A 55067-nucleotide genomic window follows, 5' to 3' on the forward strand; every position below is an offset into this window, starting at 1 on the left:
CCGATGCCGATGATGACGCGCATCAACGACTCCAGTTCTGCGCGAGCCGATTCGCAGCCGTCCACCGCTTCCTTCGACTGTCGGTCGAGGATGGTGCTCGCCTCCATCAGGGCGGCATCGATCAGTGACTGGCGGTCGGGGAAATGGCGGTGCAGTGTGCCATCGTAGAGCTTGCATGTTCCGCTCGGGAGGGGTCACACCATGACGACTTCGACAACCGCGGCCGATCCCGGGCAGACCCCGGATATGCCGATGCGCGCCAAACTCGCGATCCTCTGGGACTACATGCGTCCGTACCGGGGCGTCCTTGCCGTGGGCGTCGTCCTCGGGTTGCTCGGCACCGCTGCCGAACTCGCGACCCCGCTGGTCACGAAATGGGTGCTCGACGGTCTCGCCGTGTCGGAATCCCTGGCGGCGCCGATCACCGTGCTGGCCGTGTTGCTCGTCGCCGGGTCGGTGATCGGTCTGATCCAGACGATCATGCTGGGGACCCTGGCCGAACGCATCATCCTCGCCACCCGTACCGGACTGATCGGTCACCTGCTCCGCGTCGAGGTCCCCGAGCTCGCTCGTAGGTCGAGCGGCGAGATGGTCGCGCGCGTCACCTCCGACACCCTGCTCATCCGCGAAGCGACGACGTCGAGCATCGTCAACGGTGTCAACGGTTTCGTCGGAATGATCGGCGCGCTGGTACTCATGGCGTTTCTGGACCTCCCGCTGTTCGCGACCACGATGGTCGTCATGGTCATGGTCGGGATCGCCACCGCCGTGCTGATGCCGGGACTGGCGAAGGCGCAGCAGGATGCGCAGGCCGAGATCGGTTTCCTGGGTGGCCGATTGGAGGGGATCCTTCGATCGATCCGCACCGTGAAGGCGAGTCGGGCCGAGGCGCGGGAATCCGACCGGATCGGAGAGTTCGCGCACCGGTCGGCGAGCAAGGGAATCCGGGCCGTGCGGATCGAAGCATGGGCCTGGACGATCACCGGGTCCGGAATCAATCTGGCGGTGATGGTCGTCCTGGCGTTCGGGGCCTGGCGCGTCGCCGACGGTTCGATGGCCGTCAGTACTCTGATCGCCTTCCTGCTCTACGGATTCCAACTGATGATGCCGGTCTCGTTGCTCACCCAGAGCGTCACGGCGTTACAGTCGGGATTGGCCGCGGCTGCGCGGATCTCCGAGATCTCCGACCTGCGAACCGAATCCGACGACGAAGTGGCGGCGAATAGCACGCCGGTTCATGTCGATCGGACCGTGTCGGCACTCGAACTGCACGACGTGGTGTACCGCTACGCACCAGACTCCCCCGCTGCGCTCAACGGCATAGACCTGACCATCCCGCGCCGTGGACACACTGCCATCGTCGGACCGTCGGGTGCCGGGAAGACGACCATCTTCTCCCTCTTCCTGAAGTTCCTACGACCGGATCGCGGCGAGATCGTGCTCGACGGCCGACCGCTCGACCAGTGGACACTCCACGACCTGCGAGCACGCATCGCCTACGTGGAGCAGGACACGCCCCTGGTCCCCGGAACGGTCCGCGACAACCTCGTCTACGCGGCGCCCGAGGCGACAGACGACGAGGTGTGGCGCGCCCTGTCGGCCGTACGGATGGATGAGCGTGTCCGTTCCATGCCCGACGGCCTACTCACCGACGTGACCACGTCAACGCTGTCGGGCGGGGAACGGCAACGCATCGCGCTCGCCCGCGCGCTGGTCGTCGACCCGGAACTCCTCCTGCTCGACGAGGTGACCGCGCAACTCGACGGATTGACCGAGGCGGCCGTGGCCGAGGGCATCCGTCGACAGGCCACTCGCGGAGCCGTCGTCACCATCGCGCATCGGCTCTCGACGATCATGGACGCCGACCAGATCGTCGTCCTCGAAGCCGGTCGGGTGCGGGCGGTCGGCAACCATCGGAGCCTCCTCGCCACCGATGAGCTCTATCGAGAACTGGTGGCCGCCATGCGTATCGACACCGACGTGGATGCTGCCGAGCTGAGTTGATCCGACACCCGCCACCCGGCACAGGCCGGGTGGGCGGGTGTCGGGCCGGCGGGTCGGGTCAGAACCGCCCGACGACCACGTTGGTGGTCTGGACCCGTGCCCGGCAGTCGCCGTCGGTGAAACGGACCCGGGTGAAGACCTCGTCGGCACCATCGCGATCCTCGTTGAGAACCGAGCTCGGAACGACGAACTCCCGGAGATACTCGAGCCCGCGGTCGGAAGCCCGGAGGAACCCTTCGGTCCCGACCGAGGTGCCCGGGAAGTTGCGGTCGTAGAGGTACTGCTCCCGACCGTCGTCGCCCAGCACGATGTAGTGCATTCCACCGCAACCCCGATCGTTGATGTGGGTGACGAATCCGACCGCGTCCGCGCGTGTCATCGGATACAGGCCCTGGATGATGATGCGGTTCTTGCCGGCGCCGGTGATGTTCTGGTCGACGATCGTCAGCGTCGCGCCCGGTGTGCGGGCGGGTGCTGCCGAAGCAGTCGTCGCGAGCGGCGTGGCGACGCCGATGGCCGCGGCGATCGACAGTGTCGCGCCGAGACGAGCGATGACCTTGCCTCGACTCCGGGTCGCGATCATGACCGCACCGCCTCGACGACGCGGTACTCCCAGTCGATGGAGATCCCGCCGGGGACCGGTTGCTGCCGAGACTCGGCGAGGGAGATCAGATCGGCCCGCAGTGCGTGCTTGCCGTCCTCGTCGAGCTTCGACGCCGCGGCGAACGTCGGACCGTAGTAGCCGAGGAACAGGTCCGCGAAAGCGGCCGCGTCTACGAACCGAACGGTCAGCACGGCGGTGTGCGACTCGACCGCGTGCACACGGTCGCCGAACAGCGATGCGACGTACTGCTGGTCGCCCCACCGGGTGGCGGGACGCGCGCCCGGCGGCGGCGTCACGTGGCGGCCGACCGCGGCGAGCATTCCACCGACGAAACCGTCTGCGGTCCAACTCGTGACCACGATCTTTCCGCCTGGGCGGACGACTCGGGTCAATTCGCGCGCGGCCTGCTCGTGATCGGCGGCGAACATGATGCCGATCGACGAGATACCGGTGTCGAACGCGGCGTTGCCGAACGGCAGGACCTCGGCCGGGGCTTCCACGAAGTCGACGTCGAGATGTTCTGCGGCTGCCCGACCCCGGGCGATGTCGAGTAGTGCCGGCACGTAGTCGATCGCGGTGACGTCGCCACCCTGGCGGGCAGCGGCGAGCGCGGAGTGGCCGGTGCCGGTCGCGACGTCGAGGACACGATCGCCGGGGATGACCGATGCCGCGACCACGGTCGCTTCGTTGACCGGCACGGTCAGCGCGGCGATACGGTTGTAATCGCCGCTGCTCCAGACCTTCTGCTGCTTCTCCCGCAGCGATACCAGGTCTGGTGAGAGAGATGTCGTCATCGGATTGTCCATTTCTGTGTGGTGGGACGACTGGCCGTCGGTGACCGTTGTCGGTACCGGCGCACCACAACAGTCGGTCACCGGGCATACGGACGGCATCGGTGAGGACCTCCCATCTTTCGTCGAACGTCCTTCCCATGAATGGGTGGACCCACCTATTCGAGCGTCGGGCGGCCTACACTCGGACGGTGCGATTGTTGGAGAGAACCGAGCAGTTGTCGCAGATCAGCGCGGCATTTGACCGGTTGCCGGTGGGTTCGGCATTCTCCATCGCCGGAGAGAGCGGCGCCGGCAAGACGACGCTGATCGCGCAGGTGTGTGCGACCGCCCGGGACGTGCGTGTGCTGCGGGTGGCCTGCGATCCCCTCGACACACCACGTCCACTGGGTCCGGTCAAAGACCTGGGCATCGGTGTGGAACCGATGATGCTCGCCGACGTCTGCGAAGCCGCCTTCGCTCATCTGGGGGCTGCACCGACGCTTCTCGTGGTCGAGGATCTGCACTGGGTCGACGCCGCGTCGACCGATGTACTGAGGTTCCTGTGTCGACGCATCGAGTCGATGCCGATCGTTCTGCTCCTGACGCATCGAGAGCTCGAGCCCCAGGCGGCAGCGCGTGCCCTACTCGCCGAGGGCGTGTGCCGGATCGAGCTGCCGCCGCTCAGTGTCGCGGCGATCGCGGAACTGGTCGAGGGTACGGGTCTCGATCCCGTGCGGGTCCATGCCGCGACCGGAGGTAACCCCTACTTCGCGACCGAGGTCTCCCGCGAACCCGACCTGCCGATCCCGTCGTCGGTGCGCGATGCGGTCCTGGCGCGGACGACCAAGGTCAGCGCGGCCGATTTCGAAGCCCTCCAACTGATTGCGGCGTCGCCGGAACGGGTGTCGGACACCGCGCTGCCGGTCCTGCGGATCGGTTACCCCACTCTGCAGCGTCTCGCCGACACGGGACTTCTGGAATGGGGGCCCGACGGCATCGTCTTCCGGCACGAATTGGCCCGTCGGGCAATCGAATCCACGATCCCGCCGGGTGGGGTGGCCCATCTGCACGCGCAGCTCTTGGACGCACTCGAGCAGTTGGGCACCGTGCACCCGTCGGTGTTGACCCACCACGCCGTCGCCGCCCGGGACTTCGACCGCGCCGTCCGTCATGCCTGCGCCGCAGCCGAGGACGCCATCCGCGGCGGAGCGCACACCGAGGCCGTCGCGTACTACGAGATCGCCAAGCAGCACCAAGTCAATGCTCCGGTTCGCGAGCGTGCCGAACTGTTGTTGGCGCTGGCCAACGAGCAGTACATGGTCAGCCGACTGCGCGATGCGATAGCCAGTGTGAACGAGACCTTTCCGTTGTGGACCGAACTGGGTGACGACACCGGGTTGGCGACGGCACATGTGGCCGTCGGGGTCTACGAGTACTACAGCGCGCACCGGCAGAGCGCGGAATCGCACCTGGGTCGTGCAGCGGAGATCGCCTACGGGACAGGGGCGTCGACGGTGTACAGCGAGGCCCAGATCCACCGCGCGTTTCTCGCGTTCATGCGGGGCGACGTGTCGGGAACGGCGTCCCTGCTGGCCGACACCGCGTCGGCATCCGACGAGGAACTGCGGCTGTGGAACCAGGTCGTATCCGACTCGGCTGCGCTGTCCGCCGGCGAAGTCGACTCTCGCAGCAGACTTCTCGATCACATGGAGACCGCTCGCACCCTCGGCTTCGACGAACTCGCCTCAACGGTGTACTCGCAGGTGGCCAGTCTCGATGTCGAACAGGGCAGGTATCGGGCCGCCGACCGGATCCTCGACGCGGGTCTCCCGTTCACGGTGGAGCGCGACATCCAGATCTGTCGCCACTGGCAGACCGCGGTGCGGAGTCGCCTGCATCTGACCCGCGGACACTGGAACGGAGCCCTCGAGGACGCCGGGGCGGTCATCGACGCCGACGGGATGCCGATCGCCACGCTGTGGCCGCTCCTGGTCACCGTGCTGGTGCCGCTCCGATGCGGCGCGTCGTTCGACACCGACGAGATCGAGAACGCCTGGACTCTCGCCAACCAGATCGACGAACCCCTCCGACGGCTCGCGGTCCTGACCGCCCTGGCGGAGATCAGTTGGATGACCGGGACCGAGGACGCCAGGGTCATCGCGGCACGAACTCTCGACGACGACGGAACAGAGTGGGGCTCGGGAAGTCTCGCAGTCTGGCGCGCCCGGCTGGGCATGGCGACGCAGACCGGTCCGATCGCGGCGCCGTACCGATTGTCGCTCGACGGTCGGCACGCCGACGCCGCGCGCTGGTGGTCGGACGCGGGTGATCCGTTCGCATCGGCGATGTGCTGGTTGGATTCCGACGAACCGGCCCGTGGTGTGACGATGCTCGACGGACTCGGCGCCGCGGGCACCGCCGATCGTGCGCGTGCGTTGATGCGCGAACGGGGTTGCGCCACCGTCCCGCAGCGCCCTCGGCCCACGACACGCGTGAACCCCGGTGGCCTGACGAACAGGCAACTCGAAGTCGCCCGCCTGGTGGCGGAGGGACTGTCGAATTCGGAGATCGCCAAGCGGCTGTACATCTCGTCGAAAACCGCGGACCATCACGTGTCCGCGGTCCTGGCGAAGCTGGGTATGACCTCGCGGCGTGAGGTGCTCGCGCAGGGCGTCGAGTTGGGACTGCGGTAGCGCGAACCCGTTGGATGTCTAACCCGGGATCCGGGCACGGCGTCAAACGGATGAGGTCCGCGAGATCGGGTCGGTGCGCGTCAGACCGGCGTCGGCGCGCTCAACAGGTCCTCGACGATCTGGCACGCGCGCACGACGCCGTTCTCAGCGGTTATGTCCCGCGAGATCGTGTTCGCGCGATTCCGGAAACCCGACCGGTCGGCTTCGACCTCTGCGACTTTCCGCAGCGCAGCAGTCAGGTTCTCCACCGTGACGCTGGTACGGGGAATGGGATCGGGCGCGACACCGATTCGTCGGAGACGGCTCGCCCAGAACGGCTGGTCCATGATGCCGGGTAGAGCCACGGTCGGGATGCCGGCTCGCAGTGTGGCGGCTGTGGTTCCGGCGCCGCAGTGGTGGACTGCGGCCGCGGTCTGCGGGAGCAGCCACGAGTGGGGAATGTCGTCGACGGTGTGCACGGTGTCGTCGGAACCACCGTCCAGGTGCGCCCATCCTCGGTGGACGATGCCGCGAAGTCCGCTGGACCGCAATGCGTCGCGAACAATCTCACTGATCCGCTCGCCGTCGCTGATCGCCGTGCTACCCAGCCCGACGTACACCGGAGGCGGCCCGTCCGCGAGGAAGTCGACCAGACCCGCGGGAGGTTCGTCGGACCGATCGTCTGTCGGCCACCAGTATCCGGTGACGTGCACGTTGTCAGGCCAATCCCGGGGTCGCGGGACGACGCTCTCGCTGAATCCGCACAGCTGAGTCCACGACTGTTGCCTCCTGCGCCGCGGGCCCGGCCGCGACTCGTGAGCGAGGCCCAGTGTCTTTCGGAGGTCGTTGATGAGCGGTGCGAAGAGCTCTTCGCCGGCCGCAGCCACGCGCCACGCCGTTCGATTCCCGAGCCGCCCGTAGGATCGGACTCCGAGCGCAGGAGGTGCGAAATCGCCGGTCGGACTCGAGGGTTGAAGGACGAGGGCGGCGCTCCGGCACCCCACTGCCTCGGCGACATGCCACCCGAGCAGAGTGCCGACGGGACCCCCGCAGAGGAGCAGATCCGCGTCTTCTGCCGCCACGGCCATGGCCTCGCCGACACCCGCCAGGTCGTCGCGCATCCCCTTGATCGCGTCTCTCGACGGTTTGAGACGGTGCCCATCGATCATTGCCTGGCCGTAGGTCGAGGATCGGGTGTCTGCCTCGGTGTCTCGCGGCAGCAGCCGAAAGGTGTGGCCGGCCCGGGTGACCATCTGTTCGTATGGATGTTGCGCAGCGATCGTCACGGTGGCGCCGAGGCGGTCACGCAGGCCGGTTGCCACACCGGTCAACGGAGCGACGTCGCCTCGGGTTCCGAACGCCAGGATGGTGATTCGTGGATTCATGGTGGTGCTCCGATCGCGGATAGGACGAGCTTCGACAGGGCGGAGGTGTGGGCGGTCACGTCATAGGTGGCGTCTCGCGCGAGCTCGGCGACGGCGCCGTCGAGCGCCGATCGGATGAGGTTCTTCAGGACGATCGGGTCCACGTCGGTGACGAAGTCGCCGTCTTGGATGCCTGACCTCAGGATCGACAACGGATCGAGCAGAGCGAACTGCTCGGGAACGCCGATGTCGTCGACAGATGCCTGGATGGCCTCATCGAATCGACGACCTTTCCTGTCCCGATAGCTCGTCGAGATCTCGTAGAGCGCGATGGCCGGCCGTCGATGAGCGTCGAGGAACTCGCCGTTCGACTCGATGTAGGCCCGGAGACGGTCGCGTGCACCCGAGGCCGAGAGAATTCGCGGGACCATGATGTTCGCAGATGTGGTGAACACTGTCTCAACCACCGCGGAAACCAACTCGTCCTTGTCTCGAAAGTGATACAGCACAACGCTCTTCGCTATATCGGCGCGCTCGGCGATCTTCGCCAACGACGCACGCGGGTAACCGACGTCGGCAATCAGGTCCATCGCACAGGCGACTATCTGCTTCCGACGTGCCTCATCGGCGAAGGTCCGGGCGCCGGATCCGCTCTTAGACCGCATGGTCTGATATTAGACCGATCGGTCGAGACCGTCCAGCATCGAGCCGTCTCGAGGGCGGTCGCAGGCCGCATGAGCCAGAAAAGGAGTGGTGGGCATATCCAAACGGTGTTAGCGTGAGCCGCGCTGTCCGGTGGGGGCAGCACGAGACCTGGAGGTGAGTCGATGGTTGCCGTCGAGATCGCTGGCATCGTCAGCATCCGAACCATCCCTGTACCTCCAGCCCGTTGCTGATCCTCGAAAACCGTTCTCGCACAAACGACTGAGTTGCGAGTCGGATGACTCCTGGGGTGGCGGGCATTCCTCGAAAGTCCCCAACAGTGAATTCTGCAAGTAATTCGTCCTTCCCCGTCGAGCTCGCCGCTCTCGGCTGGGACGAGCATTTCTCGACCCTGTACACCGACCGCGCGTCCGACGACGAGCTACCAGCTCGCGTCGTGCGGGTGGATCGCGGCGGGTGCGACACCATCACCGCATCTGGTCCGGTCCGCGCCATCCGCGGTGTCGGGCGCACCGCGGAGCGCGAACAGACCGTGTGCACCGGCGATTGGGTGGTGCTGCGCCGAGACGACGGGCAGGCCCGGATCATGCACCTGTTGCCGCGTCGGACGGCAATCGCGCGCGCGAGTTCGGATCGGACGTCGGAACGGCAGGTGCTCGCCGCCAACGTCGACACGGTGATCATCGCGGTGTCGGTCGCGAACAGGGTGAATGTCGGTCGCGTCGAACGCCTGCTGACGTTGGCCTACGACGCCGGCACCCGACCGATAATCGCGTTGACCAAGTCGGATCTGGTTGACGATCCTCTTCCGGGCGAGGCTGTAGTCGCCGCGGTTGCTCCGGGCGCCGACATCGTGACGACGAGCACGATCACCGGCGCAGGCGTTGATCTCCTCGAGTCCACCATGACCGGCACAGCCGTCCTGTTGGGCTCGTCCGGGGCCGGCAAGTCGAGCCTGGCCAACGCACTGCTCGGTCGTGAACAGATGGCGGCTAACGAGATTCGGGCGGTCGACGGAAAGGGCCGACACACGACGGCGCACCGCGAGCTGCTGCCTCTGCCGGGAGGCAAGGTACTCATCGACACACCTGGCTTGCGTGGGATCGGGGTGCAGGATGTCGCAGAGGCGGCCGGACGAACGTTCGCCGACATCGAAGAGCTGGCTCGTGAGTGCGCGTTTCGCGATTGCGAACACCGCAGTGAGCCGAGATGTGCCGTGCAGGAGGCCATCCGGGCCGGCCGGCTCGACGCCGGCCGTCTGGAACGCTATCGCAAGCTGCTGAGGGAAAGTGAGTGGTCGGCCGCTCGGGGCGACGCCCGACAGGCGAGCAAACGGAGCAAGCGGGACAAAGCGATCACGAGAGACATTCGCGCGATGTACCGGTTCCGGGACCGGCAGGCCTGACGGGGCCCTTCGTGACGCGCCCTCCGCAAGCTCCGGGCGCTCCTCAGGGAGCAGGGGTTGGTTGAATCCGCCCGCGCCCTCCGCAAGCTCCGGGCGCTCCTCAGCTCAGGGAGCAGGGTGGGTCGCCCTCCGCAAGCTCCGGGCGCTCCTCAGCGAGCGAGGCCGCGCTGGTCGTCGACGGACCCGTCGAGGTTGGCCAGCGCGGCCCGCGCGGCTTCGAGTTCCTGACTGAGTTCGTCGATGCGGCGTTGCGCGGCCGTTCGGGCCGAGTCGATGACGGCGTCGACCGCGGCGATCGCGGTCTCGTCATCGAGTTCCCGCATTGCCCGGGCCACCCGGTCAGCGGTGACTTCGACGGGTTTCCCCAGCTTTCTGGTTCCGACCGCTACCGACAGCGTCCACGTGCTCTCCCCCGCCGCGGTGATCGTGACCGTGGTCGGCGCGCTCGGCGCCTTGGCCTTTCGCGCCGGCCTGGTCGTCACAGGCGCCGGCGCCGACTCCGCCGCCCTCGGCGGGGTCGACTCCGCCGCCCTCGGCGGGGCATCCGTCTCGGGACGCGTCTTACGGGGTGGGCGTGCGGAAGTCGATTCCCCGACATCTGTTTTCGATGACGACGTCGGTTGTGGTTTCGGGGGCGCTGGTTCCGGTGTGCGTCGACGAACCGCAGTCGTCGTAGTGGCGGCGGCGGCCGGTCGGCTTCGCCGCAGTTCGTCGGCTTCGAACGGCAACTGGTCGTCGACGCCCCTCGGGCTCACCGTCACTGTCGACCCGTCGATCGACACGACTCGCGCCGAGGCGCCGGCCTCCAGGTTCAGCGATGGCATCGCATCGCGCAGATAGACCGTGGCTCGCTTACCGGCCGCGAGTGCCGCGGACAGCGACTCCAGGTCGTCGGGACTCAAGCCGGCCCTCGTCTGTGAACTCACCGCGCCATTGTCGCACATGCGTGCGAATCACCGGTACTCATCACTGAGTCGAGCCGTCGGCGCTTCACCGTTCGCGCAGTTCAAACCTAGTACTTGCGACCGTTATCGTTTCGTGACCCAGTGCATCGGTGTGGCCTCGAACGTCGCCGCCGGGTCTCGGCGGAACGTTCGCGGCCCTAATGTTCTCGGGGACGGTAACGAGTCTTCGGAGGGACAACTTGTGACAGAGGCCAGCACCCCGACACGCACATCGTCGGGCAAGGCACGCGAGACCCCGATTGCCGATCACGCTTATGCCGGCGTCACGATCGCGGCGCTGCTGTGCGCTACCTCGGCAGCGACATTCCTGACGCTCTTCCCCTGAACCTGACGTCCCTCAGACTTCGAGTGGAGAGCACCACAAGTGCTCATTGCCGGTGTGTCACCTGCGTCGACTTCGGTCCGCAGGTGGCACACACCACACGGCGAACGCACCCTGGCGCGAGGAGGCCTGTCTTCAGCCCGCCGTCACCCGGGTCAGCTGTTCGGACACCTCCCACAGACGCGATGCCGCTTCGCGATCACGGAACGGTTGCCAGGGTTGCCGTGATCCGGGCGGTCCGCCGGCGTCACCGGGCCACCGTGGTCCGAAGAATGCATCATCGGGCGTCTCCGGCTGCGTCGCCGCCATCAGGGCTGGGAGGGCAGCGGTTTCGACGGTGCCCACACCGACACCGTGCCGCGACATCCACTCGATCACCCGCCGGCCGCTCGTCGGCGCGGTCCTGCCGACCTCAGGACGAGCGGCGAGAAGGCTGGTCGGGGCGACCCCCGGATGCGAGATCACGCTCGTCACATCCCAACCGGCAGCGCGACTTCGGCGTCCGAGTTCGAGTCCGAACAGCGCGCACGCGATCTTGGACTGGCGGTAGGCCTTCATTGCGTCGTAGTGGCGCTCCCAGTTCAGATCATCCCAATTGATCGAGCCTCGCTTTGCCGCGATGCTCGTCTGCGAGACCACCCGTGCCTTCCCGGACCGGAGCAGCGGCAGCACCGCGACGGTCAGGGCGAAGTGTCCGAGGTGGTTGGTGCCGAACTGGACCTCGAATCCATCGCCGGTGGTCAGGCGTTTCGGCGGAGTCATGATGCCGGCGTTGTTGATCAGGATGTCGATCGGTGTACCGTCCGCCCGGAGCCTGCCGGCGAGCGCCCTGACCGATGCCATCGATGAGAGGTCGACGTCCTCCATCGTCAGTGTGGCGGCGGGGTGACGATCGCGAATGCGCTCGACCGCCCTCGCCCCCTTGTCCGGATCACGCACCGGCACGACCACTTCCGCACCGGCGCCGGCGAGCGCGTTCGCGATCTCCCACCCGATGCCGTCACTCGCGCCGGTCACCACCGCTCGACGGCCCGTGAGATCGGGGATGGACAGGCTGTATCTGCTGTTTCGTGTCATGCGGAGCTCCTGACAGACTCGGAATGTTCTCGCTTCCAGTCTTGTGTCGGTCCGCACCGTTATCCACGGCCTGTCGATCCGTGGCTCCGCGGTTCCGAGCGCGCAAGAATGGCCGAATGATCGATCGACCCGGTCTCGCTGACTTCCTTCGGGTGCGGCGTGCCGCCCTTCAGCCCGAGGACGTCGGACTGCCTCGCGGGCAGCGCCGTCGCACCGGTGGACTCCGTCGCGAAGAGGTGGCTGCCCTGTGTCACATGTCCGCCGACTACTACTCGCGACTCGAACGTGAGCGCGGCCCGCAGCCGTCGCCACAGATGGTGGCCGCCATCGCACAGGGCCTCCACCTCTCCGTCGAGGAGCGAGACCACCTGTTCCACCTCGCCGGCCACCGGCCGCCCGTGCGCGGACCCGACCGCGAGCACATCGCCCCGGGCATGATGCGGATCTTCGACCGACTCGCCGACACCCCGGCCGAGATCCTCACCGAACTCGGTGAGACGTTGCGTCAGAACCGACTCGGGGTGGCTTTGGTCGGCGACCTCATGCGGTTCGACGGGCCGGCGCGGAGCGTCGGCTATCGGTGGTTCACCGATCCGCGGGCTCGCCAATTGCATCCGACCGACGACCACGACTTCTATTCACGGATGTACGTATCCGGACTACGGGGAGTCGCTGCGCTACGAGGCCCGCAGTCGTATGCGGCGTCGCTCGCGGAACGGCTCACAGGCGAGAGCGAGGAATTCCGCGACATCTGGGCACGGCATGAAGTGGGTATAGCTCCTCGCGAAATCAAGAGGTACGTGCACCCCGACGTGGGATTGATCGAGCTGAGTTGCCAGATCTTGGTCGACCCGCGGTGTTCGCATTCGCTGCTCGTCTACACCGCGACTCCGGGCAGTGCGAGTGCCGAGAAGCTCCGGTTGCTGTCCGTCGTCGCGGCACCCACGGCGACCTGACACCCCGCAAGCGAAGCCGAGTCATTCGGCGGGCGGCCGCTCAGAACCCCCCGAAGTCGCCACCGCCGAAGTCGCCTCCCCCGCCGAAGTCGCCGCCACCGAAATCTCCCCCGCCGAAGTCGCCGGAGTCACCACCGCCGAAGTCGCCGGAGTCACCGCTTTCCAGGGCGCCACCGTCGGAACCGTCGCCGGCGCCACTCTCGAAGGACTGCGCGTCGTAGGGAACGCCCGCCATGCCGGAGAACATCGCCGAGAACAGGAACATCGATCCGAGTCCCCAGGCGCCGGCGACCAGAGCCGGTTTCCACCACGGCTCGGAGTACCAGCCGGCGGGCACCGGCCTGCCGGCGACGCGGCCACCGGGATAGTAGTTGGGCGTCTGCTCCGACGGGTTGGGCGATGCGGCGACCTTTCGTCCCTCGAACTCCACGGTCCGGTCCTCGGTGACCGCACCGGCACTCTTCTGCCCGTCGAGCTCGGGGATCGCCGGACCGGGGTCGAGGTCCATGGCGGCCCGAGCCGCACGGATGTAGTAGAGCCCCTCGATCGCAGTCTGTTTGGCCAGCCGCGCCTGCACCGGCGAATTGGCCTGCTCGATCTGAGACCCGGCCGCGGTATATCGCTCCCCCGCGTCGGCCAGCGCCTGTTTCGATGCCGAGCCGTCGCCGACCAGCATGAACACCTGGCCGCCCAGACGTTCGATCACCTGTCGTGCGTCGGCTTTCGCGTCCTCGAGGGTGCGGGCCGCGTTGGCGCCGGAGCGCTGTTGGGCGAACACCACCACCCCGACGACGATCACGACGATGACGGCGATCAGGATCAGTGCTTCCATGCTTCCCTCCGGTTTCGCGAGTCCGCAGCCCGGTGGCGGTGACGTCAGGCCGACAAAACGGACACCATCGAGCGTACCGATGCCCGCCGACCCGATGCGTGTCGACAGATGGCGAGCACCTCCGGCCTCGTCCATTCTCCGCGAGGCCGGCGGTGGTCGCGGAGTTTCTGCGGTGTCGCACGCGCAGCCGCCGACCGTCATCGGTCACCCTGGGTGGGTGACCGGTCGACACGCGGTACGAATTCAACCTTCGCAGAACTCTCACCATGTGGCCGAGCTCCGCTGGGAGTGGGCGTACGAAGACGATCGCTCCGTCGGGCCGTGGCTCGGCGATACCGCCTTCGCCGCCGCGGTTGCGAGTTGGTTGGAGGATGAGCGACGAACGGTCTGGACTGCGGGCACGGACGACATGACTGTGGGAATGGTGTGCTTGACCGAACACGCCCGGATGCCGAATCCCCGGCAGGGCGCCGGCGACCGATGGGGTTATCTCGGTCATCTGTACGTCCGCCCGGCATTCCGCGGTTCCGGGATCGGACGTGAACTGGTCCGGCACACCGTCGCTACCGCGGACGGCCGTGGATACGCGAAGGTGCTGCTCAACCCGACCGAAGCATCGACAGATCTGTACGAACAATGCGGTTTCACAGCCGAGAACGACCTCATGGTCCGCCGCCCGTGATCGACTACCGCGGCGCATGACCGGCCGCCGCGAGCCGCGAACTCTACGATGGCGGCGTGTTCTTCTTGTTCGGATATGGCCGTAGGCAGAAGCATCTCGGTGCGGGTCAGACCCGCACCTGTCCCCGCTGCCACAACACCACCCAGTGGGCGCGGATGCGTGAATACAGCCAGTTCAGCGTGTTCTTCATCCCGATCGCCCGGTGGAATCGGCGCAACTTCGAGGCCTGCGGCATCTGCGGCGCGGCGCTGGCGGCCTGATCGCCGTCCGGGGCGAGTGAGGTGGACACTCCTCCTCGCCCCGTCTGCGCAGCCGGTTTACCGGTCCGGAAACTGGTTACCCTCGAGGGGTGTCCGTCTCTCCCGATACTCCCGCCCGCACGAGCGCCGCGATCACCGGCTTCGAGCGCACCTTCGTCGACGAGCTGACGCCCTTCACCGTGCCGTGGCAGGGTGCCGAGACGCCTGACCCCCGACTGCTCGTCGTCAACGAGTCACTCGCCGACGACCTGGGCCTCGACATCGCGGCACTGACATCCGACGACGGTGTCGCACTTCTGTCGGGTGCGGCCGCGCCCGCCGATGCCGTCCCTGTCGCCACCGCCTACTCGGGGCATCAATTCGGCGGTTACACACCGCTTCTCGGGGACGGCCGGGCGTTGCTGCTCGGGGAGCTGATCGACCGCGGCGGTCGACGAGTCGATCTACAGCTCAAGGGTTCTGGGCGTACTCCGTTCTCCCGAGGTGGCGACGGATTCGCGGTGGTCGGGCCGATGCTGCGCGAGTATCTGATCAGCGAGGCCATGCACGCCCTGGGGATCCCCACCACGCGTTCGCTGTCGGTCGTGGCCACCGGGCGAGACATCCAGCGCACCGGGGCCGAGCCCGGCGCGGTGTTGGCGCGGATCGCAGCCAGCCATCTCCGTGTCGGCACCTTCGAGTACGCAATTCGGAACACCGACCTGACGCAACAACTCGCCGACTACGCGATCAGCCGTCACTACCCGGAGCTCGCGAAAGCGTCGGAGGCCGGCGACGGCAACCGGTATCTCGCGTTCTTCGAAGCCGTACTCGAACGTCAGGCCGCACTGGTGGCCCAGTGGATGCTGGTGGGGTTCGTGCACGGCGTGATGAACACCGACAACACGACGATCTCGGGTGAGACCATCGACTACGGGCCCTGCGCCTTCCTCGACGCCTTCGACCCGTCGGCGGTGTTCAGCTCGATCGATCACGCGGGCCGATACGCATACGGGAATCAGCCCGCCGTCCTGAAGTGGAATCTGGCGCGGTTCGCCGAAACCCTGCTCAGGCTCATGGCCCCGACACCCGATGAGGCGATCGCTGGGGCGTCGGACGTGCTAGCCACCTACGAGGCGCGGTACGAACACCATTTCGCCACCGGCATGGCGTCGAAGATCGGTCTGACAGAGGCGTTTTCCGAACCCGAACTGGTCGCCGACCTGTTGACCCTGATGCGGAATCATCGCGCGGACTGGACAGGCACCTTCCGGGCGCTGGCCGACGAACTCCGCGGAGATCAGGTCCCGATCATCAGCCTCATGCCGCGCGAGCAGATCGGTCCGTGGCTGGAACGATGGCGCCGTGAACTCGCCCGTCTCGGTCGTGAGCCCGCTGCGGTCGCCGAGACGATGGATACCGTGAACCCGGTGTACATCCCGCGCAACCATCAGGTCGACGCCGCTTTGCGCGCCGCGACCGACGGCGATCCGGAACCGTTCACGCGGCTGATGGATCCCGTCACGCATCCGTTCGAACGCCGCACCGAATGGGCTCACTACGCGGCGCCGGCCCCGCAGGCGTTCAGCGACAGCTTCCAGACCTTCTGCGGCACCTGATCGAGACGACGTCGGTGGGCCCCACGGTGACCTCGAGCCACGATGACGAGTCGCGGGATGCGCTCCTCGCAGAACGGGAACGAACCGCCGCGCTGATCGAATCGTTGTCGTCCCGGCTGGCCGCGGTACTCGAGGCGACCAGCGACGCGGCGGCCGACGACGAGCACGATCCGGAGGGTTCGACTCTGGCGGTGGAACGCGGCCATCTGGTTGCCCAGCTGGAACGGTCGCGAGTCCGGCTCGACGAGATCGGTGCCGCCCTGGACCGGGTCGGCGCGGGTGCCTACGGCCGGTGCGAGGACTGTGGCGAACCCATCGGGTCCGAGCGCCTCGAAGTCCTGCCGGCCACCCGGCAGTGTGTGCGGTGCGCCGCTCGGAATCAGTCGCGACGATGGTGACCCGCAGTCGCAACGACTGGATCACGAGTGCTGGACGTACCGGCGTTCGATACCCGCGGTGACTCGTCCCCAGACGCTGCCGGCCATCCGCTGCCGGTGGTGATCGAGGGCGTCGTCGTCGCGAAACGTCTCGTCCAAATCGAAGACCAATGGATCTCCGGCCGTCGTCTCGGCTGATCGACTCTGCCACAGGATGTTTGACGCACCCGTCGACACGCCCGACGCGCCGCGACATCGAACTCCGTGGTCCGTCCCGGCTTCTGGTCGGCATTGTCCACCTGTGCCGGGGTTCCGCAGGAATTCGCGTCTGGTTTGCCGCCGACGTATGCGCGTATCGCCATACGCGGGTAGACCGGAGGGCGGGAGAGCACGCAAACGACTCGAACCGAGAGGTGTCCGGCATGAAAGCCATCCAGATCGTCAAGCCAGGAAGTCCGCCCGAACTCCGCGAGGTCGACAAGCCGACACCCGGCCCCGGCCAGGTGTTGTTGAAGGTGACTGCAGCCGGTGCGTGCCACTCCGACGATTTCGTGCTCAACATGCCCGCCGAGGGTTTTCCCTATCCGTTACCCATGACGCTCGGGCACGAGGGAGCCGGTGTGGTCGCCGAGATCGGAAGCGGTGTGACGTCGCTGACCGAGGGAACCGCGGTGGCGGTCTACGGCCCCTGGGGTTGCGGGGTCTGTCACTTCTGCTCACGTGGGTTCGAGAACTACTGCAGTCGTGCGGCCGAACTCGGAATCACTCCACCCGGGCTCGGCAACGAAGGCGCGATGGCCGACTACATGATCGTCGACGACGCCCGGCACCTCGTTCCGCTCGGTGATCTCGACCCGATCGCCGCGGTGCCGCTCACGGACGCCGGACTCACTCCGTATCACGCGATCAAAGCATCGCTGCCGAAGCTCGTCGGCGGCACAACGGCAGTTGTCATCGGCGCGGGCGGGTTGGGGCACATCGGGATTCAGCTGTTGCGCCATCTGACCCCGGCGCGCATCATCGCCCTCGACCTCAGCGAGGACAAGCTCGCGTTCGCACGCGAGGTGGGCGCTCACGAGACCGTTCTCAGCGATGCCGACGCCGTGGCGAATGTCCGGAAGATCACCGGAAACGACGGCGCCACCGCGGTATTCGACTTCGTCGGCTTGCAGCCGACCATCGACACCGCGATGGGAATCGTCGGCACATTGGGCGACGTCGTGATCGTCGGCATCGGTGACGGTGTCGCCGCGGCGAAGGTCGGCTTCTTCACCCAGCCCTACGAGGTGTCGGTCCGGGCGCCGTACTGGGGTGCGCGGCACGAACTGATCGAGGTCCTCGACCTCGCGCGCGACGGTGTCCTGGAGGTCGCCGTCGAGAAGTTCTCCCTCGACGACGGGCTCGAGGCCTACCGTCGGTTGGCCTCGAACGAACTGCGTGGCCGGGCGGTCGTCGTCCCCGACTGACCTCGGAGCTGTACCCGGGCTGTCATGCGTAGTCCCGTTGCAGCACCGCGGCCCCGCAACCTACGGTACCGTAACTTAGGTGAAGGTCGAGCTGTCCGAGGCACAGGCGGTATACGAGCATTACCTGACCCATCAGCAGGACCGGGCCCGGGCGCGAATGATGTACGCCGTGCTGGCCGCCCGCATCCGACCGGTTGTTCGCTTCCGGTCGCGGGACCGGCTCGCCGACCTCGTCCGCAGTGGTGTGCCGCTACTCATCGCGGCCAACCACGTCTCCGAACGGGATCCACTGGTACTGGCAGCGGCGGGCTTCCGGTCACCGCTCCGACGGCGGATCGGCAGTCTGCGTGTCCTCGCGAAAGACGAACTGTTCCAAGACGTGGAGCAGCGGAAGAAGATCGACACCCTGGGCGGGATCCCGGTGTTCCGCAGCAAGGACCACGGAGTGCGAGCTGCGGCCGACGCCGGGCGTCAGATGATCGGCGTTTGCGTCGAGCGGATGGCGCGCGGGGACAGCATCGCGGTGTTCCCGGAGGGAACCTGCAACGAGGGTGACCCGACGGAGGTTCAGCGGCTCGGCACCGGGATCGGCCACATCGCCCATCGAGCCCTGCGAGACGGTGTCGGAGTGTGGTTGGTCTCCGCCGGGATCGCTTACCCGGCCGGTGGTGGCCGCCCCGTCGTCGCTCTGGGCGAACCGGTGGACCTCGGCGCCCGTCGAGACGACACACCCGCCGCCGTGACCCGGTGGATCCAGCGAGAGCTGCAGGAGGCAGTCGACGACGCCTGCGGCCACGTGCGCTGACCCCACAGGTGACGGGTGCGCCGACGTCGGCCGGGTTTGGCTCGCGCGTTCGCCGGTTATGCGCAGGAGATGAAACGAGATGACGCCGCCGAACGAGCTGACAAGGACCCGGACTCAGCTGAACCGGACGTTCGCGACGACCCCGAATCGGCCGACCCCGATGACCCGCGCAAGCCGGACTCCCCCACGGACCTGACCAAGCCGTCCCTCCTCTTCGTGCTGAAGAAGACCGCGCGGGAGTTCTCACGCGATCAGTGCACCGATCTGGCAGCGGCGCTCACCTACTACTCCGTGCTCTCACTGTTCCCGGCGCTGCTCGCGCTGGTCTCGCTGCTCGGTGTGTTCGGTCAGGGCGAGAAGACGACTGACGCCGTCCTGCAGATGGTCGACGACCTCGGACCGTCGTCGGCCGTGGACACGTTGCGGGGCCCCGTCGAACAACTCGTGGCCGCCCCCAGCGCCGGTTTCGCCCTCGTACTCGGTCTGCTCGGCGCGCTCTGGTCCGCGTCGGGTTACGTGGGGGCGTTCGGACGCGCGATGAACCGGATGTACGAGATCGACGAAGGCCGTCCCATCTGGAAATTGCGGCCGATCATGCTGCTCGTCACGCTCGTGGCGCTTGTCCTCGCCGCCGCGGTGGCACTCATGCTGGCGGTCAGCGGACCGATCGCGAAATCGATCGGAGACGCCATCGGTTTCGGCGAGACCGCGCTCACCGTCTGGAACATCGTTCGATGGCCCATCCTCCTCCTGTTCGTGATCCTGATCGTCGCCATCCTGTACTGGGCGACCCCGAACGTGCAGCAGCCGAAGTTCCGATGGATCAGCGCCGGAGCGGTGCTGGCCATCGTCACCTGGATCGTCGCGTCGGCGGCATTTGCGCTGTATGTCTCCAACTTCGGCAGCTACAACAAGACCTACGGCGCACTCGCGGGCGTCATCGTCTTCCTGTTGTGGCTGTGGCTGACGAATCTCGCGCTGCTGTTCGGAGCCGAGTTCGACTCCGAACTCGAACGTGGCCGACAGCTACAGGCGGGGATGCCGGCCGAAGAGCACCTGCAACTTCCGCCTCGGGACACCACGGCGTCGGACAAAAACGACGAGAAGGACCAGAAGTACATCGAACAGGCTCGGGCCCTTCGTAACTCGCAGGGGAAGTAAGCGACCGGCCGGCATCCCCGTAACGTCAGTGGAACCGGCCGGGCACCAGCTCGGTCGACCGGTGGAAGGGAACGTGGCGCCATGAGCCGCAACCAAGTGACCGGCGCGGTCGACCGCGCCACCGACAGCCCGTGGTTCGAGCGCTTGGCGCGTGCCGGCCACGCCGTCAGCGGCCTGCTCCATCTGCTGATCGCCTACATCATCCTGCGCCTCGCCTTCGGTGGGGGCGGGAACGCCGACCAGTCGGGAGCGTTGGGGATCTTCGCCGACTCGTCCGGCGGCCGCGTCGTCCTGTGGGTGGCCGCGGTCGCGTTCGCAGCACTCGCGCTGTGGCGACTCGCCGAGGCGATCGTCGGACCCCACGCCACCGAACCGGGCGAGGACAGTGACGGCGCCGAGCAGTGGTTCGATCGCGGAAAAGCGTTGTCGCTCGCTGTGGTCTACGTCGGGTTCGCTTGGTCGGCACTACGTTTCGCGACCGGCCAGGGCAAATCGAGTGGTCAGGAGAACGCCGGACTGACAGCGCGGCTCCTGCAGTCCGGTGGCGGCAAGTTCGTCCTCGTGGCAGCCGGACTGGTGATCATCGGCGTCGGGGTCTACCACGTGTACAAGGGCGCCAGTCGATCGTTCCTCGACGACCTCAAGATCTCCGACGACAAGGCGGCGACAATCGCGGGCGTGATCGGCTATTGCGGCAAGGGTGTCGTCCTGGCCGGCACCGGCATCCTGGTCATCGTGGCGGTCGCGACTGCCGACCCGTCAAAGGCGACGGGGATCGACGGAGCGGTCAAGACACTGGCCGGCCTTCCCGCCGGCCAGGTGCTGATGATCCTGGCCGCGGTCGGTATCGCCGCGTACGGCGTCTACTGCTACTGGTTGATGCGGTTCGCGCGGATGTGAACAGGATGGAACGCCGATGAACTCGTCCAACCGCTCCCGTCGCCGGCGCAATCTCGCCGCCGGCATCCTCCTGGGGCTCGGTGCGGTCGCGTTTCTCGACGAGGTCGTATTCCATCAGCTCCTGCACTGGCACCACTTCTACGACAAGTCGACGTCTGACGTCGGCCTGGTCTCCGATGGTGTGTTCCATGCCTTCAGCTGGTTCGCCACTGTCGCAGCAGCGATGCTGCTGGTCGGTCTGGCGCGCGATGGTGGCTTCTCGCGGTTGACCTTCGCGGCCGGGTGGCTGACCGGCGCCGGTTTCTTCCAGCTGTACGACGGCCTGGTGCAACACAAGGTGATGGGGCTGCACCAGATTCGTTACGGGGTCGATCTCACGCCGTACGACCTCGTGTGGAACATCGTGGCCGGTGTACTGCTGGCGGCCGGGATCGCCTTGTGGGTCATCACCGCACGCCGGGTCCAGTCCTCCGGTGACCACACTCGTCCCACCGGCACCGCGCCGTCCGGATGACTCACCACCACGATCGCCCCGAAGACACCATGCTGGGCCTGGTGGAGTGGTCGACTCTGTTGTTCGTGGCCGGCGCCGCAATCGTGTACGTGTGTGCGGTGTTTCGGCTTCGAGCCCGCGGGATCTCCTGGCCGAAGGCGCGAACGTCATCTTGGCTGGCCGGCTGCCTGGCGATCGGCGCAGCACTGATCGGACCGCTGGCCGAACGCGCCCACCATGACTTCATCGCGCATATGGGCACACACGTTCTGCTCGGGATGCTCGGTCCGCTTCTCCTCGTACTGGGCGCCCCGGTGACCGTGGCGCTACGTGTTCTCCCGGTGGCGACGGCGCGAAGGATAGCGCGGGGCCTGGCTTCGCCGCCGTTCGCCGTGCTGACGAATCCCTTTGTCGCCGGACTGCTGAACGTCGGCGGTCTGTGGATTCTCTACCGCACCGGTCTCTTCGCGGCGATGCACGACGACCCGCTCGTGCACGGGCTGATTCACATCCATGTCCTCGCCGCCGGCTACCTCTTCACCTTCGCCGTCATCGGCGGACCCGACCCGGCCCCGCACCGGGCGTCACCACCCTGGCGAGTGACGGCGCTCGTACTGGCGATCGCGGCGCACAACATTCTCGCCAAGGTGATCTACGCCGAACCGCCCCCCGGCGTTTCCGTCGAGCAGGCACACGCGGGTGCGGAACTCATGTACTACGCGGGTGCACCGGTGGAGATCGCACTTCTCGTGCTGGTCTGCCGTCCCTGGCTCCTGCCCCGGCGGCCCGTTTCTCGACGGCGCAGTTCTCAGCCGGTCGTCTCGCGAGCCGACAGCCTCGACCGCACCCGCTCCCCCGCCCGCGCGAAGCGGAGGTTGTCGTCGGCGACGTCACCACGGAACAATTTGCGGTCGGCGTAGTAGCTCATCGACATCACCCAGGGCTCATCAGGTCCCTGCTTGGGCAGGGTGTCGAGGGCGCGCTGGACATAGCCGGCCCCGAAGTCGAGCAGTGGCCGAGTCGGCATATCGGGGTCCGCAACCGCCCACACACTGTCGTATCCGTGAGAATCCATGTGGGCCAGAAGTTTGCAGAAGTACTCGCACAGCAGCCCGATCTTGAGGGTCCACGACGCATTGGTGTAACCGATCGCCACCGCGAAGTTCGGGACACCGGACAGCATCATCCCGCGGTAGACGACGGTGTCGGGAAGGGACACCGGTTCACCGTCGACGCTCAGCTCGATGCCGCCGATGATCTTGATGTTGAGCCCGGTCGCGGTGACGACGATGTCGGCCTCGAGTTCCTCCCCGCCCACTGTCCGGATGCCGTTCTCGGTGAAGGTGTCGACCCGGTTGGTGACGATCGAGGCCTTCCCGGAGCGGATCACCCGGAACAGGTCGGCGTCGGGCACCACACACAGCCGCTGGTCCCACGGGTTGTACGGCGGATTGAAGTGGGTGTCCACCGGATAACCGTCGGGCAGCTGCGATTCGTTGATCTTGCGTATCACCCGACGCGCGACCGACGGGAATCGTTGGCACAACTCGAAGAGCACCCGCTGCTGCGCGACGTTCTTGTGTCGGGTCAATGCGTATCCGCGTTCGGTGCCGAACACTTTCTTCAAGGTGTTGGCGATGGCGTCCTCGCGGGGCAGCGGGATGATGTAGGTCGGTGTGCGCTGGAGCATCGTGACGTGCGCGGCCTGGTTCGCCATCGCGGGAAGCAGCGTGACCGCCGTGGCGCCGCTGCCGATGACCACCACTCGCTTGCCCGCGTAATCGAGGTCCTCGGGCCAGTGCTGCGGATGCACGATCTCGCCGCCGAACTCCTCGGTGCCGGCGAACTCCGGCGCGAACCCCGCGTCGTAGTCGTAGTAGCCCGAGCCACAGAAGATCCATCGCGCACTGATCTGGCTTCGCGTTCCGGTGTCGGTGCGTTCGACGTCGACCGTCCATCGCGCTGCGTCCGACGACCACGCGGCCGCCACCACCCGATGCCCGTACCGGACCAGCGGAGCGAGATCGTTCTCGTCGATCGTCTCGTGGAGGTAATCGAGGATTCGCGGGGCGTCGGCGATCGCCTGTCGATCGGTCCAGGGCTTGAAGTCGTAGCCGAAGGTGTGCAGGTCCGAGTCGGACCGAATCCCCGGGTAGCGGAACAGGTCCCACGTCCCGCCGGCGGTGTCCCGGGCCTCGAGGACGACGACCGACTTGCCGGGGTCTTCGGTCCGCACCCAGCGGGCCGCACCGATGCCGGAGATGCCGGCACCGACGATGAGGACATCGACTTCGTCTGGGATCGTTGTCACCCGGCACTCCTTCGGTCGGTCTCGTGACGATCGGCATCCAGGATGCCTCGCCGGTCGTTCCTGGCACCAGACCAGGTGGCGACGCTATCCGTCGGCGCGCCGCGCGGCGTTTGCCGTAGCCGGTCGTGCAGCCGCAGCGTCGTTCGCAACCGCTGCGCCGAGCAGCTGTCCGCCGCTGGTCAGCAACGCCCGGCGCCACGGCGCCACGCCCTCGATCTCGATCTGGATGGACATCGACAACACGGTTCGGATGAGGACGATGAGCCCGAGGATGAGCGCATCCTCGATCGACGGTTTGGACGTGATGGTGCGGATGAGGTCCGCGGCGACCAGGACCTCCAGCCCCAGGAGAATGGCTGCTCCGAGTGTGTTGCGCAGTACCGAGAAAGCAGTGCCGCCACCCTCTCCGCGGCGGAGCGAACGTCCGCCCAGCACACACGCGATGACCGCTCCCACGATCATCGCAAAGGCGCCGACTGCCTCGAATCCGACCGCGACCGCGGTGAACACTTTCTCGCCGTTCATGCGCGACAGGTTACGCCGAGCCGCGTTAGATCCAGAGCCGGTCGGGTACCCGGTCGAGCATGAGTACAACGCCAGAACTTCCACTGCCAGATTTCGATCAACTCTCCACCGGTGACATCACCCATCGGATTCGCGCCTTGGAACTCGACCAGGTGCGGCGCCTGCTGGATCACGAACGGGCGTCGGCGGGGCGTGTCCAGGTACAGGAGATCCTGGTCGCGCGGATCAGCCAACTCGAAGCCGGCGCCGAACCGTCCGGAGGAGATCCGGCCAACGCACCCCGACCTCAGGACACTCCGTCGGGATCTTCGGTCGGTGAAGAGACGGCCGCGGACGCCACGACTCCCTTGCGGCACGGCGTGGCCGACCAGACGCCGAAGCGCGGTAAGCCGTAGGACGCCGACTCGACCCCGGCGCCACAGCGTGCGCGGCGCCGGAGTCGGATCCTGTTGTTACTTCTCCAGTTCGCGCAGGAACTGATGGCACTTCTGCGCGCGCTCGGAATCCTGCTGCATCACCTGCTCGAAGAACTCCGCAATGTCGGAACGGTCGGCATTCCGCGCATCGCGCACATACTGGCCGTAATCGTGGCCTGCCTTGAGCGAGTGGTACTGGACGGAGATCAGGTCGAAGGTCACGTCGTCGAATCCGGTTTGTCCTGCAGGCATCATGGACTTCCTTTCACTGTTTGTGCTGTCCGACACGGATTCCCGGCGCACCGCGCGGTCAAACAGTCGTCCCGTGTGGTTCAGCCGTTGTCGGAGTGCCGTCCGGGTGGGAACTGGCGGATTCCCTGCTTGGCTGCATTCTTGGCGACGGCCCAGGCATCGTCGTCACCCTTGACAAGCGCCGCGCCGAGGGCGAGGACCTGCTCGCGGGTCGCGTGCGGCGGGACGGGAGGAACCGTCGGGTCGCAACGCACGTCGAGCAGTGCCGGACGATCGGCGGCCAGGGCGGTGTCCCATGCGGCACCGAGATCGTCCGGGTCGTCGACGTTGATCCCGACGAGTCCGATCCCCCGCGCGAAGGCCGCGTAGTCGACGTCGGGAAGGTCTTGTGAGGCTGCGAATTTTGGTGACCCCGACATCGCGCGCTGTTCCCACGTGACCTGATTCAGGTCGTTGTTGTGCAACACCACGACCACGAGCCGCGGATCGGTCCACTGCTGCCAGTAGTGCGCCACGGTGATCATCTCGGCCAGGCCGTTCATCTGCATCGCACCGTCGCCCTCGAAGGCGACCGCCGGCCGGTCCGGGTGGGCCCACTTGGCGCCGATCGCGTAGGGCACCGCCGGCCCCATCGTGGCCAGCGTCCCGGACAGCGACCCCCTCATCTCGTCGCGGAAGACGATGTGCCGGGCGTACCAGTTGGCGGCACTGCCCGAATCCGCGGTGATGATGCAATCCGACGGGGCGCGCGGCGAGAACTCGTGGAAGATGCGCATCGGATTGACCGGATCCGCGTCGGCCATCGCCTGGCCGGCCGCGTTCGTCCACCAGCGCTCGACGTCGGCCTCGACCTTGTCGCGCCACGAACGGTCGGTCTTGGGTTCGAGCAGCGGGATGAGAGCGTGCAGCGTGGCGCGTGCGTCGCCGACGACATTGAGCTCATTCGGGTAGCGCATGCCGATCATCTCGGGTGAATGGTCGATCTGCACTCCCCTGGCCTGTCCGAACGACGGAAGGAACTGGGAGTACGGGAAATTCGATCCGACGGTCAGCAGGGTGTCACAACCGGTCATCAGCCGATGGCTGGCCGTCGTGCCGAGCAGGCCGATGGATCCCGTGACCCACGGCAGGGTGTCCGGGAGGACATCCCGCCCGAGAAGGGCCTTCGCGCAACCGGCCCCGAGAGTGTCGGCAACCGTGATGAGCTCGGGCGCGCATCCTCGAGCGCCCTGGCCGACCAGCATCGCGACCCGCTCCCCGGAGTTGAGGATCTGGGCCGCCCGCACGACCGCATCGGGGTCCGGCGCGGGCGTCGCCGAGGTGAGCCCGAGGCTCGACGGGACCTGCTTGAAGGCCTGCTGTGGTGGCTCGTAGGTCAGGTCGAGAACATCCGAGGGGAAGATCAGAGCGGTCGGCGCGCGTTCGGCGAGCGCGATCCGGATCGCCCGGTCGATGAGATTCGGAAGCTGTTCGGGCACCATGCACATCTGCACGAAGTCGCTGCAGACGTCCTTGTACAGCGCCAACATGTCGATTTCCTGCTGATACGCACCACCCATCGCGGATCGCTCGGTCTGCCCGACCAGCGCGACGACCGGTACGTGGTCGAGTTTGGCGTCGTACAGCCCGTTGAGGAGATGGATGCCACCCGGGCCGCTGGTCGCGGCGCAGACGCCGACCTCACCGGAGAACTTCGCGTACCCGACGGCCTCGAAGGCGCTCATCTCCTCGTGGCGCGACTGGACGAACTGTGGATCGTTCTCCGCCCGTACCCACGCCGACAGCAAGCCGTTGATGCCGTCGCCGGGGTAGCCGAACACCTGCCGGACCCCCCACTCCCAGAGACGTTGCAGCACGATGTCGGCGACGGTCTCGGACACGGGTTCTCCTCGGGACGACGTCCCGGACGGCGACGGTGACCGCCGGGCTGTCGCTGGACTACCCGGGGAGAAGCCCGCTGACACCCGACGGGTCGCTCCGACCGAGCACTCGCCCGCGGGTCAGCTCGAGCCGTGCCACACGGCGTCGAACGGTGCGTTCGAGGCGAGCCGGCCGACGATGCCGTCGTGGGTGAACTGCTTGGCGGTCCGGATGGCGTCGAGGACTCCCGCACCCTTGGTGAGTTCGGCGGTGGTGGCGGCGGCGAACACGCAGCCGGCTCCGGAGACGCGCTCGTCGCCCACCTTCGGGGCGCGCAGGACGGTGACCTCGGAGCCGTCGAAGACGACGTCGATGGCCTCATCGCCGGGGAGTCCGACCCCGCCCTTCACGACGACGACCTTCGGCCCGAGATCGTGGATCCGCCGCGCTGCCTCGGCGAGGTCGTCGGTGGACGCCAGTTCGTCCATCCCGGCCAGGGTCGCGGCCTCGAACAGATTGGGTGTGACCACGGTGGCCAGCGGCAAGATCTCGGAGCGGAGGGCGTTGTCGGTGTCGAGTGCGGCGCCGGGCTCCTGGCCCTTGCAGATCAGCACCGGATCGACGACGACGTCGCGCCACTGTCGGGAGCCGAGCGCCTGCGCAACGGCGGAGATGGTGGCCGGGGTGCCCAGCATGCCGATCTTCACGACCTCGGGTTCGTGCGCGGCGGTGGCCACCTCGATCTGATCGGCGATCACCCCGGAGTCGATCGGCACGAAGCGATGGGACCATTCGCTTTTCGGGTCGAAGGACACGATGCAGGTGATGGTCCCGACACCGTAGGTACCCAGCTGCGCGAAGGTGCGCAGGTCGGCCTGGAGGCCCGCTCCCCCGCTGGCCTCCGAACCCGCGATCACATAAGACACCACTGACATCGACGATCCTCTCCTGCACTGTCGCGGACTGGATTCCATTTCTACACCCCTGGTTCGGGCCGGTGTGCATTCTGCGTCGTAATCGCGGTTAGGCCGGGAGGAGTGGGGTACCCGAACGCGCATGAGACAAGAAACAGACACTATGCGCGCAATGGTCTATCGCGGTCCCTACAAGGTTCGCGTCGAATCCAAACCCGTCCCTGCCATCGAACATCCCAACGACGCCATTGTCCGGGTGACACACGCCGCGATCTGTGGTTCGGACCTGCACCTCTACCACGGCATGATGCCCGACACCCGGCCCGGAATGACGTTCGGGCACGAGTTCATCGGGGTCGTCGAGGCGGTCGGGGGTTCGGTCCGGAACGTGAGCGTCGGCGATCGGGTCATGGTGCCCTTCAACGTGTACTGCGGAACGTGCTACTTCTGTGCGCGCGGCCTGTACTCGAACTGCCACAACGTGAATCCGAACGCCACCGCGGTCGGCGGGATCTACGGCTATTCGCATACGTGCGGCGGGTACGACGGCGGTCAAGCCGAGTTCGTCCGCGTTCCGTTCGCCGATGTCGGCCCCAGCATCATCCCTGACTGGATGGATTCCGAAGACGCATTACTGCTGACCGACGCCCTCCCGACCGGATACTTCGGAGCCCAACTGGCCGACATCCGTCAGGGTGAGACCGTCGTGGTGTTCGGCGCCGGACCGGTCGGTCTGTACGCCGCGCGCTCGGCTTGGTTCATGGGGGCCGGGCGGGTCATCGTCATCGACCATCTGCAGTACCGCTTGGACAAGGCGGCGCAGTTCGCTCATGCCGAGACCTACAACTTCGCCGAGTACGACGACATCATCGTTCATCTCAAGAACATCACCGACAACATCGGCGCGGATCGGGTGATCGATGCTGTCGGCGCCGAGGCTGACGGCAACTTCCTCCAGCACGTGACCGCGGCCAAGTTCAAGCTGCAGGGTGGATCGCCGATCGCCCTCAACTGGGCAATCGACTCGGTCCGCAAAGGCGGGACCGTTTCGGTCGTCGGCGCGTACGGACCGATGTTCAGCGCTGTGAAGTTCGGTGACGCCATGAACAAGGGACTCACCCTGAACATGAACCAGTGCCCGGTCAAACGGCAGTGGCCGCGACTGTTCGAACACGTCCGTGACGGATACTTCAAGCCGAACGACATTGTGACGCACCGTATACCGCTCGAACACATCGCCGAGGGATATCACATCTTTTCGGCGAAGCTCGATGACTGCATCAAGCCCATCGTCGTCGCCGACGCCGCCTGAGGAGGACGCCATGCCCGCCTATCCCGCTGACCGACCCAACGATCCCGACACCACCGCTCTCGTCGACCGCATACCTGGCTGGGGAGTCGATCTGGACACCGCAAACCGCCCGTCAGTTCCTCGTGAACTCCCCGTCGAACCGGCGCCCGGTGTCCACTGGACCGTCCCGGACGACCAGCCCGAGCGCTGGCCTCGCGAACGCTCGAATGAACACGCCTTTCTCCCACCGGTTTTCGGCACGTCGACGCCACCACGCGGGCTCTCCGGCGCGATCCGGAAGTTTGCCTATCGTTACAGCGAGGGACGTGCGGCACACTGGCTGATCCTTCTCTACGCCGACCGAGTGGCGTCGGTCGAGGCGCACCTTGCGTCCTTCGCCAGTGCGCGCCCCGACAACCCGATCACCGAAACCGGCATCGCCTCCGAGTTCAGCTACAACGGGTGGTCGTCCCGTCGTGGCAGCACTCGAGTCGACAACAACCACACGTGGATCGATCCGTTGATCGTGGGCGGTCCGTGGGTGATCACCGGAGCCCTTGCGGCCGTTGCAGCACGGCGTCTGTTGCGGTTGATTCGACGGTCTCGTCGATGACACCGGCTGTGGGACATCGTGACTGCCAGAGCTGACGCGTCGCATGCGGGGGCGGCGCAGTTCGTTCCCGACTCGCACGATCTCACCGTTCTCATGTCGGCGGCGCGGGCCTGTCGCGGCTGTGACCTGTACCGCGATGCCGACCAGACGGTCTTCGGGGCGGGCTCGCCCGGTTCGACGGTCATGTTCGTCGGCGAACAGCCCGGTGACCAGGAGGATCGTGCCGGCGAACCGTTCGTCGGTCCGGCCGGCCGCTTGTTCGACCGCGCACTCGACGCTGCCGACATCGACCGGGAGACCACCTACGTCACGAATGCGGTCAAGCATTTCAAGTTCACCCGGGCGGCAGGCCAGAAGCGGCGCATCCACGAGAAGCCCAACCGCGGAGAGGTCGTCGCATGCCGGCCCTGGTTACTGGCCGAGCTCGATGCGATCTCGCCTCGCATCGTCGTGTGTCTGGGCGCCACGGCCGCACAGGCCCTGCTGGGTACCGGCTTCCGGCTCACCCGGCACCGTGGCGAGCGCTTCGATCTCGGCGCCGACGGAGACCTCGGCCCCGACCATTCCGAGTCCGTGGTGGCGACCGTTCACCCGTCGTCGATTCTCCGCGGACCCACGGATCAGCGCGAGCGGGCCTTCGACGCCTTCGTCGCCGACCTCCGCGTCGTCCGCGACCTCGCAGCATCGACCTGACATGCGGCACCCGCGCCGGTCCGGTTTCGCTGACAAGCGTCTGGACTGGTGTCTATAGTCGGCGGCGACGGCCGGTCCCGGCGCTGCCACGACGGGCCGCCCGTACCGACACCGGTGGACGGGAGAACGATGGACCTGCAGGAGATCAGCGACCGGTTCGATATCGCGGACACGCTGTACAAGTACTCGCGCGCCGTCGACACCAAGGACTGGGAGCTGTGGCGCTCGGTGTTCACCCCGGAGGCGGTGGTCGACTACACGTCGACGCCCTACGGTCAGGCAGGCACCCGGGACGAGATCGCCGCGTGGCTGGAGGAGAGTTTCGCGTTCGTGTCGGTGAGTCAGCACTTCATCACCAACATCGAGTACACATTCGACGGAGACCGGGCCGACGTGCGCGCCATGTTCTACAACCCGATGCGTTTCGTCGGCATGCCCGAACTCAGCACCTGCGGCGGCAACTACCACCATTCGATGATCCGGACCGCGGAGGGCTGGAAGAGCGCGGGCCTCTTGGAGGAGTGCCTGTGGTTCGAGAATTCGCCGGCGGACGCGAACGTAGCTGACGGCAGGTCCTGAACTCGACCGCCAGGCGTCGATCGGGGTCTGGCGGTCGAGTTCAGGTCTAGAGGTTCGGGTTCGGTGTCAGGCCGGGCGTGCCGTTATCGAATCGTGGCCGCGGAGAACGATCCGGCACCGACCGCGCCGAGGCGACGGCGCCGAGCGGCTTCGCTCCATAGCCTGGGAGGCACACCCCAGAGCGGAGGAGTCAGGTGGACGAGTCGCGAACCTGTCTGGTCACCGGAGCGACCGGCTACGTCGGCGGCCGGCTGGCCCCACGATTGTCGGCACGAGGACACCGTGTGCGCGCACTGGCGCGGACACCGGAGAAGCTCGCCGACGCACCATGGTTGTCCGATCCGACAGCCGAAGTGGTCCGGGGTGATCTGTCGGATCGCGATTCGCTGGTCAAGGCCTTCGCGGGTGTGGACGTCGTCTACCACCTGGTCCACTCGATGAGCACCGACGCGGACTTCGCGGCCGATGAGCGGCGCGCCGCGGAGAATGTGGTGGCCGCGGCTCAGCAGAACGGCGTGTCGCGCATCGTCTACCTCGGCGGTCTCCATCCGTCGGGCACCGACCTGTCCGAGCATCTGGCCTCGCGCGCCGAAGTCGGCGACATCCTGATCGACTCACCCATCGAGACCATCGCGTTGCAGGCCGGGACGCTGATCGGCTCGGGGTCGGCGTCGTTCGAACTCATCCGGCACCTCACCGAGCGACTGCCCGCGATGACCACGCCGCGGTGGGTACACAACAAGATCCAACCGATCGCGGTCGACGACGCCCTGCACTACCTCGTGGAAGCCGCCACCGCCGACGTCCCATCGTCGAGGACCTGGGACATCGGCGGTCCCGACGTCCTCGAATACGGCGACATGATGCAGGTGTATGCCGGGGTCGCAGGTCTTCGACCACGAATCATGGTGGTACTGCCGTATCTCACGCCGGCGCTGGCGAGCCGCTGGGTCCGGTTCGTCACGCCGATCCGCGGCAAGATCGCACGACCGCTGATCGAGTCCCTCGAATGCGACGCCGTCTGTCGCGACCGAGCCGTCGACGCGATCATCGATCGTCCCGAAGGGGGGTTGACCTCCTACTCGGAGGCGGTTGCCCACACGCTCGAACGCTCGGCGCGCGGCGACGGCCGTGCCTCGTGGGCCAACGCGTCGGTCGACGTGTCGCCGGCCGAACCCCTTCCCACCGATCCACAGTGGGCCGGTGAAGAGATGTTCGAATCGAAGACCCGGGTCAGTGAGCGCGCGAGTAGTGCGACGGTCTGGGAGCGGCTCGAGCGGGATGCGCGGCACCGCGGTGAGATCGTGCTCGCGCAACGACCGGATCGACTTCGTATTCGTCTGCGCGACAACCGGTTCGGCAGATCGTATCGCGACTATCGCCTCCAGGCGGCGGACGACGCGGACGGGTCGGTGACGGTCACGACCACGCAACGATACTTCCCGCGCGGGCTGGCGGGGCTGGCCTATTGGCGTCTGGGAAGGCCCTTCCGCGCCCTCGGCATCCCGGGTTTCGATCCGTTCCGGTGAACCTCCGATCCGATGTCGTGTCCCGAATCGTCTCGTGCTCGGGTTAGAGTCGGCACCACCGTGGTAACTCCCGGTGAACGACTCGTTCAACGGAACGGGGAACAGGCACGGGCCGGCGAGGAGAAGGATGATCGGGTGGCGTTGACCGAGCGGGTCGACCGTTTTCAGCGGCGTCATCCGGCGACCGGCTTCCCGCTTGCCGTCATCTACAAGTTCGTCGACGATCAGGGCGCCTACCTGGCCGCGCTCTGTGCCTACTACGCGTTCATCTCGTTGTTTCCGCTGTTACTGCTGTTCGCGACCGTGCTGGGGATCGTCCTGGCCGACAACCCCGACCTCCAAGACCGCATCCTGGACTCGGCGATGAGCCAGATCCCGGTGATCGGTGGCCAACTGGGCGAACCCGAGAAGCTGAGCGGCGGGGTCACCGCCATCATCATCGGGGTTGTCGTGTCCCTGTACGGCGGCCTCGGAGTGGCCGTTGCCGCCCAGAACGCGATGAACACGATCTGGGCAGTTCCACGCAACGAGCGTCCCGACCCGATCTTCGCCCGTTTGCGTGGCCTCCTGTTGCTGTCCACGATCGGTGTCGCGGTCATCGGCCTGACCGTCGTCAATGGAGTCTCGGCCGCCTTCGAACTCGGCATCGTCGGACGCTGGCTGGCGATCCTCGGATCGGTGGCGTTGAGCACGCTGGTGTTCACCGTGGCTTTTCGGATCGGCACGGCCCGCGACGTGTCGATTCGGGACGTACTGCCGGGCGCCTTCGGGGCGGCGGTCTGCTGGCAGATCATCCAGACCTTCGGCGCGGTCTATGTGCAGCACGTCATCGGTAACGCCAGCTCCACCAACGGCGTGTTCGCGATCGTGCTGGGCCTGCTCGCCTTCCTCTACGTGTCGTCGATCGTGATCGTCATCTGTCTCGAGACCAACGCGGTTCGCGTCGACCGGCTCTATCCACGTTCGCTGCTCACCCCGTTCACCGACAACGTCACTCTGACGAAGGGCGACGAGGCGGCGTACTCGGCGCAAGTTCTCGCGCAGCGCAACAAGGGTTTTCAGGAGATCGACGTCTCCTTCGACAACCCGCGCGACGTCGAGTCCGGCGCTGAGGTGGACCCGCGCTACCCTGGTCCAGAACGCGGCTGACCGTCGGCGCGACGTCAGCGAAGCCGGGACTCAGTGCAGCGCGCCCAGTTCGACGAGCAGTACGCCGACGATGATCACCCCGATGCCGGCGATCATGCGTCGGTTGAGGCGTTCGCGGAACAGGAAGTGCGCGGCAACGGCCGTGGCTGCGACCCCGGCCGCCGCCCAGATGCCGTACGCCACACCGAGGGGCACGCCGTGCCGCAGCCCGAGGGTCAACGCGACGAACGCCGTCAGATACCCGAGGACGACGAGTCCGTAGAAGGCCGGTCGACCGGTCGCGGCGGCGCGCAGCGCGAGGGTCCCGGTGACCTCGGCGACGATGGCGGCGACGATGAAGACATATCCCACGGTCACACCCCCGAAGCGGCGGGGTCGGTGCCCTCGTCGACGGGTGGCCGGTGGCCGGTCTCGACGAGGAAAACCCCGATCATGATGCACACGATGCCGATTCCCATCAGAAATCCGAAGGGCTCGTCGAAGATCCAGGTCGCCAGTACCGCGGTGAGTGCGACGCCCGACGCCGACCAGATCCCGTAGGCCACGCCGATGCCCATGCCGCGCTTCAGGACTGCGGCGAGGAGTGCGAACGCGAACCCGTAACCGACGGCGACGACCGCGTACAGCATCGGTTCGGTCTGTGAACCCTTGAGTGACAACGTCGCCGCGACCTCCGAGGCGATCGCCGCGATCAGCATCAGCCAGGTCATATCCCTCATTCCACTCGACGCCCTACTGGGACACTAGGCGAGGACCGCGGACTGCGAACGCCTCGTCCGCAGCGTGTCGCGGGCGTGAACCCGTCATGTCGACGACGGTTTGCGCTCGTGCGCAACTCCTCTCGCGGCTCGGACACGCGTCGCGAGGACTGCGTCCAGGCTGAAGCCTCCGGGCCCGAGTAGCAGCAGTGTTGCCGAGGTGATCCCCATGATGAATGCGAAGCCCGAACCGCTGCCATCCTGGTTCAGCACCAGTGGCTCGCCCCAATGCACGAAGACCAAGGCTCCTAGCATGACGAACGTCAGACACGCAGCCCATACGCGCGTGAAGAGACCGACGACCAGCAACGCACCGCCGATCAATTGGACGAGTGCGGTGAACGGCGCCGAGAACGCGGCCAGTGGAATGCCTGCGTCACGATAGTTGGCGATGTTTCCGGTGATGCCGGCGTTGAAGACGTCGCCGTATCCGTGCGCGACGAACACGACACCGGCACCTGTGCGTAGCACCAGCATGCCTGCGTCGACGGCGGTCGGCTTGGTGGCGGAGAGAATTCCTGTGACAGTCATTTCGGACTCCGATCCTGAATCGGGTGGGCACATTTAGTGGACAGCAAAAACAGTAGCAGACTGCCACTATATGCGGGCGCTAAGATTGCGAGGTGCCACATCCTCCTCGGCCTCCGTCGCTCACCGCACTTCCGTCGTACCTGGCGTCTTACGTCGCCGGTCACGGGCGGCAGTATCTCGAGGACGAGCTTGCCCGCCGCGGTCTGAAACTCGCCCACAATGCGGTCCTGACCGCGCTGGTCGATTTCGGGCCGGCCGCCCAGCAGGACCTCGCCGAGAGTCTGCGAATCGACAAGAGTCACTTGGTCAAACACATCGACCTGCTCGAGGCGCGGGGGTGGTTGCGTCGGGAATCCGATCCCGACGACCGGCGCCGTCACCGCATCAATCTCACGACGACTGGACGCCGGCAGGCCCGCGACTTGCAACGAGTCGCGCAACAGTCTCAGCGCGATTTCTTGAGGAGCCTGGATTCCGCCGAGCAGGCGACGCTGATCGAACTGCTCACGCGAGTGCTCGCGGACAACGACTCGCGCGCTTGAGACACCTCACTCCGCACGCCATCATGTTGGTCGCCGGCCCGAACGGGGCGATCAGGGGAGTATCGGAAGACAGCGAACCGCCCTGACTCGCAACACGGTACGAGTCAGGGCGGTTGTCGGAGCGATGTCAGCGCGAGGTGCCGACCAGGTCGCCCGACCGGGAGTCGTCGGCGGCGAGCCAGCGCACCTTCGACCCCAGCACGGCGTCCACGCTGAAACGTCCGGCGCCGATCACGGCCAGCAGCAGTGCGCCGGCACCGAGGGCGAGCACGAACTCGTAACCACCGTCGGAGACCCAGATGCCGTTGTCGACGTGTGCAATGAACAGCGCGCCGATCATGTTCAGCGTCAACAGCGCAGCGACGATCGGGGTCAGCAGCCCGACGATCAGGGCGATGCCACCGATGATCTCGAGCCACGTGACCACGAACGCCGAGAAGGACGCGGCCGGAACGCCCATCATGTCGAACCCGGTCTGCGGTCCCGTCCAGCCGTTCTGCTGGAACTTCTGCAGGCCGTGGGCCAGGAAGATGACGCCGAGAGCGACGCGTCCGATGAGGATGCCCGCACTGCGGACGATGGGGTTGGTCATGACTGAGCCGCCTCACTAGATGGTTTTGACTTGAAGTATCAAGTGAAGGCTAAGTGCTGACACTTGATGCGTCAACCTGATCACGGATGTGTTCACTTCATATACACTGCGCAGATGTCCACTGCCCCGGAGCCGAACTGGCTCGACGACGAGGAAATGGACGCCTGGATCCAGGTGGCAACCGCGCTCGCCCACCTCCCCCACGCCCTCGATGCCCAGCTCCTCCGTGACGCCCAGATCACCCACTTCGAGTACGAGGTGATGGCAGCGCTGTCCGAGGCCACTGACCGCACCCTGCGGATGAGCCAGCTCGCTGAATTGTCCTACGGTTCGCTGTCCCGGCTCTCGCATGTGGTCGGCAGACTCGAGAAGCGGGGTTGGGTTCGGCGATACCAGTGCCCGGAGAACGGGCGGTTCACGAATGCCGCTCTCACCGAGGCGGGGTGGGAGAAAGTGGTGGCGACCGCTCCCGGGTATGTGACCAACGTGCGTGAGCTCGTCATCGACCGCCTCACGCGTGCGCAGCTTCGCCAGGTGTCCGCGATCGGGAGGCGGATCAACGCTCGTGGGACCGGGTCGACGTAATCCCCCGGCGCCCGACGGTCAACGCGGATCGAGTCCTAGTTCTTGTGTGCCGAGCACGTTGAGCAATTCGATCTTTCCCGCTGCGTCCGTTCGCGGCGCTGCCGTCAGCACGAGCAACACCTGGGTTTCGTCCTCGGTGAACAGCGCCTGACAGTCGACCTCGATCGCGCCGACCTCGGGATGGATCAGGATCTTGTGGTCCTCGAAGCGTCGGCTCACGATGTGGGTGTCCCAGAGCGCGGCGAATTCGCTGCTGCGGCGTCGAAGTTCCGTGACCATCGCTCCGGCACGGGAATCGGCGCCCATGACGCCGTAAGCGGCACGGAGCGAGGCGACCTGCGCACGGCTCTGCCGCTCGTGATCATCAGCCGGGTAGCGGCGGCGTTCCTCGTCGGGGTACACGAACCACCGGTAGATGGCACTTCGGTCCATTCCGACGAGGTGGCTGCTGTCGCCGAACAGCGCTCGCGCGCAATCGTTCTGAACCAAGGTCTCCCCCAGTGCCGACAGAATGAGGGCGGGGGTGCCGGTGAGCCGGTCCAGTACCCGCAGGAGTCCGGGTGCGATGTGGTCCGAGGCCGTCATCCGGTCCGGTGCGCTGTGTCCGGCGACCCGGAACAGGTAGTCCCGCTCATCGGCGGTGAGGCGGAGGGCGCGAGCGAGCGCCACCAGCATCTGGGTGCTCGGTTGTGGGCCGCGTCGTTGTTCGAGACGGGTGTAGTAGTCGGTCGACATCGTGGCGAGCTGCGCCACCTCTTCGCGTCGAAGACCCGTCGTGCGTCGCCGGGCGCCCCCCGGCAGACCGACATCCGATGGTTGCAGACTGTTGCGTCGGCTCACGAGGAACCCGGCCAGCGCATCACGATCCATCAGGCCAGTATCACGGCGTCGGTACCGCGTTGCCAGGGATCGGCGATCCCCCGATGGTTGCGCTCTGGATGACTCGCCCGCCGGATCCGAGACTCGATGACATGAACCTCACCGGAAACACCATCTTCATCCCCGGAGCGACCAGCGGAATCGGCTTGGCACTTGCGACCCGCCTGCACGACAAGGGCAACACCGTCATCGTAGGCGGGCGGCGCACCGACCTCCTCGACCGTATCCGTTCGGGACACCCCGGATTGCACACCGTCGCGATCGATGTCGCCGACCCGGCCGGTGTCGAGTCCGCCGCACGGAAGGTCATCGCCGAACACCCGAACCTCGACGTGCTCGTCGCGATGGCCGGCATCATGCGGGTGGAGGACTGGTCGTCCCCGGCGGGCTTCCTCGACGCCGCGGAGGCAATGGTCACCACCAATCTCCTCGGTCCGATCCGTCTGATCGGCGCGTTCATCGACCACCTGCGGACGCGACCGTCCGCCACGATCATGACCGTGTCCTCGGGCCTGGCATTCGCCCCGCTCCGGGTGACGCCGACCTACAACGCCACGAAAGCAGCGATCCACATGCTGAGCGAATCGTTGCGCCTACAGTTCGCCGATACCGGAGTCGACGTCGTCGAACTCGTGCCGCCGGCGGTTCGCACCGACCTGCTGCCGGGACAACGGGACAGCGACTTCGCCATGCCCCTCGACGAATTCGTCGACGAGGTGGTCCATCTCATCGGCACGCAGCCCGCCGCCACCGAACTGCTCGTCGAGCGGGTGAAGTTCCTGCGGTGGGGTGAAGCTCGCGGCGACTACGCCGACGTCGTGGCGACGCTGAATGAACAGGACCCGCACTGAGGTTGGACGAGCGCGACCTCCTCCGCTCCCCGAGGTGCGAGGAGCGCGATACCCTCGGCACCCTAATCGGAAAGAAGCCCATAACCCCTGGTCCCTGAGGTGCGAGGAGCGATAGCCTCCGCTCCCTAATCGGAAAGAAGCCCATAACCCCTGGTCCCTGAGGTGCGAGGAGCGATAGCCTCCGCTCCCTAATCGGAAAGAAGCCCATAACCCCTGCTCCCTGAGGTGCGAGGAGCGATAGCGACGAGCCTCGAAGGGTCCTGGTGAGATGCGTGGCAGACCCTTCGTGACGCGCCCTCCGCAAGCTCCGGGCGCTCCTCAGGGAGCGGGGGTGACGCGGGCCCTCCGCAAGCTCCGGGCGCTCCTCAGGGAGCGGGGGTGACGCGGGCCCTCCGCAAGCTCCGGGCGCTCTTCAGGGAGCGGGGGTGACGCGGGCCCTCCGCAAGCTCCGGGCGCTCCTCAGGGAGCGGGGGTGACGCGCCCTCCGCAGGCTCCGGGCGCTCCCCAGGGAGCAGAGGTGAAACTCGCTCCTCAGGGAGCGGAGGTCTCTCGTCGATCAGCCGAGCCGGGCGATGGTCTCGACGGCCGACTCCTCGACGGCGTCGCGGTAACCGCTCCCGGCCCAGAGGTTGATCCCGTCGGGGTCGTTGCTGGCGGCGCGTCGGATGCCGCCGGTCAACGTGTTGACGGCCGGGTACTCGGCCACCGCGGCGTCGGAGAACCTGTCGGTGAACAGGTTTCGTAGGGCGCGTGCCGGTCGGCCGCTGAACGCCCAGGTGACCACGGTGTCGGTTCGGTCCGGATCGGCGAGTGCCGCCGCGTGCGCGGGTTTGGTGCCGGCCTCGGCGGTCCGTAACAGGACGGTACCCACCTGCACCGCAACGGGTCCCGCCGATCGGACCTCGTCGGCCCGGGCAGACGTGGAGATCCCACCCGCCGCGACGATCGGCAGCGGCACCCGCTCGGCGACTGCGTGGATCAAGTCGTCCAGCGGCTCTGTAGGAGGAGTGCTCCGGCGGTCGAAGACCGATCGATGGCCACCGGCGTCGGGACCCTGCACGCACAGCCAGTCGGCCCCGGCTCGACCGGCGATCTCGGCGTCCGCGGCCGTGGTGACCGTGACCCCGACACTGCACCCGTGCCGGTGCAATTCGGCGACGACCTCGGGTGCGGGACACCCGAACGCGAAGGACACGAGCGGGATTCGCTCGTCGCACACCAGCCGGATCTTGTCGTCGAAGTGGTCATCGTCCTCGCCCAGGTCCTCGACCCCGGGAAGCGTCACGCCCAGACTTCGCGCATACGGGACGAGTTCGGCGCGGTAGCGGGCGAGGTCGTCGCGGTTCACCGGCTCCGCCTCGGGAACGAAGATGTTGACACCGAAGACCTCGGTGCCGGCGGCCCGCACGGCCGCGATGTCGGCGCGCACCTTGTCGGGGGTCAGGTACCCGGCGGCGAGTTGGCCGACACCGCCGGCCGATGCCGCGGCCACCACCAGTTCCGGGGTGCTCGGACCACCGGCCATGGGGGCGGCGACGACCCGGCTGGAGAGCTCACGCAGATCGAACATTCAGGCTTTGTCCTTCGCCGCACGGACCGCAGTGAACTGCGACAGTCGCGCCTCTGCCACCGAATCCATCTGCTCGAGCTCCATCCCCTTGGTCTCCTCGACCTTCCGGAGGACGTAGAAGAACGAGGCCGCGGCGCAGAAGGCGAAGAAGCCGTAGATGATTCCGAGTCCGACGGCTTCGGTCATCGGCGGGAACAGCATCGAGATGGTGAAGTTCGCGACCCAGTTCACAGCTGTGCAGACACCCAGGGCGACACCACGGATGCGGTTGGGGAACATCTCCCCCAGCATCACCCACATCACCGGGCCCCACGTCGCGGCGAACGCCACCACGAACAGGTTGGCACCGATCAGCGCGACCACACCCCACGGGTCGGGCAGGGTGATGTTCTCGCCCTCGCCGATCTGCTGGGTGAACGCGATACACGCCATGAGCAGGCCGATGAACATGCCCACCGAACCGCCGAGCAGCAGCTTCCGCCGCCCGATGCGGTCGACGAACAGGATCGCCACGAAGGTCATGACGACGTTGATGACGGCGGTGATCACCGATGTCTTGAACGAGTCGGCCTCGGAGAAGCCGACGGACTGCCACAGCGTCGTCGAGTAGTAGAAGATCGCGTTGATACCGACGAACTGCTGGAAGATGGCCAGCCAGATGCCCACCCAGACCAGCGGGTGCAGCCCGAACGACGGTCCCGCGATGTCCCTGATCGACGACTTCGCCTCGCGCTTGACCGTCAGCTTGATCTCTTTGACCCGCTCGAGGGGGTTCTCCTCGCCCGTCACCTCCTGCAGGATCCGGGCCGCCTCGGCATCGCGATTGCGGCCCACCAGGTATCGCGGCGACTCCGGGATCAGCAGCGCCAGCACACCGTAGACGACGGCGGGCACGACGCCGACGAGGAACATCCACCGCCACGCCTCGAGGCCCCACCAGAAGTCGTTCGACGCGCTGCCGGCGCTGTCGGCGAGCAGGGCGTCGGAGAGGAGTGCCGCAAAGATGCCGAGCGTGATCGCGAGCTGCTGCATCGAGGCAAGCGCCCCGCGGTAGCGGGCCGGCGCGATCTCGGAGATGTAGGCCGGTGCGATGACCGAGGCGATGCCGATGCCGATGCCGCCCAGCACGCGCCACAGCAGCAGGTCGGGAATCGTCTGGGTGAAGCCGGTTCCGATCGCGGAGATGATGAAAAGCGCCGAGCCGAGCAGCATCACGCGCTTGCGTCCCCAGACGTCGGCCAACCGGCCGGCGAACCACGCGCCGAGCGCACAGCCGAGCAGCGCGATCGCGACGGCGAAGCCGGTCATGAGCTTGCCCAGACCGAAATCCGCTTCGATCGAGTCGACCGCGCCGTTGACGACCGAACTGTCGAAGCCGAACAGGAACCCGCCGACCGCGGCGGCGACCGTGACCCCGATGACCTTGGCTGTGTGCTGTTCGGCGACTTCGCGCTGTGCGTCGGTCATGGCGTCGTCCTGACCGTCGTAAGAGCCCACCGCAGGATGTGTGTCATGTCCGTGACCTCGCTGTCCGGTTGCATGGACGCCGGGTAATCGACGTTGGCATCAATCTACTCGCGTGAATCCTCGAGTCTGACGCTATCGGACACAGCGGGGCGAGTGTCGCGGGTACACGCCCACGGCTTCTCCTCGGACCGTCGAGGTTGCCGACGGTCGGTGAGGGCCGATCAGGCGGTCTCCCACACACCGGGATTCGCACTGATGCGGAGGCCGGATCCGATCAACTCGGCCAACGGTGCGGGTCGCCCGAAGTGATAACCCTGGGCGAGGTCGCAGCCGACCTCGGCGACCGTGGCGGCCTGCGACTCGGTCTCCACTCCCTCGGCGACGACCCGCATGCCCGCGGCGTGCGCCATCGTGACGATGCCGGCCAGGATCGACTTCGCACTGGGGTGCTCGTCAAGGGCATCGACGAACGACTTCGCGGTCTTCAGCACGCTGACCGGCAGTCGGTAGAACTCGCTCAGCGACGACGCGCCGGTGCCGAAATCGTCCAGCGAGACCTGGGTCCCGAGATCGCGCACCTCGCCCAGCAGGGTCAGCAGGTCCCCGTCGAGTGGATCGAGCGCACTCTCGGTGATCTCGAGGCAGAACGCCGCGGGGTCCATGCCCGACCGGGCCATCGTGTCGCGGAGCCGCGTCGGGAACTGGCCGTTGGTGAGCTCCCGACGGGAGACATTGATACACAACATCACCCGACGCAGTTCCGGTACGGCGGCCACCTCGGCGGCCGCGGTCTCCAGCACGTAGTTCCCGACCCGGTCGATGAGATTGGATCCTTCTGCGAGCGGGATGAACTCGGTCGGCGAGATCGAACCCAGTTCCGGGTGACGCCAGCGCAGAAGGCTTTCCAGCCCCACCAGCGTGCCGTCGCCGGTCGACACGATCGGTTGGTAGTGGATCTCGAGCTGACCGGTGTCGGTGTCGAGGACCCGGCGCAGTTCTTCCTCAATACGTTGCCGGCGCTGGAGTTCTTCTCGATGCTGTGTCTCGAACCGGACGTAGCGTGCCCGAGAAGCCTTGCGCGCCTGGTACAGCGCGATGTCGGCGTCGCGCAGCAGATCGGTGGCGGTGTAGTCGTCACCGGCCTTGACCGTTGCCACGCCGATACTCGCCTCCACCTTGAGGGGCTCGCTGCGGATACTGACCGCTATGGGCTCGTACACCGCCCCGCGGATCTTGTCGATCTGCTGCTCGATCTCCTCGGCCGAACACGCGATCCCGAGGGTGGCCACCAGGACGAATTCGTCGCCCCCGATCCGGCCCACCGCGGCCTCCTCGGGGGTCGCCGTCGCCAATCCCTGTGCGACCGCGTGGAGTACCTCGTCACCCACCGCATGCCCGAGCGAGTCGTTGACGAGTTTGAAGTTGTCGAGGTCGATGTAGAAGATCGCGACGCAGCAGGCGTTCTCCTCTTCATCGAGTCGGGCCATGTGCGATTCGAGTTCGCGAATGATGCCCGACCGGTTGTACAACCCGGTCAACGGGTCGTGTACGGCCTCCCACGCCAGCTGGGACGTCTCGCGATGGCGGTCGGTGATGTCGACGAAGGACACCAGGGCGACGACCTCGGCGCCGTCGTCGTCGATGGGCCGGCAACTGCATGACAGCCAGCGCTCGCCGAGCGGCGTGGTGATCGTCGCGGTGGCGTCGGTGACCGCCACGCCGGTGCGCAGGCACTGTGCGATCGGTGACTCGCCCGCGATGAAGTCCAGTGGCAGTTCGTGGACGCTCGCGCCCGGGCTCGCCCCGGTACCCAGCATGGTTCCCGCCGCCGGATTCGCCAGTTCGATGTACCCGTCTTCGCGGACGACGATGACCGCCTGATGCAGGGCGGCGAGGATCGTGCCGAGGCGTTCGATGAGGGGTCGACGAGTCGGCTCGGCGACGATGAGAAAGCCGTCGTCCATGGTCGTGATCGATGTGTGTGCGAGGAACGACCGTCCGTTGTCGGAACGCCGGTGCAACTGGTCGACGGTTCCGCCCAGCGCCACCGCCGCGTGGGGATCGACGTGCGCCCCGATGACGTCGTCGAGGTGTCGTCCGATCGCCTCGGAGGCCTGCCTGCCGTACATCTGTTCTGCAGCCGGATTCCAGGACCTCACCGTCTTGTCGTCGTCGACGGCGATCACGGCGTTGCTCACGTGGTCGAGCAGCGCTGCTTGTCTGCGCAGCGCGGACTCGACCGCCTTCTGAGCGGTGATGTCCCGGAGGATCACCTGATAGGCCGGCTGATCGTGCCAGACGGTGCGCACCGAGGTCACCTCCATGGGCCGGGGAACCCCGTGTGCGTCCACCATGACCACTTCCTCGGGCGTGGTCGACGCCCCGGCCTCGTCGCCCATGCCGATGATCCGCTCGATCATCTGCGGCAGTTCGTCGGGATGGACGAAATCTGCGATCGAACGACCCAGCATCGCTTCGCGGTCGTCGACGCGAGCGAACGCCAGGGCGGCCGAGTTCACATAGACGATGAGGCCGTCTTGGTGCACCGCGATCGCGTCCGGACTCAGTTCGAGAAGTAGGCGGTAGCGCTCGGCGACCGCCGCGTCACTGGCGCGGGCCATGGGCTCGGCGTCCGGGGCGACGAGGCCGGGCCGGTCATCGTCGCTGTGCGTCGGTCGGCTCACTGCGTCACCCCCTCGATCCGTCATCCCCCAACCGCCCATCCTCCCCTACCTGGCTTCGAAAAGGGGGCGCTGCGCGGTGCAAGACTGCGTCAAGCGGAAATTTCGTCCTCGAATACCTGCGTGAACTGGCCGAATGTCGGGTTTGGGCGGGATCCTGGGAAGCGGGTTACCCGCATGGGGAGCCGCGTTGGCCCAAGCGCCATCGCCTATCTCGCAGAAAGTTCACGATCATGACGATTCAACGTTCGACCATCTCCGGCCTGGGCGCCGTCACGGGGTACGGCTGGGGCCGCGACGCGCTTTGGAGCGGTCTCGTCTCCGGCAAGTCGGCGGCCGCACTCCATCAGGGTTTCGGGTTCACGGGTGGTCAGACGCCCGGTGCCGAGGCGTCTGACGACACCGCAGAGCCCGGATGGATCGTGCGGGTTCCCGACGGTGGGCAGCAGTCCGACGGTCGCACCCGCTTCTCGCGCGCGATGCGTGCCGCGGCGCGTGAGGCCATCGAGGACGCGATGGCGCGCGGCTGGACCCCGGGGTCCCGGGTGGGACTCGTGCACGCCTGCGTGCTCGGCGACCTCGACATGTACCCGATCGTCACCTCCGGTGTCGGCCAGTACACCGGACGGCAGTACCTCTCGGTCACCCCGTCGACGCCGGTGTCCCTGCTGATGCAGGAGTACGGCTTCCACGGACCCGCGATCACGGTGTCGGCCATGTGCACCTCCGGCTCGGCGGCCATCGTCACCGCGAAATCGTGGCTCGATTCCGATCTCGTCGACGACGTCGTCGTGGTGGCGACCGACCTGTCGGCCCGGCCGGAGGTGGTGGCGATGTTCGTACAGCTCGGTGTCGCCATCACCGACACCGATGCGCTCAACGCGTGCCGCCCGTTCCAGGAGGGCAGCCGCGGATTCACCTTCGGCGAGGCGGCGATCGCGTTCACGATGACCAACCGGGCCGCCGACGGGTACGCAGATGTGCTGGGCGGGGCGATGTCCCACGACGCCTTCCACGTCACGTCGATCGATCCGGAACTGACCGGCGTCCGTTCGTGCGTGGAGCAGTCACTCACGATGGCCGGCGTCGACGGCGCGAACATCCGCTACCTCAACGCGCACGGGCCGGGGACCCGCCAGTGTGATCGCGCAGAGGCCACCATCGCCGAGACGCTGCTGCCCAACGCCGAGGTGTTCTCGGTGAAACCGCTGGCCGGGCACTGCCAGGGCGCTGCCGGAGCTGTCGAACTCGCCGCATCGCTGCTCGGTTACGAGCGAGGCGAGATCCCGGCGAGCCCGCGGGTCGCCGACGCGATCATCCCGCAATTACTCGACGGGCGAACCGATCTGGTCAGCGGGCTGACCCTCAAGACCTCCCTCGGAATGGGCGGACACAACGCGGCGGTCGTTCTCGCGCCCAATGCGTGAATGGTGTGACGAACCGCTGACCTCGATGCGGCCCGGGCTCGCCGCTCGGGCCGCATCGAACCGGAAATGCTGCGGAATACCGCGCCGCACCTCACAATTCAGCAATGAGCAACGAACCCGATCCTCCGGTGGGCGACTCGACGCGGACCGACCCACCCCCGACGTCGGGCGCCCGCCACGCACTGACGCTGTTCCTCAACTCACCGTTCGCGGGCATGTCCCCGTGGATCCTGATGGCGCTGCTCGCCGGGCCCGGTCGATTCGAGGAAGCCGCGGCCTCGGCGTTCGCGCTGTCACTCCTCCTGGTCATCGGTGGCCACAAGCGCGGTACGAGCATCAAACTCCTCGAGGTCTTCGACGTCACGTACTTCGGCACGATGGCGATCATCGCGCTGTTCGCCTCCGACCACGTCATCGACTGGTTGGAGCGTTGGGGCGGAGAGATGACCAACGTCGCGCTGGTCTCCTTCGCGCTGGGGTCGATCCTCGTGCGCCAGCCGTTCACGCTCCAGTACGCGCGGGAGACCACCGAGAGAGAATTCTGGGACAGCCCGCTGTTCATCCACATCAACTACGTCATCACCTGGGCGTGGGTCGGCGGCTTCGGCGTGGCCGCGATCTCGGGCGCGTTCGGCGACCTGGTGCTCGACGACCCGAACAACTTCTGGACCGGATGGATCATCCAGATCGGCGGCACGATCTTCGCGATCGCCTTCACCGAGTTCTATCCCGACTACGCGACCTACCGGGCTGCGGTTCGTGAGGGTTGGGCCACCGACGAGAAGCCCGAGAGCATCATGCATCTGTTCGGTTGGGTGCCGATCTACGTTCTCGCGATCGGCATCACCGGACTGGTCACCGACTCCCTTGGGACAGTTGCCGGAGTCGTCCTCATCGTCGCGGGCGTCGTCGCGATCAACGTGTTCAAGCGCATGACGGCCGCCATGGACGCACGGCTGGTGGCGTCGACGGGGCGACCGGGGAACAGCTGAGCCGGACCGGACGCTTCGGCGCGACCCTGTCGGGCGATCGGTAGTGTCGGCGGCATGACACTCGACGGCGTAGGAATCTGGAGTTCACCGCTACGGTACGGAGACACCGGGGAGGCCGCCGAAGCCGCGGCCGAGCTGGACGAACTGGGTTACACGGCCTTGTGGATTCCTGATGTCGGTGGCGGGTCGGTCCTCGACTCGGTCGAGAACCTCCTCGGCGCTACCCGCAAGGCCGTGATCGCCACCGGGATCCTCAACATGTGGATGCACGAGCCGCACGACGTCGCGGCCGCGCATGCGCGCCTCACCGAGCAATTCGGCCCTCGCTTTCTCGTGGGCCTCGGGATCAGCCACGCACCGTTGATCGACGCCCAGGAAGCCGGTCGCTACCAGAAACCGCTCGCGACCACGAAGGCGTTCCTCGACGGTCTGGACGACGCACCGCGGCCGGTGCCGGCCGGTGCACGAGTACTGGCCGCCCTCGGGCCGAAGATGTTGCAACTGTCCGCCGACCGGACCGCCGGTGCCCACCCCTACCTGGTGACCCCGGACCACACCAAGGTCGCCCGGGAGACCCTCGGCGACGGTCCGCTGCTCGCACCGGAACAGACGGCGATCTTCGCCGCCGACCGCGACGAGGCGCGCGCCGTCGGCACCAAGTGGCTCAAGGGTTACCTCGCGATGCCGAACTACGCGAACAACCTTCGACGCCTCGGGTTCACCGAGGACGACCTGAGCTCGGTGAGCGACCGCCTGTTCGACGCTCTGATCGTCTGGGGCGACGACGCGGCGATCCTGAAACGAATCGACGAGCATCGGTCCGCCGGCGCCGACCACGTGTGCGTCCAGGTTCTCCAAGCCGACCACCGGGGCTTCCCGCGCGAGCAGTGGCGTCGCCTCGCGGCGGCCCTACCCACCGCTCCCTGAGGACTGCCCCTCGCTCCCTGAGGAGCGTCCGGAGCTTGCGGAGGGCGCGGCTGCTTCTGCTCCCTGAGGAGCGTCCGGAGCTTGCGGAGGGCGCGTCACGAAGGGTCTGGCGACGTCGACTCACCAGGACCTTCGTGACGCTCGCAAGCTCGCTCCTCAGGGAGCGGGGGTCGGGCTCGCTCGCTCTTCGAAGCGACGTCGTCACGGGATGTCCCGCCGGCGGAAGCCGGCGAACCCCACCGCGACGAGCAGCACCACGACGACCCCCACCCACACCAGTCCCCACCAATCCGGCTGGGCGGCAGAGACATCCGGTACGTGATGAAACGGGCTGAAGCCCAGCGCCCAGTCCGGGAGTTTGAAGCTCGGGCCCAGGATCGTCAGCACGAAGGACACCAGGACGCCCAGCCAGATCGCGGGTCGCACACGGGGTCGGGCGCCGATGACGGCGACGGCGATGCCGACGACCGCCCAGACGGCGGGGATCGTGGCGATGGACTGGAGGAACACGTCGTCGAAGCCGAGGCCGAGATCGGCCGTCGAGGCGAAGACGCCGATCACCAGCCCGGCGACAGTGACGAGCGCGGCGGGGACGACGAGGGCGACGCCGGTGACGGCGCCGAAATACCGCGGACGGCTGACGCCGGTCGCGAGCACCGCTTCCGCGCGATCGTCGAGCTCCTCGGTCCGGATGCGATTGACGATCTGGACCCCGGCCACGGATGCGATGATCCCGACCAGACCGAGAATCGTTGTGACAAAGGCCGACACCAGGTCCGCGGGCGACGCCGCGCCGGAGGCGAAGATCTGGGCCATGGCGGGATTCGCGGTCAGCAGGCCGCGGACCGACCGGGTGAAGTAGCCGAAGATGACGCCGAGTCCGACGAACGCGAACGACCACGCGACGATCGGCGCCCGGTTGAGGCGGATCGCCAGAGCCAGTGGCGAGCCGATGCGGCCCCGTGCCGGACCCGGCCGTGCCGGTATGAGTCCCTGACCGAAATCCCGTGCTCGCTGTACTGCGAAGGCCGCTGCACCGACGACGACCGCGAACGCGACGCCGAGCAGCAACGGCCACCAGTGATCGCCGGTCGCGGGTCTGGTCTCTTGAACCCATCCCAGCGGATTGACCCACGTCGTCCACGTCGGTGCGTCGACCGAGAACAGAAAGCCCCGCAGCACGAACAGGACGCCGAGCAGCGACACGGCGATCGTGGTGGCGGCTCTGGCGTCGGAACCCACCTGGGCGCTGACCGCGGCGATGGCGCCGAACATCCAACCGGTGACCGTGAATCCGGCGCCGAGCAGGAACGACGACCCCCAGGCCCCACCGCACAGCGACGTCGCCAGACCCGCCAGGACACCGATGGCGATCGAGCACACGCCGGCCATGATCAACGCGGTCGACAGTCTGGCGGCGCGTCCGAGCACCCCCGCGGCGAGGAGTTCGGCCTGGCCGGAGTCCTCCTGTCCACGTGCGGCTTTCACCACGATGAAGATCGCGCCGAGTGCGGCGATGAACCCGCCGAGTGCGAGGCTGCGCCACGCGACGAATCCGTCGACCGTGGCCAGGTCGTAAGCGGGTCCGAAGATCAGCCCGAGTGCGGGATTCGAGCCGATCGTCGTGGCGAACGCGGCGCGTTCTGCGGCGTCGGGAAACAGCAACGGGTAGGCGATGACCGACGACACGGCCAGTGCGGTGGGCAACACGATCCACGGCCCGAAGCTGCGACCTTCGTGGTGCAGGGAGGCTCGCAGCAGTGGAGCGGTGCCGATCGTCGACGCCGTCATCACCTCACCGTTCCCCCGCCGGCTGGTCGGCCTTTTCATACAGCGACAGGAACAGGCTCTCCAGCGAAGGCGGTTCGACCGTCAGCGATCGCAGGCCGCAGGCGGTCAGCGCTGACATCACCGGACCGATCTGATCCGAGTCCACGGTCGCGCTCAGTCGGAGCCCGCCGGAGCCGTGGTCCGGCGAATCGATATCGTGTACCTCGGCGTTGTGCAGTTGGGCCACGAGGTCCGGGCTCGGCACCGAATCCAGCTCGGCGCGAACGGAAGTGCGGGTGTGCCCACGCAGCTCGGCCAAGGAGCCGGTCGCCACGACGGCCCCGTCGCGGATGATGCTGAGCCGGTCCGCCAGGGTCTCCGCCTCGGCGAGGATGTGACTCGACAGCAGCACGGTGGTACCGCGGGCGGTGGCCTCCCCCACGACCTCCTGGAAGACGTTCTCCATCAACGGGTCCAGGCCCGACGTCGGCTCGTCGAGGATGAGCAGTTCGACATCGGATGCCAGCGCCGCCACGATCGCGACCTTCTGCCGGTTCCCCTTCGAGTACTGCCGTCCGCGTTTGGTGGTGTCGAGCTCGAATCTTGAGACCAGGTCGGCGCGGCGCCCCTCGTCGAGTCCGCCGCGCATCGCGCCGAGCAGATCGATCATCTCCCCGCCGGTCATCGTCGGCCACAACGCGACGTCGCCGGGTACGTACGCCAGCCGGCGGTGCAGCTCGACGACGTCACGCCAGGGGTCGCCGCCGAGGAGTCGGACCTCGCCCCCGTCCGCGCGCAACAAACCCAGCAGGACCCGGATCGTCGTCGACTTGCCCGCGCCGTTGGGCCCGAGAAAACCGTGGACCTCCCCTTGCGCGACCTCGAGGTCGAGTCCGCGAAGCGCCTCGAACTTACCGAACGACTTACGCAGACCCCGGACGTCGATGGCAGGCTCGGTTCTCTGAGAGTTCTCGGAACGTTCGACACTCATGCGTACCTCCGGCTCGACACGACGTGATGATCGTTCCACAGCGACTGTTGCAGCGGAGAAGGTTTGACCGTCGACGCCGGCGGGGCACACTGCCGCCATGGCGATCAAGAAGAACGACACCGTCCGCTGGAACACCTCTCAGGGCGAGACCGAGGGCACTGCGGAAGAGAAGCGCACCAAGGAATTCACCTTCGAGGGGCAGAAGTTCAAGGCCAGCGAGGACGAGCCGTACTGGATCGTCAAGTCGTCGAAGACGGGCTCGAAGGCAGCCCACAAGGAGTCGTCCCTGTCGAAGAAGTAACCGGCACACGCCGGTCCGAGGACTCCTATACCTAGAACTGCTATGCTCCTAGCAGTTCTAGGTATAGGAGTGCTATGTATATCGAGAAGGATCTGGTGGCCGCTTCCGCGACCCCGCTGGTGCTGGGGATTCTCGCCGAGGGCGACTCGTACGGGTACGCCATCCTGAAGCGCGTGCGAGAGATGTCCGGTGGCCGGATGGAGTGGACCGACGGCATGCTCTATCCCCTCCTGCACCGTTTGGAGCGCGCCGGCCACGTCGAAGCGAGCTGGGGTGCAGCCGACACCGGGCGGCGTCGCAAGCACTACTCGATCACCGCATCGGGGTTGGCCGCGCTCGCCGAGCGGAGGTCGCAGTGGGAGGTCGTGGCCGATGCCCTCGACCAGGTGTGGCGGACGGTCGCCCTGCCGCCGGCCGCGGAAGGTCTGGCATGACCGCGGAGACAGAGCTCGAAAGCCAGATCGACCGGTGGCGCGGATACGTACTGCGACACCAAGCCATCGCCACCACCGATGCCGACGAGATGGAAGACCACCTCCGCGGGCAGATCGCCGACCTCGCCGCCGGCGGCCTCGACGACGACGAAGCGTTCCTGGTCGCGGTCAAGCGCATGGGCCGCGTCGATGCGCTGTCGCGTGAATTCGCCCGCGAGCACTCCGACCGGTTGTGGAAGCAGCTGGTGCTGACCGCGGAACCATCCGGCGATCTGGGCCGACGACGTCACGAACTCGGAGTCGTGATCGGCCTCGTCGTCGCGGCCGCCACGACCGTCCGCGTCGCCGTCGAGGTCATGCCGGAATGGGTGCTCGTCCGCAACGCGGCGTTGCTCGTATTGCCGTTCATGGCACTGTATTTCGGGTGGAAGCGCCGCGTCTCGACGCGAACCGCGCTCACGGTGATGGCTGTGTTCGTCGCGACCGGAATCGTCGTCAACGTCTACCCGTTCGTCGACGACGGCACCACCCAGGCCATCGTCGCGATCCATGCTCCGATCGTCCTGTGGTTCCTCATGGGGGTGACCTACGTCGGCGGCCGCTGGACGTCCGGACCGCGTCGGATGGACTTCATCCGGTTCACCGGCGAATGGGTCGTGTATGCAACGCTTCTCGGCCTCGGTGCGGGAGTCCTCACCGGCCTGACCGCGGGGGCATTCGGTGCGCTCGACATCGACGTCGACACCGTGATCTCCCAGTGGCTGGCGCCCATCGCCGCGCCCGGCATCGTGCTGCTGGCGGCATGGCTGGTGGAGGCGAAGCAGAGCGTGGTCGAGAACATCGCCCCGGTGTTGACCAAGGTCTTCACGCCCGTCACCGCGGTGATGCTCGTCGTGCTGCTGATCGCGATGGTGACCAGTGGCGACGTCGTGGACGTCGACCGTGAACTGCTGATCCTGGTGGACCTGATCCTCGTGGTCGTGCTCGGCTTGCTGCTGTATGCGATCTCGGCGCGCGATCCGCATCTGCGCCCGGAACTCTTCGACCGCTTGCAGCTGATTCTGGTCGTGACCGCGCTCGCGGTCGACGCGGTGATGCTGACGATCATGGCGTCGCGGATCGCGGAGTTCGGGTTCACGGCCAACAAGACCGTGGCGCTCGGTCTCAATCTCGTCCTGCTGGTGAACTTGTCGTGGGCGGCGTATCTGCTCTTCGGTTTCCTCCGCCGCCGCCGCGGGTTCGATGCGACGGAGCGGTGGCAGACCGACTATCTGCCGGTGTTCGCACTCTGGGCGGCCGGGGTCGTCGTCGTGGTACCGATGCTGTTCGATTTCGCCTGACGCGATCCGCCCGGGGCGCCGGACATCAGGCCGGCGCGTAGACTCCGCGACCATGGCGATCGTCAACCGAGGGTTCGTGGGGCGCCGCGACCGCGACGCGCGGCGTCTCCCTCCCGGCCAGTACACGACACTCGATTTCCCGGTCCTGTCCGCGGAGCCGACGCCCGCGATCGTCCCGAACGACTGGATGCTGGCCGTGCAGTCCGCGGACCACCGGGCCGCCACGTTCACATGGGACCAGTTCCAGGAACTGCCGCACGACGACATCACCACCGACATCCACTGCGTCACACGGTGGTCGAAGTTCGACACCCGGTGGCGCGGGGTCTCGTTCGACACATTGCTGCAGGCGCTGCCGTGGGAGCCGGCCCCGTTCGTGATGGCGCACTGCCACGGCGGATACACCACCAACGTGCCGCTCGCCGATCTCGTCGACGGCCGCGGCTGGATCGCCGACACCTACGACGGCGAACCCCTGTCCGCCGAGCACGGCGGCCCGGCTCGCCTCCTCGTGCCCCACCTGTATTTCTGGAAGAGCGCCAAATGGGTTCGGCGACTTCGCTTCATGGCCGAAGACGCACCCGGGTTCTGGGAGGAACGCGGGTACCACATGTACGGCGACCCCTGGCGCGAACAGCGCTACTCGTGACGACCTGGCATCTCACGACGGTCACCGCGGTCGTCGACCTCACCCCCACCGCGCGCACGATGCGCCTCGCCCTCCCCGAGGCCGTCCACGCATTGCCCGGCCAGCACGTCGACATCCGGCTGACCGCCGAGGACGGCTACTCCACCGCACGCGCCTACTCGTTGTCCGACGTCCGCGAGACCCGGTCGATCGAGGTGACCGTCGAACGACTCGAAGACGGTGAGGTGTCGCCCTACCTCGTCGACATGGTGGAGGTCGGCGACCCGTTGGAGATCAGCGACCCGCACGGGTACTTCTTCACCTGGCCCTCCGGTGACGACCGACCCGTCCAGCTGATCGGCGGTGGCTCCGGGATCGCGCCGCTCATGTCGATGATCCGCAGCCGCGAGGTCGAGGCGCCGCAGACACCGTTCTCCCTCGTCTACTCGGTCCGCAGCCCCGAACGCGTCTACTACCGGGACGAGATCCGGCAGTTGATCGCACACCACCGCATGGATGTTCACCTGATTCACACCCGGGTGGCGCCCGACGATGCGACTCGGCCCGCGGGACGTCTCACCTCCGACGAACTCGCCGCGCTGACCATGGATCCGGCCACCTCTCCGACCGTGTTCATCTGCGGTCCGAACAGGTTCGTCGAGAACTGCGCCCAGTGGATGGTCGAGGCCGGACACGACCGCACCCGCATCCGGACCGAGCGATTCGGCGAGTGACGCCGGGACGCTTCGACGATTCTCCCAAGCAAGTGCTTGATCGGCACGTAGCGTAGCGGCATGACCTCTGTGTACGACTTCACCGCCACCGGCATCGACGGCGATCCCGTCGAACTCTCGCAGTTCCAGGGCTCTCCCCTGCTCATCGTGAACACCGCTTCGCAGTGCGGGTTCACCCCGCAGTACCGCGGTCTGGAGGCACTGCACCGGGATTACGCCGACAAGGGTCTGCGAGTGCTCGGCTTCCCGTGCGATCAGTTCGGGCACCAGGAGCCGGGCGACGAGGAGGAGATCAAGAACTTCTGCTCGCTGACCTACGACGTGACCTTCCCGATGTTCGCGAAGGTCGATGTGAACGGACCCGACGCCCACCCGCTGTTCGCGTGGTTGCGGGACCAGAAATCCGGCGTGCTCGGCGGCCGGATCAAATGGAATTTCACCAAGTTCCTCATCGGCCGGGACGGGTCCCTCGTCGCGCGATACTCGCCGACGACCAAGCCGGAGAAACTCGCCGGAGCCATCGAAGAACAGCTGTGATGGGGACGCCCGTGAGCACCGACAGCACCATCAGCCGAAGCGGTTCGTTCGTCCGCGTGACGATCGCCTACGTGCTGGCCTTGGCGGTCGCCGCCGCCTGGCTCATCTCGGGTCCGGCCACCGCCTACCTCTGGCTCGACACCCTGATCGCCGATCTGCTCGCCACCCTCGTGATCTTCGCGTTCAGCCGGTTCTACGGCAATTCCAGCTTCTACGACGCCTATTGGAGCGTCGTGCCGCCCGCGTTGTTCGTCTACTGGTGGGCCGCCGGCGACGTCGGGATCGACGCGGTGCACTGCTGGGTCATCGGTGTCGTCATCGGCGCCTGGGCGATCCGGCTCACCGCGAACTGGGCGATCGGCTGGCCGGGTCTCCACCACGAGGACTGGCGCTACCCGATGCTGAAGTCCGGGGCCGGACGCGCCGAATTACCCGTCGACCTGATGGCGATTCACGTGTTCCCCACCATCCAGGTGTTTCTCGGCATGATCCCGATCTACGTCGCGGTCACCCACACCGGAGGCGTGCTGGCCTGGCTGACCGCGGTTGCGGCCGTCGTCGGACTTGCCGCGACGGCGCTCGAGTACGTCGCCGACGGGCAGCTGCGTCGATTCGCTGCGCACAAAACACCGGGCGCCGTCCTCGACACCGGAGTGTGGGCCTGGTCGCGTCACCCGAACTACTTCGGCGAGGTTCTGTTCTGGGTGTCGATGGCGCTGTTCGGACTCGCCGCCTCGCCCGGTGACTGGTGGTGGCTGTTCGTGGGCGCGGTCCTGATGTTGGCGATGTTCCTCGGCGCGAGCATCCCCATGATGGAGAAGCGCAGTCTGGAGCGGCGCCCCGGTTACCAGGACGTCATCGACCGGGTGCCGCGCTTCGTCCCCCGACCCCCGCGCTCGGCCGCACATCCGCCGGATCAGGTCACTGCGTGAGCCGACCACGCGTCGTCGTCGCCGGTCTCGGTGATTCCGGAGTACTGACCGCGATCCATCTCGCCCCGCATGCCGACGTCGTGGGCA

60 protein-coding genes (2 of these 60 running past the window's edge) are annotated in these 55067 nt (G+C 66.9%); 36 read left to right on the forward strand and 24 right to left on the reverse strand.

Annotation, left to right across the window (positions count from 1 at the left end):
* Positions 1-107, reverse strand: the 5' end (the start) of a protein-coding gene (locus ACFVHY_RS15575; protein ID WP_390273371.1) for a hypothetical protein. 271 nt of this gene lie to the left of the window's left edge; the window shows 107 of its 378 coding nt (coding positions 1-107); the start codon lies at positions 105-107; its stop codon lies off the left edge, out of view.
* Between the two features lie 94 nt (positions 108-201).
* On the opposite strand from ACFVHY_RS15575, the gene ACFVHY_RS15580 reads away from it, so the two are divergent.
* On the forward strand, positions 202-2004 hold the full coding sequence (locus ACFVHY_RS15580) for an ABC transporter ATP-binding protein (protein ID WP_390273374.1): 1803 nt from the start codon (positions 202-204) through the stop codon (positions 2002-2004).
* Between the two features lie 58 nt (positions 2005-2062).
* Here the strand turns inward: ACFVHY_RS15580 and ACFVHY_RS15585 are convergent, their stop codons facing one another.
* Entirely contained in the window at positions 2063-2587 is a 525-nt protein-coding gene (locus ACFVHY_RS15585; protein WP_390273376.1) for a hypothetical protein, read from the reverse strand.
* Entirely contained in the window at positions 2584-3402 is an 819-nt protein-coding gene (locus ACFVHY_RS15590) for a class I SAM-dependent methyltransferase (protein ID WP_390273378.1), read from the reverse strand. Before ACFVHY_RS15590 ends, ACFVHY_RS15585 begins: the two co-directional genes overlap by 4 nt.
* Before the next feature lie 188 nt (positions 3403-3590).
* On the opposite strand from ACFVHY_RS15590, the gene ACFVHY_RS15595 reads away from it, so the two are divergent.
* The gene (locus ACFVHY_RS15595) at positions 3591-6074 is read left to right on the forward strand and encodes an ATP-binding protein (protein WP_390273380.1); all 2484 of its coding nucleotides are present in this window, start codon (positions 3591-3593) and stop codon (positions 6072-6074) included.
* Between the two features lie 80 nt (positions 6075-6154).
* Here the strand turns inward: ACFVHY_RS15595 and ACFVHY_RS15600 are convergent, their stop codons facing one another.
* Positions 6155-7438, reverse strand: a complete 1284-nt coding sequence (locus tag ACFVHY_RS15600) for a glycosyltransferase (protein WP_390273382.1) — start codon at positions 7436-7438, stop codon at positions 6155-6157.
* A complete protein-coding gene (locus ACFVHY_RS15605) occupies positions 7435-8082 on the reverse strand; it encodes a TetR/AcrR family transcriptional regulator (protein WP_390273384.1) in 648 nt (215 codons plus the stop codon). The genes ACFVHY_RS15600 and ACFVHY_RS15605 overlap by 4 nt, the downstream gene beginning before the upstream one ends.
* Before the next feature lie 275 nt (positions 8083-8357).
* Here ACFVHY_RS15605 and rsgA point away from each other — a divergent pair, with 275 nt between their 5' ends.
* A complete protein-coding gene (rsgA, locus tag ACFVHY_RS15610) occupies positions 8358-9485 on the forward strand; it encodes a ribosome small subunit-dependent GTPase A (RefSeq protein WP_390273386.1) in 1128 nt (375 codons plus the stop codon).
* Positions 9486-9634: 149 nt separating this feature from the next.
* Here the strand turns inward: rsgA and ACFVHY_RS15615 are convergent, their stop codons facing one another.
* Positions 9635-10429: a DUF6319 family protein gene (locus tag ACFVHY_RS15615; protein WP_390273388.1), complete on the reverse strand. Its 795-nt coding sequence runs from the start codon at positions 10427-10429 to the stop codon at positions 9635-9637.
* A gap of 202 nt (positions 10430-10631) precedes the next feature.
* Here ACFVHY_RS15615 and ACFVHY_RS15620 point away from each other — a divergent pair, with 202 nt between their 5' ends.
* On the forward strand, positions 10632-10775 hold the full coding sequence (locus tag ACFVHY_RS15620) for a hypothetical protein (protein WP_390273390.1): 144 nt from the start codon (positions 10632-10634) through the stop codon (positions 10773-10775).
* A 132-nt stretch (positions 10776-10907) separates the two neighbouring features.
* On the opposite strand, the gene ACFVHY_RS15625 is transcribed toward ACFVHY_RS15620, so the two are convergent.
* The gene (locus ACFVHY_RS15625) at positions 10908-11849 is read right to left on the reverse strand and encodes an SDR family oxidoreductase (protein ID WP_390273392.1); all 942 of its coding nucleotides are present in this window, start codon (positions 11847-11849) and stop codon (positions 10908-10910) included.
* A 116-nt stretch (positions 11850-11965) separates the two neighbouring features.
* Here ACFVHY_RS15625 and ACFVHY_RS15630 point away from each other — a divergent pair, with 116 nt between their 5' ends.
* Positions 11966-12805: a helix-turn-helix transcriptional regulator gene (locus tag ACFVHY_RS15630; RefSeq protein WP_390273394.1), complete on the forward strand. Its 840-nt coding sequence runs from the start codon at positions 11966-11968 to the stop codon at positions 12803-12805.
* A gap of 40 nt (positions 12806-12845) precedes the next feature.
* Here the strand turns inward: ACFVHY_RS15630 and ACFVHY_RS15635 are convergent, their stop codons facing one another.
* Complete coding sequence (locus tag ACFVHY_RS15635; RefSeq protein ID WP_390273396.1) at positions 12846-13637, reverse strand: DUF1542 domain-containing protein; 792 nt, start codon at positions 13635-13637, stop codon at positions 12846-12848.
* 94 nt (positions 13638-13731) lie between these two features.
* Here ACFVHY_RS15635 and ACFVHY_RS15640 point away from each other — a divergent pair, with 94 nt between their 5' ends.
* The 4 genes from ACFVHY_RS15640 (at position 13732) to ACFVHY_RS15655 (ending at position 16575) form a co-directional block, all read left to right on the forward strand.
* Positions 13732-14319 (forward strand): GNAT family N-acetyltransferase, encoded by a 588-nt coding sequence (locus ACFVHY_RS15640; RefSeq protein WP_390273570.1) that lies wholly within the window; start codon positions 13732-13734, stop codon positions 14317-14319.
* 56 nt (positions 14320-14375) lie between these two features.
* Positions 14376-14579, forward strand: a complete 204-nt coding sequence (locus ACFVHY_RS15645; RefSeq protein ID WP_068972513.1) for a zinc-ribbon domain-containing protein — start codon at positions 14376-14378, stop codon at positions 14577-14579.
* Between the two features lie 89 nt (positions 14580-14668).
* On the forward strand, positions 14669-16177 hold the full coding sequence (locus ACFVHY_RS15650; RefSeq protein WP_390273398.1) for a YdiU family protein: 1509 nt from the start codon (positions 14669-14671) through the stop codon (positions 16175-16177).
* A 26-nt stretch (positions 16178-16203) separates the two neighbouring features.
* On the forward strand, positions 16204-16575 hold the full coding sequence (locus ACFVHY_RS15655) for a TraR/DksA family transcriptional regulator (RefSeq protein ID WP_390273400.1): 372 nt from the start codon (positions 16204-16206) through the stop codon (positions 16573-16575).
* Between the two features lie 21 nt (positions 16576-16596).
* On the opposite strand, the gene ACFVHY_RS15660 is transcribed toward ACFVHY_RS15655, so the two are convergent.
* A complete protein-coding gene (locus ACFVHY_RS15660; protein WP_390273402.1) occupies positions 16597-16725 on the reverse strand; it encodes a hypothetical protein in 129 nt (42 codons plus the stop codon).
* Between the two features lie 251 nt (positions 16726-16976).
* On the opposite strand from ACFVHY_RS15660, the gene ACFVHY_RS15665 reads away from it, so the two are divergent.
* The 6 genes from ACFVHY_RS15665 to ACFVHY_RS15690 all read left to right on the forward strand — a co-directional run bounded on the left by ACFVHY_RS15665 (position 16977) and on the right by ACFVHY_RS15690 (position 22299).
* Positions 16977-18020 carry an NAD(P)-dependent alcohol dehydrogenase gene (locus ACFVHY_RS15665; RefSeq protein WP_390273404.1) on the forward strand — a complete coding sequence of 348 codons (1044 nt, stop codon included), beginning with the start codon at positions 16977-16979 and terminating at the stop codon, positions 18018-18020.
* Positions 18021-18099: 79 nt separating this feature from the next.
* A complete protein-coding gene (locus tag ACFVHY_RS15670) occupies positions 18100-18825 on the forward strand; it encodes a lysophospholipid acyltransferase family protein (RefSeq protein ID WP_390273406.1) in 726 nt (241 codons plus the stop codon).
* 69 nt (positions 18826-18894) lie between these two features.
* Positions 18895-19986 (forward strand): YihY/virulence factor BrkB family protein, encoded by a 1092-nt coding sequence (locus ACFVHY_RS15675; protein WP_390273408.1) that lies wholly within the window; start codon positions 18895-18897, stop codon positions 19984-19986.
* Between the two features lie 81 nt (positions 19987-20067).
* Entirely contained in the window at positions 20068-20886 is an 819-nt protein-coding gene (locus tag ACFVHY_RS15680) for a DUF1206 domain-containing protein (RefSeq protein WP_390273410.1), read from the forward strand.
* Positions 20887-20902: 16 nt separating this feature from the next.
* Positions 20903-21400, forward strand: a complete 498-nt coding sequence (locus ACFVHY_RS15685) for a DUF2243 domain-containing protein (RefSeq protein WP_390273412.1) — start codon at positions 20903-20905, stop codon at positions 21398-21400.
* Positions 21401-21441: 41 nt separating this feature from the next.
* Complete coding sequence (locus ACFVHY_RS15690; protein WP_390273414.1) at positions 21442-22299, forward strand: cytochrome c oxidase assembly protein; 858 nt, start codon at positions 21442-21444, stop codon at positions 22297-22299.
* Here ACFVHY_RS15690 and ACFVHY_RS15695 read toward each other — a convergent pair.
* Together ACFVHY_RS15695 and ACFVHY_RS15700 are read right to left on the reverse strand one after the other, a co-directional pair.
* On the reverse strand, positions 22188-23690 hold the full coding sequence (locus ACFVHY_RS15695; RefSeq protein WP_390273416.1) for a flavin-containing monooxygenase: 1503 nt from the start codon (positions 23688-23690) through the stop codon (positions 22188-22190). The genes ACFVHY_RS15690 and ACFVHY_RS15695 overlap by 112 nt on opposite strands.
* A gap of 84 nt (positions 23691-23774) precedes the next feature.
* A complete protein-coding gene (locus ACFVHY_RS15700; protein ID WP_390273419.1) occupies positions 23775-24215 on the reverse strand; it encodes a DUF1622 domain-containing protein in 441 nt (146 codons plus the stop codon).
* A gap of 59 nt (positions 24216-24274) precedes the next feature.
* Between ACFVHY_RS15700 and ACFVHY_RS15705 the strand changes: the two genes are divergently transcribed.
* Positions 24275-24610 carry a hypothetical protein gene (locus ACFVHY_RS15705; RefSeq protein ID WP_390273421.1) on the forward strand — a complete coding sequence of 112 codons (336 nt, stop codon included), beginning with the start codon at positions 24275-24277 and terminating at the stop codon, positions 24608-24610.
* Positions 24611-24667: 57 nt separating this feature from the next.
* Here the strand turns inward: ACFVHY_RS15705 and ACFVHY_RS15710 are convergent, their stop codons facing one another.
* The 3 genes from ACFVHY_RS15710 to ACFVHY_RS15720 all read right to left on the reverse strand — a co-directional run bounded on the left by ACFVHY_RS15710 (position 24668) and on the right by ACFVHY_RS15720 (position 27678).
* Positions 24668-24883 (reverse strand): acyl carrier protein, encoded by a 216-nt coding sequence (locus ACFVHY_RS15710; RefSeq protein WP_390273424.1) that lies wholly within the window; start codon positions 24881-24883, stop codon positions 24668-24670.
* An 80-nt stretch (positions 24884-24963) separates the two neighbouring features.
* Entirely contained in the window at positions 24964-26763 is a 1800-nt protein-coding gene (locus ACFVHY_RS15715; protein WP_390273426.1) for a thiamine pyrophosphate-requiring protein, read from the reverse strand.
* A gap of 120 nt (positions 26764-26883) precedes the next feature.
* The gene (locus ACFVHY_RS15720; RefSeq protein ID WP_390273428.1) at positions 26884-27678 is read right to left on the reverse strand and encodes a PfkB family carbohydrate kinase; all 795 of its coding nucleotides are present in this window, start codon (positions 27676-27678) and stop codon (positions 26884-26886) included.
* Between the two features lie 142 nt (positions 27679-27820).
* Between ACFVHY_RS15720 and ACFVHY_RS15725 the strand changes: the two genes are divergently transcribed.
* The 6 genes from ACFVHY_RS15725 to ACFVHY_RS15750 all read left to right on the forward strand — a co-directional run bounded on the left by ACFVHY_RS15725 (position 27821) and on the right by ACFVHY_RS15750 (position 33511).
* A complete protein-coding gene (locus tag ACFVHY_RS15725; RefSeq protein ID WP_390273572.1) occupies positions 27821-28969 on the forward strand; it encodes a zinc-dependent alcohol dehydrogenase in 1149 nt (382 codons plus the stop codon).
* Between the two features lie 10 nt (positions 28970-28979).
* Entirely contained in the window at positions 28980-29561 is a 582-nt protein-coding gene (locus tag ACFVHY_RS15730; RefSeq protein WP_390273430.1) for a hypothetical protein, read from the forward strand.
* An 18-nt stretch (positions 29562-29579) separates the two neighbouring features.
* On the forward strand, positions 29580-30254 hold the full coding sequence (locus ACFVHY_RS15735; protein WP_390273433.1) for a UdgX family uracil-DNA binding protein: 675 nt from the start codon (positions 29580-29582) through the stop codon (positions 30252-30254).
* 129 nt (positions 30255-30383) lie between these two features.
* A complete protein-coding gene (locus ACFVHY_RS15740) occupies positions 30384-30833 on the forward strand; it encodes a nuclear transport factor 2 family protein (RefSeq protein ID WP_390273435.1) in 450 nt (149 codons plus the stop codon).
* 194 nt (positions 30834-31027) lie between these two features.
* A complete protein-coding gene (locus ACFVHY_RS15745; protein WP_390273438.1) occupies positions 31028-32362 on the forward strand; it encodes an NAD(P)H-binding protein in 1335 nt (444 codons plus the stop codon).
* Between the two features lie 135 nt (positions 32363-32497).
* On the forward strand, positions 32498-33511 hold the full coding sequence (locus ACFVHY_RS15750) for a YihY/virulence factor BrkB family protein (protein ID WP_390273440.1): 1014 nt from the start codon (positions 32498-32500) through the stop codon (positions 33509-33511).
* Positions 33512-33541: 30 nt separating this feature from the next.
* Here ACFVHY_RS15750 and ACFVHY_RS15755 read toward each other — a convergent pair whose 3' ends face one another.
* The 3 genes from ACFVHY_RS15755 to ACFVHY_RS15765 form a co-directional block, all read right to left on the reverse strand.
* Positions 33542-33862 (reverse strand): DMT family transporter, encoded by a 321-nt coding sequence (locus ACFVHY_RS15755; protein WP_390273442.1) that lies wholly within the window; start codon positions 33860-33862, stop codon positions 33542-33544.
* A 2-nt stretch (positions 33863-33864) separates the two neighbouring features.
* Positions 33865-34221, reverse strand: coding sequence for a DMT family transporter (locus tag ACFVHY_RS15760; RefSeq protein ID WP_390273444.1), 357 nt, complete (start codon positions 34219-34221; stop codon positions 33865-33867).
* Between the two features lie 93 nt (positions 34222-34314).
* A complete protein-coding gene (locus ACFVHY_RS15765; protein ID WP_390273446.1) occupies positions 34315-34800 on the reverse strand; it encodes a DoxX family protein in 486 nt (161 codons plus the stop codon).
* 92 nt (positions 34801-34892) lie between these two features.
* Here ACFVHY_RS15765 and ACFVHY_RS15770 point away from each other — a divergent pair, with 92 nt between their 5' ends.
* A complete protein-coding gene (locus ACFVHY_RS15770) occupies positions 34893-35342 on the forward strand; it encodes a MarR family winged helix-turn-helix transcriptional regulator (protein WP_390273449.1) in 450 nt (149 codons plus the stop codon).
* A 127-nt stretch (positions 35343-35469) separates the two neighbouring features.
* On the opposite strand, the gene ACFVHY_RS15775 is transcribed toward ACFVHY_RS15770, so the two are convergent.
* Entirely contained in the window at positions 35470-35934 is a 465-nt protein-coding gene (locus tag ACFVHY_RS15775; RefSeq protein WP_390273452.1) for a DoxX family protein, read from the reverse strand.
* Between the two features lie 114 nt (positions 35935-36048).
* Between ACFVHY_RS15775 and ACFVHY_RS15780 the strand changes: the two genes are divergently transcribed.
* Positions 36049-36519 (forward strand): MarR family winged helix-turn-helix transcriptional regulator, encoded by a 471-nt coding sequence (locus ACFVHY_RS15780; protein WP_390273455.1) that lies wholly within the window; start codon positions 36049-36051, stop codon positions 36517-36519.
* Positions 36520-36537: 18 nt separating this feature from the next.
* Here the strand turns inward: ACFVHY_RS15780 and ACFVHY_RS15785 are convergent, their stop codons facing one another.
* Positions 36538-37389, reverse strand: coding sequence for a helix-turn-helix transcriptional regulator (locus ACFVHY_RS15785; protein WP_390273457.1), 852 nt, complete (start codon positions 37387-37389; stop codon positions 36538-36540).
* Positions 37390-37490: 101 nt separating this feature from the next.
* Here ACFVHY_RS15785 and ACFVHY_RS15790 point away from each other — a divergent pair, with 101 nt between their 5' ends.
* On the forward strand, positions 37491-38249 hold the full coding sequence (locus tag ACFVHY_RS15790) for an SDR family oxidoreductase (protein ID WP_390273459.1): 759 nt from the start codon (positions 37491-37493) through the stop codon (positions 38247-38249).
* A 556-nt stretch (positions 38250-38805) separates the two neighbouring features.
* Here the strand turns inward: ACFVHY_RS15790 and ACFVHY_RS15795 are convergent.
* The 3 genes from ACFVHY_RS15795 to ACFVHY_RS15805 form a co-directional block, all read right to left on the reverse strand.
* Positions 38806-39819: an NAD(P)H-dependent flavin oxidoreductase gene (locus ACFVHY_RS15795; RefSeq protein ID WP_390273461.1), complete on the reverse strand. Its 1014-nt coding sequence runs from the start codon at positions 39817-39819 to the stop codon at positions 38806-38808.
* A complete protein-coding gene (locus ACFVHY_RS15800; protein WP_226514232.1) occupies positions 39820-41286 on the reverse strand; it encodes a sugar porter family MFS transporter in 1467 nt (488 codons plus the stop codon).
* Between the two features lie 221 nt (positions 41287-41507).
* Positions 41508-43907, reverse strand: a complete 2400-nt coding sequence (locus ACFVHY_RS15805; RefSeq protein WP_390273574.1) for an EAL domain-containing protein — start codon at positions 43905-43907, stop codon at positions 41508-41510.
* A 293-nt stretch (positions 43908-44200) separates the two neighbouring features.
* Here ACFVHY_RS15805 and ACFVHY_RS15810 point away from each other — a divergent pair, with 293 nt between their 5' ends.
* The 3 genes from ACFVHY_RS15810 (at position 44201) to ACFVHY_RS15820 (ending at position 47313) form a co-directional block, all read left to right on the forward strand.
* On the forward strand, positions 44201-45394 hold the full coding sequence (locus tag ACFVHY_RS15810; RefSeq protein WP_390273463.1) for a beta-ketoacyl synthase N-terminal-like domain-containing protein: 1194 nt from the start codon (positions 44201-44203) through the stop codon (positions 45392-45394).
* Positions 45395-45498: 104 nt separating this feature from the next.
* Positions 45499-46386 (forward strand): hypothetical protein, encoded by an 888-nt coding sequence (locus tag ACFVHY_RS15815; RefSeq protein ID WP_390273465.1) that lies wholly within the window; start codon positions 45499-45501, stop codon positions 46384-46386.
* Positions 46387-46440: 54 nt separating this feature from the next.
* Positions 46441-47313 carry an LLM class F420-dependent oxidoreductase gene (locus tag ACFVHY_RS15820; RefSeq protein ID WP_390273467.1) on the forward strand — a complete coding sequence of 291 codons (873 nt, stop codon included), beginning with the start codon at positions 46441-46443 and terminating at the stop codon, positions 47311-47313.
* 201 nt (positions 47314-47514) lie between these two features.
* Here ACFVHY_RS15820 and ACFVHY_RS15825 read toward each other — a convergent pair whose 3' ends face one another.
* Both ACFVHY_RS15825 and ACFVHY_RS15830 read right to left on the reverse strand, forming a co-directional pair.
* Positions 47515-49104, reverse strand: coding sequence for an ABC transporter permease (locus ACFVHY_RS15825; RefSeq protein WP_390273469.1), 1590 nt, complete (start codon positions 49102-49104; stop codon positions 47515-47517).
* A 4-nt stretch (positions 49105-49108) separates the two neighbouring features.
* Positions 49109-50074, reverse strand: a complete 966-nt coding sequence (locus ACFVHY_RS15830; RefSeq protein WP_390273472.1) for an ABC transporter ATP-binding protein — start codon at positions 50072-50074, stop codon at positions 49109-49111.
* Positions 50075-50171: 97 nt separating this feature from the next.
* Between ACFVHY_RS15830 and ACFVHY_RS15835 the strand changes: the two genes are divergently transcribed.
* The 8 genes from ACFVHY_RS15835 to ACFVHY_RS15870 form a co-directional block, all read left to right on the forward strand.
* Complete coding sequence (locus ACFVHY_RS15835) at positions 50172-50375, forward strand: DUF2945 domain-containing protein (protein ID WP_004018570.1); 204 nt, start codon at positions 50172-50174, stop codon at positions 50373-50375.
* 74 nt (positions 50376-50449) lie between these two features.
* The gene (locus ACFVHY_RS15840) at positions 50450-50809 is read left to right on the forward strand and encodes a PadR family transcriptional regulator (RefSeq protein ID WP_390273476.1); all 360 of its coding nucleotides are present in this window, start codon (positions 50450-50452) and stop codon (positions 50807-50809) included.
* Positions 50806-52149 (forward strand): permease prefix domain 1-containing protein, encoded by a 1344-nt coding sequence (locus ACFVHY_RS15845; RefSeq protein ID WP_390273479.1) that lies wholly within the window; start codon positions 50806-50808, stop codon positions 52147-52149. The genes ACFVHY_RS15840 and ACFVHY_RS15845 overlap by 4 nt, the downstream gene beginning before the upstream one ends.
* Positions 52150-52201: 52 nt before the next feature.
* Positions 52202-52798 carry a sulfite oxidase-like oxidoreductase gene (locus ACFVHY_RS15850; RefSeq protein WP_058250515.1) on the forward strand — a complete coding sequence of 199 codons (597 nt, stop codon included), beginning with the start codon at positions 52202-52204 and terminating at the stop codon, positions 52796-52798.
* Positions 52795-53511, forward strand: a complete 717-nt coding sequence (locus ACFVHY_RS15855) for a ferredoxin reductase (RefSeq protein WP_390273482.1) — start codon at positions 52795-52797, stop codon at positions 53509-53511. Before ACFVHY_RS15850 ends, ACFVHY_RS15855 begins: the two co-directional genes overlap by 4 nt.
* Before the next feature lie 60 nt (positions 53512-53571).
* Positions 53572-54048, forward strand: a complete 477-nt coding sequence (locus tag ACFVHY_RS15860; protein WP_390273485.1) for a glutathione peroxidase — start codon at positions 53572-53574, stop codon at positions 54046-54048.
* Positions 54048-54980, forward strand: a complete 933-nt coding sequence (locus ACFVHY_RS15865; protein WP_390273487.1) for a DUF1295 domain-containing protein — start codon at positions 54048-54050, stop codon at positions 54978-54980. Before ACFVHY_RS15860 ends, ACFVHY_RS15865 begins: the two co-directional genes overlap by 1 nt.
* Positions 54977-55067, forward strand: partial view of an FAD-dependent oxidoreductase gene (locus ACFVHY_RS15870; protein ID WP_390273490.1) — the beginning only. The gene runs 1028 nt beyond the window's last position; only the first 91 of its 1119 coding nucleotides appear in the window; the start codon lies at positions 54977-54979; the stop codon falls past the right edge of the window. Before ACFVHY_RS15865 ends, ACFVHY_RS15870 begins: the two co-directional genes overlap by 4 nt.

The organism is Gordonia sp. NPDC127522 (assembly GCF_042672305.1).
Taxonomy (GTDB): Bacteria; Actinomycetota; Actinomycetes; order Mycobacteriales; family Mycobacteriaceae; genus Gordonia; species Gordonia hongkongensis.

What these genes read in the sequence shown, in the direction of transcription:
- ACFVHY_RS15615 (WP_390273388.1), bottom strand. Translation starts at nt 10,429, where the DNA reads ATGTGCGACAATGGCGCGGTGAGTTCACAGACGAGGGCCGGCTTGAGT.
- ACFVHY_RS15795 (WP_390273461.1), bottom strand. Translation starts at nt 39,819, where the DNA reads ATGTTCGATCTGCGTGAGCTCTCCAGCCGGGTCGTCGCCGCCCCCATG.
- ACFVHY_RS15785 (WP_390273457.1), bottom strand. Translation starts at nt 37,389, where the DNA reads ATGGATCGTGATGCGCTGGCCGGGTTCCTCGTGAGCCGACGCAACAGT.
- ACFVHY_RS15805 (WP_390273574.1), bottom strand. Translation starts at nt 43,907, where the DNA reads ATGGCCCGCGCCAGTGACGCGGCGGTCGCCGAGCGCTACCGCCTACTT.
- ACFVHY_RS15860 (WP_390273485.1), top strand. Translation starts at nt 53,572, where the DNA reads ATGACCTCTGTGTACGACTTCACCGCCACCGGCATCGACGGCGATCCC.
- rsgA (WP_390273386.1), top strand. Translation starts at nt 8,358, where the DNA reads ATGACTCCTGGGGTGGCGGGCATTCCTCGAAAGTCCCCAACAGTGAAT.
- ACFVHY_RS15605 (WP_390273384.1), bottom strand. Translation starts at nt 8,082, where the DNA reads ATGCGGTCTAAGAGCGGATCCGGCGCCCGGACCTTCGCCGATGAGGCA.
- ACFVHY_RS15640 (WP_390273570.1), top strand. Translation starts at nt 13,732, where the DNA reads ATGCGTGTCGACAGATGGCGAGCACCTCCGGCCTCGTCCATTCTCCGC.
- ACFVHY_RS15740 (WP_390273435.1), top strand. Translation starts at nt 30,384, where the DNA reads ATGGACCTGCAGGAGATCAGCGACCGGTTCGATATCGCGGACACGCTG.
- ACFVHY_RS15775 (WP_390273452.1), bottom strand. Translation starts at nt 35,934, where the DNA reads ATGACCAACCCCATCGTCCGCAGTGCGGGCATCCTCATCGGACGCGTC.
- ACFVHY_RS15675 (WP_390273408.1), top strand. Translation starts at nt 18,895, where the DNA reads ATGAAACGAGATGACGCCGCCGAACGAGCTGACAAGGACCCGGACTCA.
- ACFVHY_RS15630 (WP_390273394.1), top strand. Translation starts at nt 11,966, where the DNA reads ATGATCGATCGACCCGGTCTCGCTGACTTCCTTCGGGTGCGGCGTGCC.
- ACFVHY_RS15840 (WP_390273476.1), top strand. Translation starts at nt 50,450, where the DNA reads ATGTATATCGAGAAGGATCTGGTGGCCGCTTCCGCGACCCCGCTGGTG.
- ACFVHY_RS15760 (WP_390273444.1), bottom strand. Translation starts at nt 34,221, where the DNA reads ATGACCTGGCTGATGCTGATCGCGGCGATCGCCTCGGAGGTCGCGGCG.
- ACFVHY_RS15720 (WP_390273428.1), bottom strand. Translation starts at nt 27,678, where the DNA reads ATGTCAGTGGTGTCTTATGTGATCGCGGGTTCGGAGGCCAGCGGGGGA.
- ACFVHY_RS15810 (WP_390273463.1), top strand. Translation starts at nt 44,201, where the DNA reads ATGACGATTCAACGTTCGACCATCTCCGGCCTGGGCGCCGTCACGGGG.
- ACFVHY_RS15820 (WP_390273467.1), top strand. Translation starts at nt 46,441, where the DNA reads ATGACACTCGACGGCGTAGGAATCTGGAGTTCACCGCTACGGTACGGA.
- ACFVHY_RS15625 (WP_390273392.1), bottom strand. Translation starts at nt 11,849, where the DNA reads ATGACACGAAACAGCAGATACAGCCTGTCCATCCCCGATCTCACGGGC.
- ACFVHY_RS15590 (WP_390273378.1), bottom strand. Translation starts at nt 3,402, where the DNA reads ATGACGACATCTCTCTCACCAGACCTGGTATCGCTGCGGGAGAAGCAG.
- ACFVHY_RS15835 (WP_004018570.1), top strand. Translation starts at nt 50,172, where the DNA reads ATGGCGATCAAGAAGAACGACACCGTCCGCTGGAACACCTCTCAGGGC.
- ACFVHY_RS15685 (WP_390273412.1), top strand. Translation starts at nt 20,903, where the DNA reads ATGAACTCGTCCAACCGCTCCCGTCGCCGGCGCAATCTCGCCGCCGGC.
- ACFVHY_RS15725 (WP_390273572.1), top strand. Translation starts at nt 27,821, where the DNA reads ATGCGCGCAATGGTCTATCGCGGTCCCTACAAGGTTCGCGTCGAATCC.
- ACFVHY_RS15790 (WP_390273459.1), top strand. Translation starts at nt 37,491, where the DNA reads ATGAACCTCACCGGAAACACCATCTTCATCCCCGGAGCGACCAGCGGA.
- ACFVHY_RS15815 (WP_390273465.1), top strand. Translation starts at nt 45,499, where the DNA reads ATGAGCAACGAACCCGATCCTCCGGTGGGCGACTCGACGCGGACCGAC.
- ACFVHY_RS15665 (WP_390273404.1), top strand. Translation starts at nt 16,977, where the DNA reads ATGAAAGCCATCCAGATCGTCAAGCCAGGAAGTCCGCCCGAACTCCGC.
- ACFVHY_RS15700 (WP_390273419.1), bottom strand. Translation starts at nt 24,215, where the DNA reads ATGAACGGCGAGAAAGTGTTCACCGCGGTCGCGGTCGGATTCGAGGCA.
- ACFVHY_RS15680 (WP_390273410.1), top strand. Translation starts at nt 20,068, where the DNA reads ATGAGCCGCAACCAAGTGACCGGCGCGGTCGACCGCGCCACCGACAGC.
- ACFVHY_RS15580 (WP_390273374.1), top strand. Translation starts at nt 202, where the DNA reads ATGACGACTTCGACAACCGCGGCCGATCCCGGGCAGACCCCGGATATG.
- ACFVHY_RS15850 (WP_058250515.1), top strand. Translation starts at nt 52,202, where the DNA reads ATGGCGATCGTCAACCGAGGGTTCGTGGGGCGCCGCGACCGCGACGCG.
- ACFVHY_RS15800 (WP_226514232.1), bottom strand. Translation starts at nt 41,286, where the DNA reads ATGACCGACGCACAGCGCGAAGTCGCCGAACAGCACACAGCCAAGGTC.
- ACFVHY_RS15865 (WP_390273487.1), top strand. Translation starts at nt 54,048, where the DNA reads ATGGGGACGCCCGTGAGCACCGACAGCACCATCAGCCGAAGCGGTTCG.
- ACFVHY_RS15710 (WP_390273424.1), bottom strand. Translation starts at nt 24,883, where the DNA reads ATGCCTGCAGGACAAACCGGATTCGACGACGTGACCTTCGACCTGATC.
- ACFVHY_RS15600 (WP_390273382.1), bottom strand. Translation starts at nt 7,438, where the DNA reads ATGAATCCACGAATCACCATCCTGGCGTTCGGAACCCGAGGCGACGTC.
- ACFVHY_RS15845 (WP_390273479.1), top strand. Translation starts at nt 50,806, where the DNA reads ATGACCGCGGAGACAGAGCTCGAAAGCCAGATCGACCGGTGGCGCGGA.
- ACFVHY_RS15765 (WP_390273446.1), bottom strand. Translation starts at nt 34,800, where the DNA reads ATGACTGTCACAGGAATTCTCTCCGCCACCAAGCCGACCGCCGTCGAC.
- ACFVHY_RS15585 (WP_390273376.1), bottom strand. Translation starts at nt 2,587, where the DNA reads ATGATCGCGACCCGGAGTCGAGGCAAGGTCATCGCTCGTCTCGGCGCG.
- ACFVHY_RS15730 (WP_390273430.1), top strand. Translation starts at nt 28,980, where the DNA reads ATGCCCGCCTATCCCGCTGACCGACCCAACGATCCCGACACCACCGCT.
- ACFVHY_RS15705 (WP_390273421.1), top strand. Translation starts at nt 24,275, where the DNA reads ATGAGTACAACGCCAGAACTTCCACTGCCAGATTTCGATCAACTCTCC.
- ACFVHY_RS15780 (WP_390273455.1), top strand. Translation starts at nt 36,049, where the DNA reads ATGTCCACTGCCCCGGAGCCGAACTGGCTCGACGACGAGGAAATGGAC.
- ACFVHY_RS15635 (WP_390273396.1), bottom strand. Translation starts at nt 13,637, where the DNA reads ATGGAAGCACTGATCCTGATCGCCGTCATCGTCGTGATCGTCGTCGGG.
- ACFVHY_RS15830 (WP_390273472.1), bottom strand. Translation starts at nt 50,074, where the DNA reads ATGAGTGTCGAACGTTCCGAGAACTCTCAGAGAACCGAGCCTGCCATC.
- ACFVHY_RS15825 (WP_390273469.1), bottom strand. Translation starts at nt 49,104, where the DNA reads ATGACGGCGTCGACGATCGGCACCGCTCCACTGCTGCGAGCCTCCCTG.